51 protein-coding genes (1 of these 51 running past the window's edge) are annotated in these 57,671 nt (G+C 32.7%); 4 read left to right on the forward strand and 47 right to left on the reverse strand.

All coding sequences use genetic code 11. The annotated features are described in order from the left end of the window. The 7 genes from HMPREF0520_RS01560 to rbsK all read right to left on the reverse strand — a co-directional run. A partial coding sequence (locus tag HMPREF0520_RS01560) for a sialoglycan-binding domain-containing protein (protein ID WP_035514790.1) occupies window positions 1–8,458 on the reverse strand: 8,458 nt, incomplete at its 3' end. Between the two features lie 261 nt (window positions 8,459–8,719). Continuing rightward, the gene (gene nox, locus HMPREF0520_RS01565) at window positions 8,720–10,066 is read right to left on the reverse strand and encodes a H2O-forming NADH oxidase (RefSeq protein ID WP_006729147.1); all 1,347 of its coding nucleotides are present in this window, start codon (window positions 10,064–10,066) and stop codon (window positions 8,720–8,722) included. A 106-nt stretch (window positions 10,067–10,172) separates the two neighbouring features. Beyond that, entirely contained in the window at window positions 10,173–12,569 is a 2,397-nt protein-coding gene (locus HMPREF0520_RS01570) for a phosphoketolase family protein (protein ID WP_006729148.1), read from the reverse strand. A gap of 147 nt (window positions 12,570–12,716) precedes the next feature. Further along, a complete protein-coding gene (locus HMPREF0520_RS01575; RefSeq protein WP_006729149.1) occupies window positions 12,717–13,442 on the reverse strand; it encodes a GntR family transcriptional regulator in 726 nt (241 codons plus the stop codon). After that, window positions 13,442–14,374 (reverse strand): nucleoside hydrolase, encoded by a 933-nt coding sequence (locus HMPREF0520_RS01580; RefSeq protein WP_006729150.1) that lies wholly within the window; start codon window positions 14,372–14,374, stop codon window positions 13,442–13,444. The genes HMPREF0520_RS01575 and HMPREF0520_RS01580 overlap by 1 nt, the downstream gene beginning before the upstream one ends. A 103-nt stretch (window positions 14,375–14,477) precedes the next feature. Beyond that, window positions 14,478–15,173: a ribose-5-phosphate isomerase RpiA gene (gene rpiA, locus HMPREF0520_RS01585; RefSeq protein ID WP_006729151.1), complete on the reverse strand. Its 696-nt coding sequence runs from the start codon at window positions 15,171–15,173 to the stop codon at window positions 14,478–14,480. Beyond that, window positions 15,160–16,098 (reverse strand): ribokinase, encoded by a 939-nt coding sequence (gene rbsK, locus HMPREF0520_RS01590; protein ID WP_006729152.1) that lies wholly within the window; start codon window positions 16,096–16,098, stop codon window positions 15,160–15,162. Before rbsK ends, rpiA begins: the two co-directional genes overlap by 14 nt. A gap of 153 nt (window positions 16,099–16,251) precedes the next feature. Between rbsK and HMPREF0520_RS01595 the strand changes: the two genes are divergently transcribed. After that, window positions 16,252–16,518, forward strand: coding sequence for an ACT domain-containing protein (locus tag HMPREF0520_RS01595; protein ID WP_006729153.1), 267 nt, complete (start codon window positions 16,252–16,254; stop codon window positions 16,516–16,518). Window positions 16,519–16,535: 17 nt separating this feature from the next. Next, window positions 16,536–17,879, forward strand: coding sequence for a PFL family protein (locus HMPREF0520_RS01600; protein ID WP_006729154.1), 1,344 nt, complete (start codon window positions 16,536–16,538; stop codon window positions 17,877–17,879). 149 nt (window positions 17,880–18,028) lie between these two features. On the opposite strand, the gene HMPREF0520_RS01605 is transcribed toward HMPREF0520_RS01600, so the two are convergent. The 11 genes from HMPREF0520_RS01605 to HMPREF0520_RS01660 all read right to left on the reverse strand — a co-directional run bounded on the left by HMPREF0520_RS01605 (window position 18,029) and on the right by HMPREF0520_RS01660 (window position 29,459). Continuing rightward, the gene (locus tag HMPREF0520_RS01605) at window positions 18,029–19,117 is read right to left on the reverse strand and encodes a hypothetical protein (RefSeq protein WP_010222424.1); all 1,089 of its coding nucleotides are present in this window, start codon (window positions 19,115–19,117) and stop codon (window positions 18,029–18,031) included. A gap of 568 nt (window positions 19,118–19,685) precedes the next feature. After that, window positions 19,686–20,153, reverse strand: a complete 468-nt coding sequence (locus HMPREF0520_RS01615) for a Dps family protein (RefSeq protein ID WP_006729157.1) — start codon at window positions 20,151–20,153, stop codon at window positions 19,686–19,688. A gap of 77 nt (window positions 20,154–20,230) precedes the next feature. Then, on the reverse strand, window positions 20,231–21,634 hold the full coding sequence (gene sufB / locus HMPREF0520_RS01620) for a Fe-S cluster assembly protein SufB (protein ID WP_006729158.1): 1,404 nt from the start codon (window positions 21,632–21,634) through the stop codon (window positions 20,231–20,233). 1 nt (window position 21,635) lies between these two features. Then, entirely contained in the window at window positions 21,636–22,085 is a 450-nt protein-coding gene (sufU, locus tag HMPREF0520_RS01625) for a Fe-S cluster assembly sulfur transfer protein SufU (RefSeq protein ID WP_006729159.1), read from the reverse strand. Further along, window positions 22,075–23,313 carry a cysteine desulfurase gene (locus HMPREF0520_RS01630; RefSeq protein ID WP_006729160.1) on the reverse strand — a complete coding sequence of 413 codons (1,239 nt, stop codon included), beginning with the start codon at window positions 23,311–23,313 and terminating at the stop codon, window positions 22,075–22,077. Before HMPREF0520_RS01630 ends, sufU begins: the two co-directional genes overlap by 11 nt. Then, entirely contained in the window at window positions 23,279–24,577 is a 1,299-nt protein-coding gene (gene sufD / locus HMPREF0520_RS01635; protein ID WP_006729161.1) for a Fe-S cluster assembly protein SufD, read from the reverse strand. The genes HMPREF0520_RS01630 and sufD overlap by 35 nt, the downstream gene beginning before the upstream one ends. A 12-nt stretch (window positions 24,578–24,589) precedes the next feature. Continuing rightward, entirely contained in the window at window positions 24,590–25,381 is a 792-nt protein-coding gene (gene sufC, locus HMPREF0520_RS01640; protein ID WP_006729162.1) for a Fe-S cluster assembly ATPase SufC, read from the reverse strand. Between the two features lie 60 nt (window positions 25,382–25,441). Next, a complete protein-coding gene (locus HMPREF0520_RS01645) occupies window positions 25,442–26,065 on the reverse strand; it encodes a DUF47 domain-containing protein (protein ID WP_006729163.1) in 624 nt (207 codons plus the stop codon). 9 nt (window positions 26,066–26,074) lie between these two features. Further along, window positions 26,075–27,127: an inorganic phosphate transporter gene (locus tag HMPREF0520_RS01650; protein ID WP_006729164.1), complete on the reverse strand. Its 1,053-nt coding sequence runs from the start codon at window positions 27,125–27,127 to the stop codon at window positions 26,075–26,077. A gap of 120 nt (window positions 27,128–27,247) precedes the next feature. After that, window positions 27,248–27,988 (reverse strand): amino acid ABC transporter ATP-binding protein, encoded by a 741-nt coding sequence (locus HMPREF0520_RS01655; RefSeq protein ID WP_006729165.1) that lies wholly within the window; start codon window positions 27,986–27,988, stop codon window positions 27,248–27,250. Continuing rightward, entirely contained in the window at window positions 27,981–29,459 is a 1,479-nt protein-coding gene (locus HMPREF0520_RS01660) for an ABC transporter substrate-binding protein/permease (protein WP_006730143.1), read from the reverse strand. Before HMPREF0520_RS01660 ends, HMPREF0520_RS01655 begins: the two co-directional genes overlap by 8 nt. Window positions 29,460–29,621: 162 nt before the next feature. On the opposite strand from HMPREF0520_RS01660, the gene udk reads away from it, so the two are divergent. Continuing rightward, window positions 29,622–30,257, forward strand: a complete 636-nt coding sequence (udk, locus tag HMPREF0520_RS01665) for a uridine kinase (RefSeq protein WP_006729167.1) — start codon at window positions 29,622–29,624, stop codon at window positions 30,255–30,257. 19 nt (window positions 30,258–30,276) lie between these two features. Here udk and HMPREF0520_RS01670 read toward each other — a convergent pair whose 3' ends face one another. From HMPREF0520_RS01670 to HMPREF0520_RS01780, 23 genes are all read right to left on the reverse strand, one after another. Then, the gene (locus tag HMPREF0520_RS01670; RefSeq protein WP_006729168.1) at window positions 30,277–30,978 is read right to left on the reverse strand and encodes a thiamine diphosphokinase; all 702 of its coding nucleotides are present in this window, start codon (window positions 30,976–30,978) and stop codon (window positions 30,277–30,279) included. Continuing rightward, window positions 30,975–31,625, reverse strand: a complete 651-nt coding sequence (gene rpe, locus HMPREF0520_RS01675; protein ID WP_006732291.1) for a ribulose-phosphate 3-epimerase — start codon at window positions 31,623–31,625, stop codon at window positions 30,975–30,977. The genes HMPREF0520_RS01670 and rpe overlap by 4 nt, the downstream gene beginning before the upstream one ends. Before the next feature lie 7 nt (window positions 31,626–31,632). Continuing rightward, complete coding sequence (gene rsgA, locus HMPREF0520_RS01680) at window positions 31,633–32,526, reverse strand: ribosome small subunit-dependent GTPase A (protein WP_006729170.1); 894 nt, start codon at window positions 32,524–32,526, stop codon at window positions 31,633–31,635. After that, window positions 32,526–34,445: a Stk1 family PASTA domain-containing Ser/Thr kinase gene (gene pknB, locus HMPREF0520_RS01685; RefSeq protein ID WP_010222417.1), complete on the reverse strand. Its 1,920-nt coding sequence runs from the start codon at window positions 34,443–34,445 to the stop codon at window positions 32,526–32,528. The genes rsgA and pknB overlap by 1 nt, the downstream gene beginning before the upstream one ends. 2 nt (window positions 34,446–34,447) lie before the next feature. Beyond that, on the reverse strand, window positions 34,448–35,197 hold the full coding sequence (locus HMPREF0520_RS01690) for a Stp1/IreP family PP2C-type Ser/Thr phosphatase (RefSeq protein WP_006729172.1): 750 nt from the start codon (window positions 35,195–35,197) through the stop codon (window positions 34,448–34,450). A gap of 5 nt (window positions 35,198–35,202) precedes the next feature. After that, window positions 35,203–36,516, reverse strand: coding sequence for a 16S rRNA (cytosine(967)-C(5))-methyltransferase RsmB (gene rsmB, locus HMPREF0520_RS01695; protein WP_006729173.1), 1,314 nt, complete (start codon window positions 36,514–36,516; stop codon window positions 35,203–35,205). Continuing rightward, window positions 36,506–37,450, reverse strand: coding sequence for a methionyl-tRNA formyltransferase (gene fmt / locus HMPREF0520_RS01700; protein ID WP_006729174.1), 945 nt, complete (start codon window positions 37,448–37,450; stop codon window positions 36,506–36,508). The genes rsmB and fmt overlap by 11 nt, the downstream gene beginning before the upstream one ends. Before the next feature lie 22 nt (window positions 37,451–37,472). Beyond that, entirely contained in the window at window positions 37,473–39,863 is a 2,391-nt protein-coding gene (priA, locus tag HMPREF0520_RS01705) for a primosomal protein N' (protein ID WP_006729175.1), read from the reverse strand. Between the two features lie 57 nt (window positions 39,864–39,920). Then, window positions 39,921–40,139: a DNA-directed RNA polymerase subunit omega gene (gene rpoZ, locus HMPREF0520_RS01710; RefSeq protein WP_006729176.1), complete on the reverse strand. Its 219-nt coding sequence runs from the start codon at window positions 40,137–40,139 to the stop codon at window positions 39,921–39,923. A gap of 1 nt (window position 40,140) precedes the next feature. Next, window positions 40,141–40,755 carry a guanylate kinase gene (gene gmk, locus HMPREF0520_RS01715; protein WP_006730101.1) on the reverse strand — a complete coding sequence of 205 codons (615 nt, stop codon included), beginning with the start codon at window positions 40,753–40,755 and terminating at the stop codon, window positions 40,141–40,143. Between the two features lie 140 nt (window positions 40,756–40,895). Next, entirely contained in the window at window positions 40,896–41,186 is a 291-nt protein-coding gene (locus HMPREF0520_RS01720; protein WP_006729178.1) for a YggT family protein, read from the reverse strand. 2 nt (window positions 41,187–41,188) lie between these two features. Continuing rightward, the gene (locus HMPREF0520_RS01725) at window positions 41,189–41,611 is read right to left on the reverse strand and encodes a cell division protein SepF (protein WP_006729179.1); all 423 of its coding nucleotides are present in this window, start codon (window positions 41,609–41,611) and stop codon (window positions 41,189–41,191) included. A 22-nt stretch (window positions 41,612–41,633) separates the two neighbouring features. Next, entirely contained in the window at window positions 41,634–42,896 is a 1,263-nt protein-coding gene (ftsZ, locus tag HMPREF0520_RS01730) for a cell division protein FtsZ (RefSeq protein WP_006729180.1), read from the reverse strand. 18 nt (window positions 42,897–42,914) lie between these two features. Beyond that, window positions 42,915–44,282: a cell division protein FtsA gene (gene ftsA, locus HMPREF0520_RS01735; RefSeq protein ID WP_006729181.1), complete on the reverse strand. Its 1,368-nt coding sequence runs from the start codon at window positions 44,280–44,282 to the stop codon at window positions 42,915–42,917. A 64-nt stretch (window positions 44,283–44,346) separates the two neighbouring features. Beyond that, window positions 44,347–45,183 carry a cell division protein FtsQ/DivIB gene (locus HMPREF0520_RS01740; protein ID WP_006729182.1) on the reverse strand — a complete coding sequence of 279 codons (837 nt, stop codon included), beginning with the start codon at window positions 45,181–45,183 and terminating at the stop codon, window positions 44,347–44,349. A 28-nt stretch (window positions 45,184–45,211) separates the two neighbouring features. Beyond that, on the reverse strand, window positions 45,212–46,324 hold the full coding sequence (gene murG / locus HMPREF0520_RS01745; RefSeq protein WP_006729183.1) for an undecaprenyldiphospho-muramoylpentapeptide beta-N-acetylglucosaminyltransferase: 1,113 nt from the start codon (window positions 46,322–46,324) through the stop codon (window positions 45,212–45,214). A gap of 2 nt (window positions 46,325–46,326) precedes the next feature. Continuing rightward, window positions 46,327–47,709 (reverse strand): UDP-N-acetylmuramoyl-L-alanine--D-glutamate ligase, encoded by a 1,383-nt coding sequence (gene murD / locus HMPREF0520_RS01750; protein WP_006729184.1) that lies wholly within the window; start codon window positions 47,707–47,709, stop codon window positions 46,327–46,329. 13 nt (window positions 47,710–47,722) lie between these two features. After that, window positions 47,723–48,682 carry a phospho-N-acetylmuramoyl-pentapeptide-transferase gene (gene mraY / locus HMPREF0520_RS01755; RefSeq protein WP_006731316.1) on the reverse strand — a complete coding sequence of 320 codons (960 nt, stop codon included), beginning with the start codon at window positions 48,680–48,682 and terminating at the stop codon, window positions 47,723–47,725. Between the two features lie 8 nt (window positions 48,683–48,690). Then, complete coding sequence (locus HMPREF0520_RS01760) at window positions 48,691–50,844, reverse strand: penicillin-binding transpeptidase domain-containing protein (protein ID WP_006729186.1); 2,154 nt, start codon at window positions 50,842–50,844, stop codon at window positions 48,691–48,693. Beyond that, complete coding sequence (gene ftsL, locus HMPREF0520_RS01765; RefSeq protein WP_006729187.1) at window positions 50,841–51,206, reverse strand: cell division protein FtsL; 366 nt, start codon at window positions 51,204–51,206, stop codon at window positions 50,841–50,843. The genes HMPREF0520_RS01760 and ftsL overlap by 4 nt, the downstream gene beginning before the upstream one ends. A 27-nt stretch (window positions 51,207–51,233) precedes the next feature. Next, a complete protein-coding gene (gene rsmH, locus HMPREF0520_RS01770; RefSeq protein ID WP_006729188.1) occupies window positions 51,234–52,181 on the reverse strand; it encodes a 16S rRNA (cytosine(1402)-N(4))-methyltransferase RsmH in 948 nt (315 codons plus the stop codon). A gap of 2 nt (window positions 52,182–52,183) precedes the next feature. Further along, window positions 52,184–52,615 (reverse strand): division/cell wall cluster transcriptional repressor MraZ, encoded by a 432-nt coding sequence (mraZ, locus tag HMPREF0520_RS01775; RefSeq protein WP_006730074.1) that lies wholly within the window; start codon window positions 52,613–52,615, stop codon window positions 52,184–52,186. A gap of 163 nt (window positions 52,616–52,778) precedes the next feature. Continuing rightward, the gene (locus tag HMPREF0520_RS01780) at window positions 52,779–53,114 is read right to left on the reverse strand and encodes a DUF3397 family protein (protein WP_006729190.1); all 336 of its coding nucleotides are present in this window, start codon (window positions 53,112–53,114) and stop codon (window positions 52,779–52,781) included. Window positions 53,115–53,228: 114 nt separating this feature from the next. On the opposite strand from HMPREF0520_RS01780, the gene HMPREF0520_RS06195 reads away from it, so the two are divergent. Further along, window positions 53,229–53,345 (forward strand): DUF4044 domain-containing protein, encoded by a 117-nt coding sequence (locus HMPREF0520_RS06195; protein ID WP_006731319.1) that lies wholly within the window; start codon window positions 53,229–53,231, stop codon window positions 53,343–53,345. A gap of 60 nt (window positions 53,346–53,405) precedes the next feature. Here the strand turns inward: HMPREF0520_RS06195 and mreD are convergent, their stop codons facing one another. The 6 genes from mreD to HMPREF0520_RS01810 form a co-directional block, all read right to left on the reverse strand. Then, window positions 53,406–53,933 (reverse strand): rod shape-determining protein MreD, encoded by a 528-nt coding sequence (mreD, locus tag HMPREF0520_RS01785; RefSeq protein WP_006729191.1) that lies wholly within the window; start codon window positions 53,931–53,933, stop codon window positions 53,406–53,408. Continuing rightward, window positions 53,933–54,781, reverse strand: coding sequence for a rod shape-determining protein MreC (mreC, locus tag HMPREF0520_RS01790; RefSeq protein WP_006729192.1), 849 nt, complete (start codon window positions 54,779–54,781; stop codon window positions 53,933–53,935). Before mreC ends, mreD begins: the two co-directional genes overlap by 1 nt. A 49-nt stretch (window positions 54,782–54,830) precedes the next feature. Continuing rightward, window positions 54,831–55,829, reverse strand: a complete 999-nt coding sequence (locus HMPREF0520_RS01795) for a rod shape-determining protein (protein ID WP_006730206.1) — start codon at window positions 55,827–55,829, stop codon at window positions 54,831–54,833. Between the two features lie 95 nt (window positions 55,830–55,924). Beyond that, the gene (locus HMPREF0520_RS01800) at window positions 55,925–56,542 is read right to left on the reverse strand and encodes a JAB domain-containing protein (protein WP_006729194.1); all 618 of its coding nucleotides are present in this window, start codon (window positions 56,540–56,542) and stop codon (window positions 55,925–55,927) included. Between the two features lie 32 nt (window positions 56,543–56,574). Then, complete coding sequence (locus HMPREF0520_RS01805; RefSeq protein ID WP_006729195.1) at window positions 56,575–57,252, reverse strand: HAD family hydrolase; 678 nt, start codon at window positions 57,250–57,252, stop codon at window positions 56,575–56,577. After that, window positions 57,233–57,671, reverse strand: the 3' portion of a protein-coding gene (locus HMPREF0520_RS01810; protein WP_006729196.1) for a bifunctional folylpolyglutamate synthase/dihydrofolate synthase. 827 nt of this gene lie beyond the right edge of the window; only the last 439 of its 1,266 coding nucleotides appear in the window; its start codon lies beyond the right edge, outside the window — the gene reads right to left on this strand; its stop codon occupies window positions 57,233–57,235. The genes HMPREF0520_RS01805 and HMPREF0520_RS01810 overlap by 20 nt, the downstream gene beginning before the upstream one ends.

Raw genomic sequence — 57,671 nt, forward strand, 5'->3', positions numbered from 1 at the left:
CAGCTAACCGCTTATATTCAATAACTATATCTGATATCTTTTTAGCAGGTGAGAAATCATTTTCATCAGTCTTTTCAATTAGATACTTATTAATACTATCATTAGAATTTGGTTTAACTTCTAACGTATCATTGGCAGTTTCAACCTTTTGATAACCTACTATATTTTTAGCATCATATTTAGATAACTCAGCATTATCACTATATGTAACTACATTATCATTACTCTTAGACTTCGTTAACCATTGACCATACTCATCACTTATAGATGCAGAACGAAGATCTTTGTCTAATGCTATAGAAGATATCTTAGAAATACCTTCTGATTTTAAAATAATATATCTAATAAATTCAGCCTTTTGTACCGAAGTTGTTGATTGCCCGTCTTTTTTAATAATGATGTTACGTTGAATAGTTTCTGCAACTCTATTTTTATTTTGGGCATCAGCTGTGATTGTCTCCAATGATAACTTTAATGATGATTTATCTGCAAAATCTACATATATGCATGGATTTCCACTATCGTCGCATTCAAATCTATAAGATAAATTATCTGGTGCATCAGCAGGTATTGCAACAAAATCTTTAGGAGGTACTGGTTGATTTTCAGCCTTAAATATTTGTTGCCAATCCAATTGCTCTGGAACTAAAACTTTATATCCATGAAATTCATCTTTGAATCGTTCATTTTGTGATTTCAAAGTAATTTTCATAGTAATTGTAGTACTATGACCTGAAGAATCTTTGGCAGTAACTGTTCTTTCATATAATCCTGTAGAAAAATCGTTTGCAAAAGTTCCTGTCATTGTAAGAACATATGGATCCTTACTCGTTCCTTTAGGATTTTTAGCAAGATTCTTAATATATGTATCATGATCATTACTAAACCCTTTAATATCACCGCCAGCAATATTTACATCAGTAACAACATGCGAATTATCTGTTGCCTTAGCAAGTAATTTAAATTCTCTACCACAATATACTGTTATATTGTAACTATTATTAGATCCTTTAGTAACCACAACATCCTTACTCTTTGGATCACTTGACACAAGTTCTAGCGTTGGTGCCTTAGTATCTTGAACAATTAAATGACCTAAAATAGTTTTAGATGTTTTATCTGCAAACTCAGCCTTAATATGAACTTCTTTACCAGTATTTGCACTTGTTACCTTAGATTTATCTAATTCTTTATTATCAACAAATGTCCACTTAACACCTTTTGTAGCTTTACCTAATAAATTCTTAGTATCTTGGGATACAAAATCTTCAGGGTTTAATGATACACTATCATCATTTACTTCCACTGTTTTTGTGATACCTGTAAGAGTTTGATTATCAAATTGATCTGCTTGATCTTTAACAACAACAGTTAATTTCTTCGTACCTTTATTATTACTTGCATCGGTTGCATTTAATGTAATAGTGTGTTTACCTTTATCATTAAAAGTACCACTAATTACAGAAGTATAAGGTTTAGCTTTAGACCCTTCACCCTTATGATCAGATGTCAGCGATACTCCTTCATGTGTACCCTCAATAGTTATATTAGAAACATGATTGGAATTATCAACAGCACTTACATTTAAATTAAATGGTTCATTATTATAAACAGTTATCTGATCACCATTAACAACACACTTACCCTTTTCGGCTTTAGATACTGTAATCGCTGGTGCAGTAGTATCTTTAACTGTCAAGTGACCATATATTGTCTTAGTAGATTTATCACTAAAGGTGACAACAACACTTACTTTTTCATTTGTCTTAACTGTATCAATTTTTGGCTCTTTACCATCTGCAAATGTACAAGTTATACCATCTTTTGCAGAACTTAATTTTTTCAACGTTGCAGGATCAATGAAGTCTTGTGCTTGAGGTATGTTTGCAGAATTAATTTCAACAATTTTGGTTATTCCATTCAATTTATCATTATCAAATTGAGCAGACTGGTCCTTAACAATAAATTTGATCTTCAAATCATTGGTATTATCAACACCATCCCATGCACGAACATAAGATCCGTCTATTGTCTTGGTATGAGTATTTGGATCAAATTTTAAATCTTTTGAAAAACCACCTTCAATAGTAACCACATATGGATCATTGACTTTTCCTTTTTTGCCACGATACTGTGCTTGATATACATCATGATTATCAGTAATATCAGCAGCAGAACCGTGGAAACGTGCATCATTAATTATATTTGAATTATCAGTGGCTAAGGCTTGAATACTAAATTGTTCATTACGATATACAACAACAGTTGCAGTAGAGTTTTTATGTTTACTATCTGATGGAGTGCATGTTATTTCCCCTACTCTATTTTTCTTATTAGAATTAGTTTTTATTAATTTTAATGAAGGAACAGTAGTATCTTGAACTTTTAATGTACCGTTAATTACCTTGTGGGAACCATCACTAAATGTAACAGTAATTGGAACAGTTTCAGTCTTCACTTTATCAATAGTTGGCTGTTTTGCAAAAGCATAATTTTCAGTGCCATTAGCTGCATCTAACTTTTGTTTAGTTGCTTTATCAATAAAGTCTTCTGCCTTAGGCGTATAACCTGAGTTAACTTCAACTGTCTTAGTTGCTCCATTTAATTGATCACTATCAAATTGAGCAGACTGATTTTTAACTACAAATTTGAAATTAGTATCACCAGCATTATTGTTACCATCTACAGCATGGATTGTTCTTGAATAGCTACCCAATTTAGCTTGTGTACCAAAGCTACCACTAATATTTAAAACATACGGATCATGACCGTGATTATGATTACTATCATGATCAGTAGTAATTGTAAATTCGTTATGTGTAGCTGTATCTTTAGAAGTTAACTTAGCATCATTAACAACTTTAGAGTCATCTTTCACATTAGCATTAATATTGAAGTTTTCATTACGATATACTGTGATAGTTTTACTTTGATTATCAATTTGAACTGGTCCTGAATTAGTTCCTTTGACAAAGTTAACAGTTGGAGCATTCTTATCATTAACTATTAAAGTACCAATAATTTCCTTAGTAGATTTGTCACTGAAAGTAGCTATTACATGAACTTGTTTACCATCAGCAGACACTGCATCGGTACTTAATTCCTTCATATCTTTAAAACTATACGTTACGTTGCCATTTGCCTTTTTTAATAGAGACTTGGTAGCATCAGAAACATAACGCTCTACTTCATTTTGATTTATCTTGGTATGAAGAGTAACTGTCTGTGTCTGCCCTGTCAATGTTTGCCCATCAAATTGAGCTGCTTGTTCCTTAACATAGAATTTGAATGACGTATTACTACTATTGCCGGCTTTATCGGTAGCTTGAATTGTACGTGTATATTGGCCAGTTTTTGTAGTAGGAGTAAATGAGCCGAAAATAGTTAGTGTATATGGATCAGTGCCATGATCTTTTTTACTATCATGGTCGGTCGATGTTCCTTCCAAAGTTGTACCAGTCAATTTAACATCACTTACCAACTTAGAATTGTCATTGGCTTTAACATCAAAGCTAAATTTTTCATTACGATATGTTGTAATTGTCACTGACTTTTGATTGTTGCTAGTTTCAGTGCCAATTGTAATTTTATTGCCTGTAACATTTGGAGTCTCTTCAAATTTTACAGTAGGAGCTTTAGTATCCTGCACTATCAAGTGACCAGTAATTGTCTTAGTTGAACCATCACTGAACTTCGCAATGATCTTAACATCTGAAGGTTGATACTTGCCATTTGTTTTGGTTGATACGGTATTATTGGCTGGTTGCTTACCATCACTAGTAGTCCACGTATACTTTACGTCATTTGCAGCTTTTTTAAGTAAAGCTTGTGTTTTAGCATCCACAAAATCAGTCGGTGACAAAACTACATTATCATTAACTTCTACTGTTTTGGTAGCACCATTTAACTTATCGCCATCAAATTGAGCTGCTTGATCTAAAACATTAATAGTAAATTTAATATCACCTTCATGATTAGCACCATCCCATGTTTTGATCACCGCAGTACTTGTTCCTTTAGTAGTTGGCGTACCCGTTAATTGTATTTGATATGGATGACTCTCACTTACTGCTTTATTTCTATTGTGTTGTTGGTAATCACGGTCATTAGATGTCATCCAAGTTAAAGAACCATTATCCTTTGATAGTAGTACGTCCAAAATATGACCTGAATTATCATTAGCATTAACATTGACACCTAATTGTTCATTCACATAAGCAGTAATTGTTACTGAACTTTGTTTAGTATCACTTGGTTTTGTTGACTGGAGGTATTTATTATCTGATACTTTCACATGAGCGTCTGTTGATGCAAATTGCACCGTTGCTAAATGTGTATCTTGGACATTAAGTTTAGCGTTAACATCTATATAGGAGTTATCAGCAAAAGTCAACTTAATTACAGCATTCTGCTCTTTAATATTGGTATTATCGAAACCAGTTCCTTTATAAGTATACTTAACATTATTTGGTAATTTGACTCCCTTAGCTGTGACAAAGGTCTTAATATCTGGAATAGCTTCTTTTACTTCGATTGTTTGTGTATTACCTTGTAATAAATTCTTATATTTGTCACACTGTGGTAAAACATGGATTTCTAAATTGGCTGTTCCTGTATGATCAACATCATCCCATGCTGTAGCAGATACCTTATATGTTTGATTGACCATATTATTCGGCACCGTACCAGTAAGGTGAATAATATATGGATTATTACTTGTACCTTTACTATCACGCTTACCTTTTGTATCAGACTTATATTTAGTTTGGACTTGATCTTCATCTGAACTTATCCAATTTGGTAAAGTATTTCCATATTTTACACGCAAATCTTGCACAATATTACTATTATCATGAGCTTTAATTGCTACATCAAATTTTTCATTTGAATATACATTTAGTCGATAATTATTATTGCCTTCATTGACAATTTTATGATCTGTAGTATCAAACTCAACAATAGGGTTTTGCGTATCGTTAACAATTAACTTACCCTTAATCTCTAAAGTTGAATTATCCGTAAATTTAGCTACAACCGTAACATCTTTCGGAGTATTTCCTTTAGTTACATGATCATGGGCAGGAACACCATTTTTAAAGGTATAAGTAACTCCTGTTTTACCTGCTACACCTGATGGTGCCTTACCTAACATAGCTTTAGTACTATCGTCTACAAAATTATCAGGTTTTAAATGATCAGCAGTTTTATCATTAACTTCTACAGTCCAGGTTCTGCCTTTAACCTTATTCTGATAACGTCCTGCTTGATCTGCGACTACTACATTAACCTCTTGTGACACAGTCTTGGTATCATTACCATCCCAAGATTCAAATTTAATCTTGTAAGTTTTACCATCTTTAGATAATCCTTGACCATTCATCGTCAAAACATATGGTGTTTTATCGTCAACCTGCATCCCGCGATGATTTTTCTGATATTCATTATGATCTGTTGATAAACCTGTAACATTTGTACCACCATTCGTCAAGAAATCGTTCATCTTACTTGTCGTATCGGTTGCATTGACTTTAACTTGATATGGTTCATGATTATATACAGTCAACGTAGGATCAATTGCACCATTTTTACTATTCAAACTAAATGAAGCAGATCCATCTACTGGTTTAATATCAATAGTTGTATAACTCAAAGTATCTGCAGGTTTTAGAGTTAATTTGCGATACTGCATATTTGCTCGATCGCCTTTATGTTTAGCGGCATTAAATTGAATAGTAAAGCTTACATTTCCTGAATTATCAACTGTAATACCATTTTCACCATTTTTAATATCATAATGATCTTTATTAGCATCATAGATAGTCTTTTTGATATCTTGTTTTTCTTGCTCACTTAGAACAATCTGTTGTCCCTTAAATCTAATTGCAATTTTAGTTTTCTGAGCATAAGCTGCTGCAGGTATTACACGTACGTTAACAGATCTGATTTCACGGTTAGGTAAAAAGGCATTTAAGCCATCATCCATTTGGGTTTTATTACCATAAATATTAGTAATATCATCAGCTGTGAAATTAGGCATACCAGAACCAGCCCAAGCAATATTCATTTCAGAACCAGGTTTAGCAATAACTACACCAGATAATTCCATTCTTGCATTTTGGTGAACATATGGATTAGCAGCATTATTATCTGCGTCAACAGGTGTTTCTTTATAATCAGCGTTAAAAAGATTTTCATCAGCTTTTCCTAATTGCCAAGACAATGCAGACGTACTCTTATAGTCAGTAGACCACATGGCAAGACCCTGTTTATCATTTTTACTATTCAATGATATCTTAGTCTTTTCACCTTCATGAACTTCTACATAATCATTATGCGTTTGAGGATCAACTAAAATATTATTTTTCTTACCATTAATGGTAATACTTAGTTCTGGTTTAAAACGTAGTCCGCCCCACTGCATATAATTAACCGTAGTTTTATTTTCATAAGAGTGGTAACCAGCAGCATAATATGGATTATGAACATTAGTTGATTTAGGGTCATCAATTCTAGTATCAAAAGTGATTTTATATGTATTAGTATCGTCTTGTTTAGATTCAAACATATAAACACGGTCAGTGTTTTCTTGAATCAATTGTGCATAATCAATACGTTGGTAATCACTAGATTCACCTTTATTAAAGTCATACTTATATTTATATAAGTTATCAACAAATGGACCCATCTTAATGCCATCACGGCTGTTAGTAAATTGTGCTTCATCGCCCCATTCATCTTTATTAAGTTTGGTACAACCAGATTGTGGGTAATTAGATCCTTGCCAGTAATGCTTATAAATAATGTCTTTTAAAGTATGAGCTGATCCGATATAGTTCCATCTGCTAAAACTGCCACCGCCCCACCACAGATTGACACCGTTTCTAGTATATGTTTTCCAACTTTGCTTACCATAATATGTTTCTGGTCCTTGAGCAGTACCTGACACTCTATCTGCTGGCAAGAAATCATTTTGAGTTGCATTTTGCCAAATGTTATCAACAGTATATCCTCTACCAGTCAAAGTTTTACTATGACCTGATGCATCTGTAGAAACAATAGCTGCATCTGCAAATTTAACTCCATTTTTTGAATCGTTAGAGCTGACAATACTCTGACCTTTTGGCGTCGTGAAATAATAGTGACCACTTTTACGATCGGCATGCTGATGATTAAATTCAACTGTCCAATGATAACCTACTAACTTACCAGTTTGATCCTTAATTAGTGAATTCTTAACATAAACAGTATTATGAATCTCTTTAACAGTTGGTATTTCTTTAGCATTATTATGCGTACCATATAAAAAGGTACCAGGTTTATACAAGGCAAATACATCAGTACCAGTTGTATTTCCATCTGGACTTTGTGGCACGATGAACATGCCACGCTTATGCCAAAATACATAGTCCAACCATTTTCTGATTTGTTCTCTATTATTTGCAACATTAATACCTAATATGGCATTTTGATGAATTTCTTCATCTTTAACCATAACGTTGCCAGCTGTTTCATCTAAAATCTTGTTTCTATCATCATTATTCCAGCTCAAAGCATATTGTAAGAAAGCAATAGCTGAATTCTTTTCTTGTTGCAGTTTAAATTGGTCTGAATTAAATTCTTTAGCACTTAATGGCTTATGCAAGGATAAATTCTTAAGATCAAAATCACGATCTGCGTAACTGCGAGATTGTGGCATGGACTTGCCATGAGCATTAATTTGGATCTTAGGTAATTTATCTACTAATGCTAACATTCTCTTTGCATTAGTTTCATAATTATTGAGCTGTTCAGCCTTAAGATTTTTATTTTTCAAAAAGCTATCTAATTCAATTCCAAAATCAATAATTTTTTGTAACTCACCCTTATCAGCCTTAGTTTGATCAAGGTGCATTGTTTTATCAAACAGCTGATCCGATAAAGCTTTTAAATTATCAACAGAAACTGACTTGACAGATTCCTTTTTTGTCTTTTCTGCTGCTTCTTTTTTTGCCTGTAAAACAACAGTCTTTAGTCGATGAGCAGTATCTTTTTTTGCATCTTCAGAATAACTCTGAATAGCCGTTTTAGCTGTAGCTATCGCCAAATCAAGTTGTTGATTGGTTTTTGGGGTAATCTTATCAGAATTTAGATTCTCAGCAGTTGCTATGTGGGCTTTAAGTTCAGCATCTGTCTGATTTACCTTCTGATTAACCAATTTTTTATCTACCATTTTATTAGTGGTCTTCAAGCTTTCATTGGCTGCAGGCGGATTTTCCTGCTTTTTATTTACATCATATGTTCCATGCTTGGTGCTGCTATTTTCAGCAGCCAAAGCATTTAAATTATTCCAGTTTAAATACAGTGAAGTCGACAGTAAAACAGAAGCTGCTCCTATAGTAAGCTTTCGTATACTGAAGTGAGGTATTTGATGTGCCTCTTTCTGCAGTTTGCTTTGAATATTATTTTTTGATAGCTTCATTTTTAATACTTCTCCCATAATTAATTTTTGTTGCTACTCCTTAGTATACTCCAAATTCTATGTAAAGAAATAGCAAAAGAGCAAGTCTCATTGAAATCGTTGACAAATCAACCTTATGCATACCTTTTTTTGTTGCTATCATGCGTATTTTTAATGATTTTTTACTAATAAAAAAAAAAAAACATTAAAATCTACAGAGAGTAGCTAAACTACTACAGATCAGTAAATTATTAATGTAATTTCTCTATATATAAAATAATATTAATTCTTATCTGCTTTCAAGGCAGCCATTGTAACATAATTATATGGTTGATTATAATGAGGCAAGAAGAAGATATCTAGCAATTGTAACTTATCCATAGTCAATCCTTCCTGAATAGCTAGCGAGAACATATGAATAAGTTCATGCATATCATACAATGAAGCTAACTGTGCTCCTACGATACGATTAGTTTTCTTTTCATAAACGATTCTAATTTTAACTTTGGCATTTTCAGATGCTGGCATAAAATCTGGCAATTGCTTATCTTCATAATCAACATATTTAACTGACAAGCCAAATTTATCAGCTGCTTTGACGCTCAATCCAGTTGAAACCAACTTCAAATCATAAATTTCAATACCATTTGAGCCTTGAACTCCAGCACCTTCTATCACGGTACCTGCAGCATTATGTGCTCCTACAATTCCACTTCTAACAGCATTGGATGCTAAAGCAATATAAGTCGTGTCTTGCAGTGCATTAGAATAATTAGTTGCACAATCGCCTACCGCAAACACGTCAGGATCCGATGTTTGAAAATTGCGATTAACAAGATATGCCCCATTTGAAAACCGCTTTAAGTGGTCTCCGCCTAAAATGGCATTAGGTCTAAATCCAATGCAATTAATTACTATATCTGCTTGATACTTACCTTTATTTGTCTTTAAAGCACAAACATGTCCATCTTTACCAAGATATTCCTGTGCTAATTCTCCATAATGTGTTTCAATATCATGATCTCTTAAATTTTGATCCATTAAAGTAGAAAATTCAGGGTCATAATAACTAGACAAACACGTCTTCGCAGCATCAAATAATAATACTTGCTTTCCACGACGACGAGCAGCTTCGGCAATTTCAACACCTATATATCCTGCACCAACTACAGCAACAGTCTTCACATCACTTTTATCTAATTCCTGATCAACTGCCATCCCTTCTTGGAATAATTTCAAGAAATGAATACCTGCCAAATCTTTACCTGGCAAATCAGGTGCAATTGGAGCTGAACCCTCAGCTAAAATCAACTTGTCGTATGTTTCTGTGATTTCTGTATGATTTTTAATAGTTGCATAAACTATCTTATTTTCAAAATCAATTTTATTAACGGTAGTTTCCAAAGAAATACGTGCACCTTTGGCTTCAAAATCTGCTGGTTTAGTATAAAATAATTTTTTATAACTAGAAATTTGGCGTCCAACCCATAAAGCAGTACCACATCCTAAATAAGAAAGATTATTATTTCGGTCAATCATGATGACCTCATTATTTTTACCATAATTATCTAATAATGTATTTGCAGCAGCTATACCTGCATGATTAGTACCTACAATCACAAATTTCACTGTGATATCCTCCTTGTATTTACATAAATAAGAATACTTCTTATTAAGAATAAGTATAGCACTAGCAGGTATAAAAAGCTTGACAGGACTTTTACCTTAGTTAGATCTATTTTAAGCCTTGCCATTTCCATGAAACTACTTCAGGCATATCTTCACCATAATCTCTAATATATACATGGTGTTTATCTAAAAGTCTGTCTATTTGTTCTATGAATTCAGCATTAGTATCTGCTAAATTAGTCATCATCACTGCATCTTTAACTAAATGGAAACGATCAAGTTCATTTAAAACACGCATATCAAAAGGTGTCGTAATATCACCATTTTCTTCATAACAATGAATATGAATATCATCTTTACCACGACCACGTTCAAACCAAATCGATGACATCATTGGTTTAAATCCATGCCAAGCAAAAATAACAGGCACGCCTATCGGAAATAGTCGTTCAAATTCTTGATCGGAAATTGCCGCATTATTTTTAGATGTAGGCATTAATTTCATGACATCAATCACATTAATATAGCGAATCTTCAATTCAGGAAATTCTTTATGCAAAATATCAATTGCAGCCAACGTTTCAATGGTAGGCTCTGTTCCAGTAGAAGCAAACACAACATCAGGTTTTGCATTATGGTCTGTAGATGCCCAATCAATATATCCCAAGCCGTGATCAACTAAGCGTTTAGCTTCATCAATACTAAACCATTGCGGACGTGGTTGCTTGGATGTAACCAAAATATTAATACATTCACGATCTTTAAATGCCTTATCTGATACTGCTAAAAGCGAATTAGCATCTGCAGGTAAATATTCATGAACCAAATCTGCATGTCCCTTTTCAAATAAATGCGTCAATAAACCGGGATCTTGGTGGGTATATCCATTATGATCTTGCTGAAATACTGTTGAAGTATCAACAAAGTTCAAAGCTGGATAATATCTACGCCAAGCTTGTTCTTTAGCTTTACGTAACCATTTGAAATGTTGCGTTAACATCGAATCAACTACACGTCCAAATGCCTCATATGTTGCAAAAAAGCCATGACGACCTGTTAATACATATCCCTCAAGCCATCCTTCTGCTTGATGTTCTGATAATTGTGAATCAATAATTCTACCAGAATTGTTCAAATTTTCGTCATTAGGTTGATGGATTTTTTCCATCCATTGTCTTTTTTGATTATCTAGCAAATCGAATAAACGATTAGATTTGCACTCATCAGGGCCAAAACCTCTAAAATTATCGGGATTCAATTTAGCTATTGCATCCAAATATTTAGCCCACTCAACCATATCTTGTTTTTCAACAGAACCTGGTTGATCAAATTTCACAGCAAATTTTCTAAAATCAGGTAAATTTAAAGATTTTGGACTTAACCCGCCATTAGTAATGGGATTTTTAGCCATTCTATGTACACCTGTAAGCGTATTTTGCAATACTATCGGTTTTGGATAACCAGTATCTTCAAACAATTCTTCAGGATGATAACTCTTTAACCAATCGGTCAATAAATCTTTGTGTTCCATTTGCTTTTGACTAACTGGAATTGGTATTTGATGTGCTCTGAAACTATTTTCAATTGGATTGCCATCTAAATCAAACTTAGGACCTGTCCAACCTTTAGGTACTCTAAAGATAATCATCGGCCATGTTGGTAAGGAACTGTCGCCAGTTTCTCGTGCATGCGTTTGAATTGCTTTAATTTCTTCTATTACTTGGTCAAGTACATGAGCCATTTCATGATGAACTTGCATATGCGGTTTATAACCATTAAATTGTCCATCATTATATGCAGAAATAAAATATGGTTTCCAACCCATCCCTTCAAAATATTGTGTTAATTCCGCATCCGACATCCGCGACACAATCGTTGGATTTGATATCTTAAAACCATTAATTTGCAAAATAGGAATCACTGCCCCATCATGAATTGGATTAATGAATTTATCAGAAAACCAACTAGTAGCTAAAGGACCAGTTTCTGATTCACCATCACCTATTTCAACTGCCGCAATAACATCTGGATTATCTAAAATAGCACCTACACCATGTGATAAGCAATACCCTAATTCTCCACCTTCATGAATAGAACCTGGTGTTTCTGGTGCAGCATGTGATGCTATCCCACCTGGAAAACTGAATTGCTTAAATAACTTAGCCATTCCTTTTTCATCTTGCGTAATCTCAGGATATGTTTCAGTATATGAACCATCTAAATAAGAATTAGACACCATCACTTGACCACCATGACCAGATCCTTCAATATAGAACATATTCAAATTATATTTTTTGATAACTCGATTTAGATGTGCATAAATAAAATTTTGCGGAGCAATCGTTCCCCAATGACCTATCGGTTTAGGCTTAACATCGGTAGCAACTAAATCTTGCTTCAACAAAGGATTATTCATCAAAAAAAGTTGTCCAACGGACAAATAATTGGCTGCACGCCAATATGCATCAACAGATTTTAAATATTCTTCACTATCGTAATTCATCCTTACAACACCCCACTATACTCTATGTACATTTTCATGATAGTACATCATATATTTCAAATCAACCATTGTGTAAATTGATACCTACCAATTAAAGAATTGCATAATAAAAAAGCGATATTAATTCTATATCACTTTTCCTTCTCATTACTTATTTAAATTGACAAAACTATTGTACTTCATATATTTATAATGAACACGCATGTTAGATACTTCAAAAGGTGTACCATCATCTAAAAAGAAAATACCCTCAATAATACCTACCGGCTCATTAGGTTCTAACATTAATTTCACTTGATCTTCTAAAGTAGATGGTTCTACAGTAATAGTTAAAAACGACTTGGTTACTCGCTTATTTTTTTGATGCTCTAAATAATTAAATAAGGATTTTTTTAAAATATCAGGATTTAAATCTGGAGCAATTTTGATAGGTATAAAACCAGTTTCAATTAAAAATGGCTGATCGTCAAGCAAACGTAAACGTCTTATTTTATAAACAAAATCTGAACTAGTTAAGAACAAATCTTGTTTCAGATCATCATCCGTCTTAATTACTTGATAATCTAACAACTCAATATTTTGTGACTTACCTGGTACACTAAATGAATCTGTTATACCTAAATTAGAACCTTCATATTTAAATAATCCTCTATTTTTTAGATAAAGCGGATTAATAAATGTCCCACTACCTCTTTTTTTAAATACTATCCCCTCTTGAGCTAGCAATTCCAAAGCACGCTTCATTGAGGAGCGACTAACTTGATAGTGCTCACTTAAACTACGCTCGTCTGGCAGTCGCATTCCATCATACTCTTTATTAACAATTTTTTCCTTAATATCGTGCATAATTGTACGATAAACTAAATCAGCCATTATTTTTTCTCCATCTCAGCGGATTGTGTAACCTTTAAAAACCAATCGGTAAATATTTTGTGATCAACTGCTACAGCAATTTCTGCATTGTACTTAGTGCAAGCTTTATCACTAAAATCAATAACACTAGCACCATAAGTATATTTACCAGTTAATTCTATCTCAACATGTGCACGACTAAATGTATACATTTGAGGATCCAATAACATACCAATAGCAGTAGCATCATAAATTTCAGTACCACCACTCACGCTTTCTTCGTTGATACCTGTTAAAATACCATATAGCATCTCACCTACTCTACCATGTGCTTTAATGCTACTCATATCATCAGGCAATATAGCAGCTTGACGGCCTATTTCAAGCGGTGCCACTACAATCTTTAATCCACTATTGAAAACGATTGCAGCTGCTTCTGGATCACATGCAATATTATATTCTGCAAGCGGCGTATAATTTCCACGACCTATATTGCATCCCATAATAAATAATTTATCTATTTTACTAATATCTTCAGGATATTGCTTAAATAATAATGCAAAATCAGTCAGAGGACCCAATGCTACCAAAGTAACTTTTTCCTTCTGCTTATTAATTTCTTGATGCATTAACTCAATAGCATTGCCACTCTTGAGCAATGATAAATCAGCTTCAGGAAATTGATAACCTACCATCCCACTTACTCCATGAACATCTGCTGCTGAAATAGCATCACGAATAAGCGGAGCAGCTGAGCCTTTGACAACTGGAACTGTAGTTTTTAAAAATGTTTCTAATCTCAAGGCATTATCTAGCGTATGCTTTAAAGACACATTTCCCCATGTAGCTACAATCATACGCACATCAAGTTCCTGTGCAAATAAGCTTATAGTAAGAGCAGCCGCATCGTCAATACCAGGATCAGTACTGATAATTAAAGGTATTCTCTTCATGTATACATCCCTTCCCAAACTTTGTATAGATTAATTATGCACTAATAACATTAAAAAAAAAAGACTTGATAACAATCAGTCTTTATAATAATCATCTTTAATTCTAACGTTTTCTGATTTCTATTTTTCCATCACTATGAGCAATAATAACTTCATTGCATATATTTAAAAATAAGCCATGTTCAACAACACCAACTACGCTATCCAAATAATGTGCTAACACATTAGGAAATGGAATAGGATCAACATGTAGATCAATTATGAAATTTCCATAATGTGTAATATATCTTTTTCCATTGTCATCCAAACGATATTTTGGCAATAATCCTTCTTGACTAAAGGTTCTAAAATTCTGCTCACATGAAATAGGCAACACCTCAACAGGTAATGCAAAGCCTTTTAAGCGATCAACAAATTTAGTTTCATCAACAATCCATATATTTTTTTTAGAATTAACAGCTACATTCTTTTCTAAAGTTAAGGCACCTCCTCCACCTTTAATACCATTAAGGTTAAGATCAACCCGATCGGCACCATCAACAGTTAAATCAATTTGATCAACTTCAGATAACTCATTAACTTTAAAGCCTTGCTTTTCTAATTGAGCACGAGAGCGATTAGAAGTGGTAACAATAGCTTTTAAGTTTAAAGCTTTTTCCCTATTTATTTTAGCCAACTCATCAATAAAAAATGCTACCGTGGAACCTGTGCCAACACCTAACACAGAATTAGGCTCAACCATCAAGGCTGCTTTTTTAGCTGCTTCTTGCTTTAATTCATCTTGCTTAGTTTTTTGCATAATTAATCTCCTTTAAAGCTGCTTCAACAATATCTCGCTTAGGAATAGAAGGAAATGCTCCTAACTTTTGCACAGCAAAAGATGACGATAATGAAGCATAAATTGCACTAGCTTCAATATTTGCAAAATCCGCTTGCAATTCACTCGATAATGCTCCAATAAACGTATCACCCGCTGCAGTTGTATCGACAGCTTTAACTTTAAATGCTGGAATCAATTTGCTAACTTTACTGGTCGAAACAAAGCATCCCTTTTCACCTAAAGTTATAATAACGCCATCAATGCCCAACTGATGATAAAACTCAGCACTTCTTTTCATAGAATCTAAATCGGTAACTCTAATACCCGTAATAATTTCACTTTCGGTTTCATTTGGGGTAATCAAATCTGTTACCTTTAATAATTCTTCAGGTATATTAGCTTTAGCTGGTGCAGGGTTCAAAATAGTTTTTTTGCCTGCTTGATGTGCTAATTTGAAAGCTAATATTGTAGGAGCAAGCGGCGTTTCAAATTGGGCTATCACAAAATCACTTGTTTGGATTTCATCTTTGGCTTGCATAATATCCGCTTCAGTCAAATCATAATTTGCTCCATGTTGAATAATTATTGAATTTTGTCCAGTTTCTTGTAATAAAATATATGCCTGACCAGTTTGTTGCTTTTTAGTAACATTAATATATGCAGTATCAATCTCATTTTCAGAAAATTCTCGCAACATATATTCACCATTACTATCATCACCAACGCGACCGACAAACACAGTCTTATTTCCTGCTCTAGCAGAAGCGATGGCCTGATTGGCACCCTTACCTCCTGCAGCTTGAGAAAATGCACTCATTGCTACAGTTTCCCCAGGTTTAGGTAAAGCCTTTATATGCATAATATTATCGACATTAATTGATCCGATAATTGTTACTTTCTTCATTATATCTACTCCAATTTAAGACTAATTTCTTATAAAATATCAATATAGATTATTATAACATTAATATGTATAGTCGAAAATTATCACTAATTTTGATACCATAAGTTAAGTAATGATATCTAATATTTTTAAAAAAAAGAGGTAAAAATTAATATGAATGCAATTTTAACAGTTTATGGTCAAGATAAAGTAGGAATTATTGCCCAGACAAGTACTTATCTTGCTGAACAAAAAATCAATATATTAGATGTGTCACAAACAATTATGGGAAATAATTTTGTCATGATGATGAGTGTACAATTACCAAAGGGAGCTGATTTTATGGTTATTAACCAAGGATTAGCTCAAATAGCTAAAAATTTATCTGTCGAAATAAATCTAAGAAATAATGAATTGTACGATGCGATGCATCAAATTTAATTTAAGGAATAATCGAAATGGAAATAAATAAAATTTTTGAAACAAGTAATATGATTTCACAAGAAAATTTAGATATCAGAACAATTACAATGGGAATCTCACTTCTTGATTGTATTGATAGCGATAGTGATGTTGCTTGTCAAAAAATATACAATAAAATCATGAAGAATGCTCAAAATTTAGTGAAGGTAGGTAGAGAAATCGAAGCAGAATATGGTATACCTATCACTAATAAGCGTGTCTCTGTAACACCTATTTCACTAATCGCTGCTGCTTGCAAAGATCAAGATTATGTTAAATATGCCAAAACACTAGATAGAGCTGCTCAAGAATTAGGAATTGATTTTATCGGTGGCTTTAGTGCCCTTGTACAAAAAGGATACCAAAAAGGTGATCATATCCTAATTAAGTCATTACCTCAAGCATTAGCTGAAACTAAATATGTTTGTGCTTCTGTGAATGTTGGATCTACAAAAAGTGGCATCAACATGGATGCAGTTAAAGAAATGGGAGATATTATCGTAGCTGGCTCTAAACTCAATTTCATGACTAATGCAAAATTAGTTGTCTTTTGTAACGCAGTAGAAGATAATCCTTTCATGGCTGGAGGATTTCATGGTATCAGTGAACCAGATGTAGTAATTAACACAGGTGTCTCAGGTCCCGGTGTTGTAAAAGCAGCATTAGAACAAATTAAAGGTCAATCAATGGATATTGTAGCCGAAACCATCAAGAAAACTGCTTTTAAAATAACTCGTATGGGACAATTAGTAGGAACCATTGCTGCAGATAAATTAAATGTGCCATTTGGTATTGTCGATTTATCATTAGCACCTACTCCCGCTGTCGGTGACTCAGTTGCTGAAGTTTTAGAAGAAATAGGCTTAGAGCAAGTTGGCACACATGGGACCACTGCATGTTTAGCAATGCTCAATGATGCTGTTAAAAAAGGTGGTATTATGGCATGTAGTCATGTGGGGGGATTATCAGGTGCATTCATTCCTGTATCTGAAGATGCTGGGATGATTAGTGCTGTTAATAACCATTGTCTAAATATCGAAAAGCTTGAAGCAATGACTGCTGTCTGCTCCGTCGGACTAGATATGATAGCTATTCCTGGCAATACACCAGCAAGTACAATTAGTGCCATGATTGCTGATGAAGCAGCTATTGGAATGATCAATGCCAAAACAACAGCTGTGCGGGTAATCCCTGTACCAGGCAAAAAAGTGGGCGACTTTGTTGAATTTGGTGGGCTTTTAGGACACGCTCCGATTATGCAAGTAAATGAAGCCTCAAGCCAAGATATGATTGCTCGTGGTGGTACGATTCCAGCTCCTATCCATAGCTTTAAAAACTAAAATCATAAAAATATCTTTATCATATATCGACTTTCAAAGTTAAAATTAAAATCTAGCATTGAAAGTCGATATTTTTTAATTATAATTAACTAAACTACAGCAAAAAAGCGTAGTAGTCAGAACACTACCACGCTTTTAGACTTTTTTGATTACTTATAAAACTTATTTTCTAAATATACTGTACCTTTTTTAGAAACCCATTGATTACCACCAAGATTGTACCATACATCGGAATTATGGTAGTATATTTTCAAAACTTTCCACGATGAACCATTAGGCAAACACTTACCTGTCGGTTTAATACCTGGTGCTGCCCACACTCTAATACCAGCATTAGAATTACATCTTACTTTAATAATAGGGCAATCCTCATATTCTCTATAGTCACATAAATCATATATTCCCTCTTCCATACTTGTGATATTAGCTACCATATATGATCCATCAACCCATTGATTACCACCAAGATTATACCATCGCAACTGAACACCAGGCATACCTGAAGGGCATCGATAGATTTTAAAAATTTTCCAAGACCGTACATTAGGATCAATATCTTTAATAACTTTGCCAAATGGTTTATCTAATACAGAAGTTGGATTAGCTTTCGGTGAATAAACAGAACCTACACCTCTGATATTAGTCGTTATTCCAACATAATTTTCATTAACCCATTGATTACCACCAAGATTGTACCATTTAGGTGCATGTACATCACCATATTTTTTTACACTATCACAGCATTTAAACACCTTCCAATTAGTACCAGGTGCAAGATAGCGAATCACATTACCATTAGGCTTATCACATACAGCTACTTTAGTATCACCATTAATGACATTAGCAATACCTTTAATACCAAAAATAACATAAGAAGCTAACTTGATTGTAAGATCTTTTTCACTAACCCATTGATTACCACCAAGATTGTACCAATTATTGTCAACATCATAATATTTTTTGAAAATTTTCCAATTGGTGCCCGGTTCAAGATATCTTACTACATTACCATTTGGTTGATCATATACAGCTACTTGCTTATCACTATCAACTGTCCGACCTGTGCCATTAAGACTAATAACCATATTACTTTTTGTTGACTCAATATTTTTTGCATTAGCAATTTCTGTGGCAGCAGATACTTTACTAATATCCTTATTCCCAATAGCAGTATCTGCTAAAGAAAGTAATGCTCCAGCACATAACATCGAACATATTGATATTTTAGTATACTTCATAGCTAATCACCTCACTATAATAATCCATCTTTTGCCTAAAATTATAATTTCTTTTTTTAGAAGATACAATACTAATATTATATTTTTTTAAAAAAAGCAATATAATATAAACCTCAAAATTTAGACATAATAAAAACCCCGAAATTATTGTCCGAATTTCGGGGTTCCTATCACACATCAAAATATGATTTTAACAAAATTACTATTTTTTATTATTTCTTACGTCTCGTATAACATTATGCAATGATAGAACAAACGCTAAGAAAATCAATATAGCTTTTATATACGGGTATTGATCCAAAAATGTAAATCCACTATTAAAGGAGATAAAGTATACCACTAAAACTATAACTACTATTAGTGCACTTTTAACAATAACTTTAGACATATCAGTACACCTTCACTTCCATATCCCAACTAAAAAATATTTACACACACCCAGGCGACCATATTTTTACATATTTTTCTTTGTTGGTCAACAAAAAAATATAATACTATTAAATAAATTAGTAAATAAAATTAAAAAGCGTAGCAACTTTAAATAATTGCTACGCTAAAAATTTATTGATTAATCGTCATTCTTAGGTGCTTGATCCAATTCAGCAGACATCATCCAAATTCTCTTCTCAACTGAAGTATTGAACAAAATCAACATATCATTGGTAGAATCATCACCTTCTTCAGCACTGATTCTAATTCCTTTTTGATATAGATCACGAAGTTGTCTTAAATCATCAACAATAATACTGAATCTCTCATTAATTGTTAAATTATAATCACCTTCACTCTCTTTAATTTTGCTCTTTTCTAAGACTTCTTTTAAACTAGAACATGGATTTCCATCTAAGATAACAATTCTTTCTGCAGCTAAATCTAATTGTTCAGATAATTCATCCATTACCTCATCCAGATACGGATGCAATTTTAGAAAACGTTCACCTCTCATATACCAATGATGTTGATGTACAACTAAGTGCAATTTAATTAAATCGGCAACTGCTTCATTCAATATTTCTTTTGTCTTTGGATATTTCATTAATATTACCTCCGTATTTCATAATATATATTAATTATAACGTGAGGCGTAACAATCACATAATGATATGCACTTTTTTATCCAATAGCACCTTCCATTTGAAAACTAATTAAGCGATTGAGTTCAACAGCATATTCCATAGGCAATTGTTGCGTAAAAGGTTCAACAAATCCCATAATTATCATCTCGGTAGCCTTACGTTCAGAAATACCTCGACTCATCAAATAATACAATTGCTCTTCCGAAATTTTAGATACAGTTGCTTCATGTTCCATCGCTACATTAGAATTTTCAATAGCATTGGTTGGAATCGTATCAGAAGATGACATGTCGTCCATAATAATAGTGTCACATTCAACATGCGACTTTGAACCGCTTGAATTTTTACTAAAATCAACAGTTCCTCTATAATCAGTAGAACCGCCACCACGGGCAATTGATTTTGAAACAATGGAACTCGAAGTATTGGGAGCATTATGTAACATACGTGCACCAGAATCTTGATGCACACCATGATGAGCTACTGCAATAGATAACATCGTACCCTTGGCACCCTCACCATTTAAGTAAACACTTGGATATTTCATAGTAACTTTAGCACCCAAATTACCATCAACCCATTCCATAGTTGCATTCTTTTGAGCTTGTGCTTTTTTAGTTTCTAAACTATAAACATTATCAGACCAATTCTGAATAGTAGTATAGCGACAATATGCACCTTCTAAAACATTAACTTCCACGACTGCAGCATGCAAGCTATCAGAAGAATATTGCGGTGCTGTACATCCTTCAACATAATCAAGATGAGCATCTTGATCAACGATAATTAATGTTCGCTCAAATTGACCCGAGTTTTCAGCATTTAAACGAAAATATGCTTGAATAGGCGTATTAACTTTTACACCCTTAGGGACATAAATAAATGACCCTCCAGACCAAACGGCACAATTTAAAGCGGCAAATTTATTATCAGTTGGATGAGCAATTTTTCCAAAATATTTTTTAAAGATATCAGGATATTCTTTTAAAGCACTATCCGTATCCATAAAAATAATACCTAATTTATCAAATTGCTTTTTCATATTATGATAAACCATTTCTGACTCATATTGTGCAGCAGAACCAGCTAAATATTTACGCTCTGCTTGAGGTACACCCAATTTTTCGAAGGTTAACTTAATATCTTCTGGAACATCGTTCCAATCACGATACTTTTTATCTGTTACCTTTTGATAATAAAGCATATTTTCTAAATCTAACCCACTAAGATCGGGTCCAATACTTGGGAAAGGCATTTTTTGATAAATTTGATAAGCCTGCAATCGATAATCTAACATCCATTTAGGCTCATTTTTTTCAGCAGAAATTTTTCGTACAATTTCTTCTGTTAAACCACGACCAGTAGAAAATTTTGGCTTTATATTATCATGAAAGCCAAATTGATAAGCATCATCATTTACCAAATCCTCGGCTGTTGCCATTTTATGCTTCCTTTCTCAATCCTAATAATATTCTATCCAATCCCCACCAAGCAATAGTAACGCACTTAATTCTGGCTGGAAATTGCATAACTGACTCTAAAACTTTAGCATCCCCTAATGCTTCCATCTGTGATTCAGACTGTTTTTTGCCTAAAGCAATAGCAGATATTGTTTTAGATAAAGATATTGCCTGTTCAACTGATTTTCCTTTAATTACTTTAGTCATCATATCAGCTGATGCTTGACTTAAAGTGCATCCCTCTCCAGTAAATGATGCATCAATAATCTTATCATTTTCTAGACATACAAATAGTTTCAATTTATCACCACAGTTAGGATTATAAACATCAGTCGTCAACGTGGGAAGCTCTATTTCTCGCTTATTGCGTGGATGTTGCCCATAATCTAAAATAACTTCACGATATAATTGATTCAATCTTTCAATTCCCATGATTAAAAAAATCCTTTGCTTTTTCAATTGCTTCAACTAATATATCAATATCTTTTTCAGTATTATAAATATAAAAACTAGCTCTAACTGTAGCAATAACTCCCAAATCCGTCATTAATGGTTCTGCACAATGATGACCAGCTCTAACTTCAACACCTTCAGCATCTAAAATCGTAGCCAAATCATGAGCATGAATTTTATCCAGATTAAATGAAAAAATAGGCAATCGTTCTTTACTAGTTAATGGACCATAGATTGTCAAAGCAGTAATTTTTTTAAGAGCATTTAGTGCACAATCTGTCAATTCTTGCTCATATTCAGTAATCGTTTGAAAACTTATTTTATTTAAATAGTCAATAGCTGCACCTAACCCTCTCACACCTGCTATATTGGGAGTTCCAGCTTCAAATTTAAAAGGTATCTCTGCCCAACTACTAGTAAAACGACTAACATGTTCAATCATCTCACCACCATACATAACTGGTGTCATCTTTTCTAATAAATATTTGCGTCCATACAAAACACCTACACCAGTGGGGGCTAGCATTTTATGACCTGAAAAAGCATAAAAATCAGCCTCTAATTGTTGCACATCGATTGGAATATGCCCAACAGCTTGTGCACCATCAACCACCATAATGGCACCAACCTTGTGTGCTAAACTTGCTAATTTCTTAATTGGATTAATCACTCCAAGTACATTACTAACATGCACTGCAGCTACTAGCTTAGTTTTACTCGTTATTTTTTGAGCAGCATCATTCATATCTAATCTGCCATCAGGCGTTAATTCGATAAATTTAAGTTTGGCCTTTTTTCGTAGTGCTAATTGTTGCCACGGAATTAAATTACTATGATGTTCCATAGCTGTAATAACTATTTCATCACCAGCACTAATAAATGATTCACCCCAACTTAAAGCCACCAGATTTAAACTGGCAGTACAACCTGAAGTAAAAATAATCTCACTAGTGTCCGCAGCATTGATAAACTTTTGCACCTTTTTACGAACAGTTTCATATATTTGGGTAGCTTTTATGGCTAAAGTATGACTGCTTCGATGAACATTACTATATGCATCGTGATAAAAAGTGTCACAAGCTGTCAAAACTTCTTTTGGCATTTGTACAGTGGCTGCATTATCCAAATAAATTAACTTTTCATCGTTAATCTTCTTTTTTAAAATGGGAAAATCATTTCTGATCTTTTCGATATCTATTTTGTCCATTAATCAATTTTCTTTCCAAAATATTAATCATTTCATGTCTAACATCAACTGCTGGTATAGCATCTAAAACTGCACCCAAAAAGCCTCGAATTACTAACCGCTCTGCTTGATCAAATGGGATACCTCTACTCATTAAATAATTCATCTGAATAGGATCTACTGGTCCGACACTAGCTGCATGAGCTGCTATTACGTCATTTTCATCAATTAATAATAAAGGATTAGCATCACCATGGGCATTATCTGACATCATCAAAATACGATTTTGCTGATCAGCCTTTGAGCCATGAGCACCATGCTTTATTTGACCGATACCATTAAAAATTAACCTAGAATTATCCAATAAAACACCACGTTGATTAATCAGACCGGTAGAATGAGGTCCACGATTGATAACTCGATTATTAATCCCGACATGTTGTTTATCTGTGGTAACTGCTATCGCTTTTGAATAAGCATAACTACCATCACCGATTAGCTCAGAATCAATATTACCTACTGTATTACAATCATTCATCAACCCTACTGCCCATTCAACATAAGCATCACGCATTATATTAGCTCGCTTATTAAAATATAAGGTAGTATTTTTTCCTATTTCTTCTAAAGAAGAAAACTCCACATGGCTGCCATCTTCTGCCCAAATTTCTACTGCCATATTCATAGTATTATGACAGCTACCAATCGTTTTTAAATGTTGCACAAATTTAAGCTTACTATTTTGACCAACAACGATTAAAAGATGTGGATTAAAAGATGTTTCAGATCTACTATCTTGTACTAAATCAGCTTTAATCGGAATATTAATTTCAACATTTTTAGGTACATATAAAAATAATCCAGCATTAACAAAAGCTTGATGATAAGCAGTAATTCTATCCTCATCCACTTTAATTACTTCTGTCATAAAATATTTTTTAATCATTTCTGGATATTCTTTTAAAGCAGTAAAAATATCAGTAAATATAACACCTTGCTTTTGATATTTTTGGGGCAAATTTAAAGAACAGGTAGTCTGTCCAATCTGCAAAACATTAAACTCATTTGTAGTTACTGCATTTTTTTCTATGGATTCTGCTATTTGCAAATCTATGTCATGCTTACTAAAAAAAGGCCAATTATCAAATTTGAATCTTTGCATTTGAGGTAAATCTATATTATTAAGCAATAATTTTTGAGCCGCCAATCTTTTTTCAATAAACCAAGCTGGTTCTTGATGATTATATGCTACTTGTCTCAACCTAGAAGCTTGCTGATCATCCATGATTTACACCTCTTAATCTTCATCTACTAACTTGATATCCAAACCTAATTCATCACGCAACCCAGCATAACCTTCTTTTTCCAATTTTTTGGCCATTTCAGGGCCACCATCTTTGACAACGCGACCATCCATCATCACATGAATAATATCAGGGACAATATAATCCAGCAGTCTTTGATAATGGGTAATCATCAAAGCTCCAAATTGATTACCTCTCATAGCATTAACACCACGTGATACAACACGTAAAGCATCAATATCTAATCCAGAATCGATTTCATCTAAAATAGCAAAACTAGGCTTAATCATCAACAGTTGCAAAATTTCATTTCGCTTTTTTTCACCGCCAGAAAATCCTTCATTTAAATATCGATCAATCATATTTTCTTTCATATCTAGCAAAGCCAAATTTTTATCCAATTCACTTAAAAAATCACTAATGGGAATAGGATCATTTTCAGGACGTCTAGCATTAATAGCAGCACGCAAAAACTCAGAATTAGTTACACCAGGTACTTCAGCAGGGTATTGCATTGCTAAGAATAAACCTTTTCTAGCTCGCTCATCGACCGTCATATTCAAAATACTTTCGCCATTTAATAAAATATCACCCTGAGTTATATGATACTTAGGATTACCCATGATTGTTTCAGACAAAGTGGATTTACCAGTTCCATTCGGACCCATAATTGCATGGATTTCACCAGTATGCATGACCATATTGACGCCTTTTAGTATTTTCTTGAATTTTTTTTCTTTATCTTGTACTTCGACATGTAAATCTTTAATTTCTAATGTTGCCATTTTATTACTATTTCTCCATTACGATAAAAAATAGCCATCCGAAGATGACCATTAATACTATTATGAGTTTTTTAAAACTACCATTTCAACCGTATCAGCTACATATTCACAAGCATCAACTGAACGTTCCAAGGCATTGTAAATATCACGCCACATCAAAACGTTCATAGGATCGCTTTCTTCAACAGAAAGCCTATGCATATTTTCAATAAATAATTTATCTGCTTCTTCTTCTACAGAATTAACACGTATAATTAAATCTTTGAAAGCTGTATTACGTTTGAAATTTGGCATCTCCTTTAGTAATGTTTTAACATCTTCTACAGCATTAATCAACAAACTAATCACTGGCAATGCATCTGGTCTGATTTTTTTAATATTATTAGTATATAAGCGCATCCCTACACTTTCGATACTATCCGTCATTGTATCTATTTTTTGACTTAACTCTGCAATATCTTCCCTATCAAATGGAGTAATAAATGCACGTGCTAATACTTTAGTAAGATTATGTTTAACTTGATCACCTTGATGTTCAATAAAATGAATTTTTTTGGTATTTTCACCAATCATGGTACTATCATAATCTGTCATAATTTCTTTTAATAATTTAGCTGCCTGCAAACTATAATCTGCACATTCAACAAATGTTTCAAAATAATATGAATCTTTAACTCTTGCCATAATTTACTCCTAGAAAAATGCCATAAAAATTTTGGCCATAATATAACTGATAATTCCGCAACCTGGGAATGTAAATACCCAAGTAAGCATCATATCTTTAACTACACTTAAATTAATAGAAGATAATCTTCTAACTGCACCTACTCCCATAATTGCACTGGTCTTGGTATGTGTTGTAGAAATTGGAACACCTGTTAAAGTTGAAATTAAAATGCACAAAGCACCTGCTAAATCAGATGCAAAGCCTTGATATTTTTCTAGTTTAACCATGTCCATACCGACAGCTTTTATGATTTTTTCACCACCGACAGAAGTTCCCACTCCCATCACAGTTGAACATATCATCATTAACCAAATTGGAATAAAAGTATTTACCAAATCTGAATGACCATTAGCAAATGCTATACCAAGCAATAAAACACCTATAAATTTTTGACCATCCTGTGCACCATGCATAAAACTCATAGCTGCAGATCCTAAAATTTGAGCGTAACTAATATACTTATTGGTCCGTTTCCGTTCAAAATTACGACAAATTAAAATTACTAACTTACAAACTAGCCAACCTAAAACAAAACCAAGAAATAGACTCAGAAATAAACCATAGATAACTTTGATCCATTCTGTCCCATTTACACCCTTTAAGCCATTTTGCATAGCAATTGCTGCTCCTGTTAAACCAGCAATTAAAGAATGTGATTCTGACGTTGGAATACCAAAATAAGAAGCACCTACACTATAAACAACTATTGAAAATAATGCTGCAGATAGAGCTATCATGGCATGACGAGAATCGCTACCAAAATCAACCATATTGGAAATAGTTGAAGCTACCGAGCTATTTATTTGAGTCATAATTAAAACGCCAAAGAAATTAAATATAGCACTCATAACAATAGCAGTTTTGGGACGCATAGTCCTCGTTGTAACTGTAGTAGCAATCGCATTAGGTGCATCTGTCCAACCATTAACAAAAATAACACCTAATGTTAAAAATACGGTAATCGCCAATCCTGGATTAGTGATTACCTGTCCTAAAAAATTACTAAAAGATATTGTCATATTGTTTTCCTTTTAAAATAAAAATCACAATATTAATTATACATAATTGTATCTATCTTTTTTATATTTTTATTGATTTTATTAATATAACATTTTTTGTGCAAAAATGATGCTATATATCTAAACAGAAAGTACCTTTGATAAGAACTCTTGTGCCCTTTTCGTTTTAGGTTGTGCAAAAAATTCTTCTGGCGTAGCTTTTTCCTGCAAAAAGCCATCTGCCATAAACCAAATTTCATCAGACACATGCTGAGCAAAGCCCATTTCATGAGTAACAATTAACATAGTCATCCCTGAATCTGCTAATTCCTTCATAACATTTAAGACTTCGCCTACCATTTCAGGATCAAGTGCGGAAGTTGGTTCATCAAACAACATTACATCTGGATCCATAGCCAATGCTCGAGCAATTGCAACACGCTGTTTTTGACCACCAGATAAAGCTGATGGCATTTTATTAGCACAATCTTCTAATCCTACTCGCTCAAGTAATGATAAGGCCTTCTGATTTGCAGCTTCGTTTGATATTTTGTTGACTTTCATCGGTGCCAATTTAATATTCTCTAAAACGTTCATATTAGAAAATAGATTAAAATTTTGAAATACCATTCCCATTTTCTGACGCAATTTATCTAGCTTGCGTTCATTAATTGAAGTGATATTCTTTTCTTCAAAGCAAATGCTACCATCATCAGGTTTTTCTAAGCCATTTAAGCAACGTAAGAATGTACTTTTACCTGCACCAGATGGTCCTATAATTGATATAACTTTCCCTTGCTCGACTGTTGCTGAAATGCCTTTTAAAATGCTTTGCTTACCATAATGTTTCTTTAGATCATTTATTTTTATTAAATCAGTCATGATAATTCATCCGCCTTTCCATATACGATAGGATTCTTGTCAAGGTAAATGTCATTATAAAGTAAATAGCCATTGCAACGACAAGCGGAAATACTCCTTGATATGTAGAAGTTTGCACCAATTGTGTTTGATACATAGTTTCAGCTACACCAATTATAGAAACTAGAGAGCTATCTTTCAGCAAAGTTATAAATTCATTACCTAATGCAGGCCATATATTTTTGATTGCTTGCGGAATAACTACATATCGATATGTTGCTGCTTTACTTAATCCTAAACTACGAGCAGCTTCAGCTTGTCCTACGGGAAGTGAATTGATTCCTGAACGAATATCTTCTGCCACATATGCTCCAGAATTAAGACCAATTGCTATAATACCAGCTAACAATGCTGACATATTTTGAATAATTGCACCTATTCCAAAATAAACAAATAAAATTTGAACCATCTGCGGTGTACCACGAATTAATTCAATATAGCAAATTGCAGGAATCTTAAGTGCCAAATGACTACTTAATCTCATTAAAGCCAAAATTGTACCTAAAATTACACCTATCAAGACAGAAAATATAGTAATAACTAAAGTAAGCTCTATTCCCTTAATGAAATATGGTGCATATTTAAATGGATCTTTTTGGGCAGTTGATTTTTTCATTGACTTAGCAGCTTGTGGTAAGAATTTTGTTAAAACTAATTTTTTAGCAATAACTTTATCGACTGTTTTATTAACTTCCTTCAATAAATCTGGTTGATTTTTTGCTACCGCTATTGCATTACCTGCTTGTGGTTCCTTTAAATCGGATTTAAAGCAATATAGACTAGGATTATTGTGAGCATATGCTTTAGCAATTAATTCTTCCATAACCACTGCGGATACTTTGCCAGATTGTAATGCTAAAACCAATGTGTTAATTTTACCTAATCCTTTAACATGTGATTTTGGCATTTGTTTTTTAACTAATTGATATTGCAAGCTACCATTTTGTGCTCCAATTTTTTGTCCCTTAAAACTAATTAAGCTATGATATTTTGCCCGATCATTTTTATTAATTAAAAAATATTCCCCACTAGGTCGATAATATATTTTAGAAAAATCGACACTCTTTTTTCTTTCAGGAGTAGGAGTTAATCCTGAAATAACCATGTCAACTTTTCTCGTCTCTAAAGCTACCAATAAAGAATCAAAACTCATATTTTTAACTACAAGTTTGACGCCTAAATCTTTAGCTATTTCTTTAGCTAACTCAATATCTACACCCACATATTTATTGGTACCATTTTGATTATCAATAAATTCTAATGGTGGATAATCTGCTGATGTACCTACAACTAACTCTTTTTTATTTTTTATACACGTTAAAATCGACTTGGATGAATGATCAGCTGCTACAGCATTTGCTGAAAACAAACATAAAAAAGTCATTAAACAAGCGAGATTAGCAATAATTTTAAACAAGTTACACTTTTTCATATAAACTACTTTCTCCATGATATAATCAAAATAACTATATGTTGTTCATTTTAACAAAATTATAATTTCAATAACAGTTTTTTAGAGGATATTTTAAAAAAGATTATTACTATTTTTTTCACTTTAATGTATCATGTAATTAACTGAATAAGGAGATATAAAATGGAAACACAAAAAAAGCCAATTATAATCGGTATTGCCGGAGGATCAGGTAGTGGCAAAACTACCATTGCAATGGAAATATATAATCGATTCAAAAGAAAACATAATGATCGCATTTTAAAAATAACTCAAGATTCTTATTATAAATGCAATGATAACTTATCAATGACTGAAAGAAGCAAGATTAATTATGATCATCCTGATGCTTTTGATATGAAACTTTTAGCACATCAACTTAATTCATTAATTAATCATCATGCTATAGAGATGCCGATATATGACTTTACGCAACATACAAGAAGCAAAGAAACTACTCACGTAGAACCTGCTGATATTATCCTGCTAGAAGGAATTTTAACTCTATTTGATAAACAGCTTCGCAATTTAATGGACATTAAAATATATGTTGACACGGATGATGATATTCGCTTTATCCGGCGATTAAAAAGGGATACACAAGAGCGTGGTCGTTCTGTCGACTCAGTCATCAGTCAATATTTAGCTACCGTTAAGCCAATGTACCACCAATTTATTGAGCCAACCAAGCGTTATGCTGATATTATCATACCTGAAGGTGGGGAAAACAACGTTGCCATTGATATGTTAACAACAAAAATCAATGCAGTGTTATCATAATAAAAAAGCCAAGAATGTTTTAAATTCTTGGCTTTTTTGCTGTATAAAATCTATTAATATCTTTGCTATATATAATTATGCCTTCGCCTGATTGTAAACTTACTACAATAGGTTGCAAGCCTACAAACTCATTGGAAGAAAAGACGAATGGATTTGCTGAAGAATAATTTTTCAACTCATATTTAGCACCACTAATATTCAAATCATCAACAGCTGTCAAATTACCAACTGCAAAATAATTATAGCCCGCGACTGCTTGAAATTTTTTGACACCTGGCAAAATATACATAATAATATTTTGACAATCAATGTAACGGATTTTTTCACAATACTTTTTTAATTCAGATTTGCTAAAAGTAAAAATATTCAATAAAAAGTGATCTAATCTTCCACCAGTAGCTCCATAAATATCAAGTTGATCCACATTATATTCTTCAAAAGCAACTTTGAATAATTGTTCTGAATCCGTATAATCTTTTTCTGGATGTGAATATCTAAAATCGATCTCATATTCTTCTAGCTGTGCTAATTCACCCTTTTTTAAGGAATCAAAATCACCTATAGCAACTTCAGGAACAATTCCCATATCTAATAAAAATTGACTACCACGATCGCTGGCAAAAATTAAGTCATTATTTTTTTTAGCTACTAATATGCGATCTTTTAAATCCTTGGGCCACAGCTGAACTGGACCTCCCAAAAGTGCCACAGCTTTTTTCATTTCATCACACACTTTAATTTATCTATCTGATCTTTAATCATGCCATGCTTAAAGATATATGAGCCAGCTACTACAATATCCGCTCCAGCTACCTTAACTTTGTTAGCAGTCACATCATTAATACCACCATCAATTTCTAGCGGTATCACATACCCGTGATTTGCCATCATCTTTTTAAGAAACACTATCTTATCTATAACTTCATTACGAAATTTTTGTCCTCCAAAACCAGGTTGGACAGACATTAACAAGACTTGATCAATTTTATCTAAAAAAGGAACTATTTTTTCAACAGGCGTATCTGGATTAATAGCCAATGCTACTTTTATACCTTTATTTCGAACATATTCTATCCATTTGTCAATTTGATCTGTAGCTTCTAGATGAAATTCTAAGACTGCACATGATAAATTGGCAAACAAGGGTAACATCACTGGCAAGTTATTACTCATTAGATGAATCTCAATTTCCATATCAGGAAAATCTCGAGTAATACATTTAATCAGTTCTGGGCCATATGAAAGATTCGGAACAAAATGTCCATCCATAATATCAATATGTAGTCTTTTTATTCCCGCTAATTTAACTTCCAAAATCTGTTCTTTTAAACTTAAATTATCTGCATTTAAAATTGATGGTGCTATCATTTTTTGACTACTTTCTATATTCAGGAATTCTTCCCAAAGCAATTTCTTCCCTAATTTTTATATATGAATTATATCTACTATCTAAAATATCATGATTATTCAATGCTACTTTAACAGCACATTTAGGTTCATTGATATGTTGACATTGCCTAAATTTACATTCTTTGCTAAAATGTTTAATTTCATAAAAGAGATCTTTTAATTCATCTAGCTTTATATTGGACAAGTCAATTGAGGAAAAACCTGGCGTATCAGCAATATAACCTTTACCATATTCAAATAATGATATCTGTCTAGTCGTATGTTTTCCTCTATTGAGAGCAAAAGATATCTCGGCAGTTTTCTGACTGATATCTTTTTTTAATCTATTTAATAAAGTAGATTTTCCTACACCAGACTGACCTGCTAAAACCCATATCTCATCGGAATCTATATTATTTTGTAAATACTGCTCTAGATCTTGATAATCGACAAAATATTGATACCCTATTTTTTGATACTCATTCAATTTACTTTTTATCTTCAACAACTCATCAGATGATATCAAATCTGTTTTTGATAAGAAAATTACTACTTTAACTTTCTTCCATGCAAAAAAAACTAAATATCTATCCAACAAATCAACTGAAAAGTCTGGTTGTGTAGCAGACATTACCAACAAAACATACTCAGCATTTGCCAAAGCAGGACGTTGCAATTCACAAGTGCGATCAGCTACAGCAACTAAATAATTTATCCCTTTATCATCTGGTTGCACGACCACTCTATCACCAACTAATGGCTTTTGCTTTAAATTACGAAATATGCCACGAGCTCTTGATCTAATAATCCCTTTATCAGTTTTAATATCATAATAACCAGAAATAACACTTACAACAATGCCTGCAATTTTTTCTAGCATTATTTTCTTATATCCTCATCTACTATTATTTTACCGTCTTGAACAATTCTAACTCTAGCTTCATCAGATGAACTAAAATCTAAAGGCACTGATATAGTTTTATCTGTAGTAATATACGTATCTACATAAGTATTACTGAATTTATGACTATCATCTGAAATAAATACTTGAATATGATTACCATTTCCGCGATCACTACTGCTATCATATCTGATATCGTACTTCTTAATAAGAATATTACCATTGTCTCTAGAAACAACCACCGTTACGCAATCTCCTCGACTAAGTTTAGTACCAGCTTCAGGATCTTGTCTGATTACAGTACCTTGCGGAGCACTAGAATCTTCTTCAATGACTTTTAATATCAACCCTTTATCTTTGATATAATCCTTCAAGCTCTTTAATGAATAACCTTTCAAATCACGTAATTTTATCTTTTTATGTGTCTTGCCACCTTTGGAAACAGTTAATACAATTTTAGTCTTATCTGCTACCACTTTTTTACCTGGGAAAAGGTTCTGCTCTACCACAACACCTTTTTCAACCGTCGAAGAATGAATCTCCTTTTTTATTACCTTAAAGCCTAAATCTTGAAGCTCTTCCTGTGCGTCTTCAAAATACTCATAAATAACATTTGGAACTGCAGTTAATCCATCACCTTTAGAAATTATCAAATTAACTTTTTGATATTTTTTGATTGAGGTTCCACTCTTAGGTGTTACATTAATCACATGATTATTTTTTATTTTGCTAGAAAATTTATGATAAATTTTACCTACACGCAAACCACGACTAATCAAAACTCTCTTGGCTTGCATTTCATCCAAATTATTTAATTCTGGTACTTTAACATAATCTTTTCTACCTAATGCAAAAATGAAAATTAAAATTATCATCATAAATGCAAAAGCAGTAGTGATCCACCACCACTTATGCTTTTTAAAATTAGATAACCATGCAGAACTTTTATTACTATCTTTTAAATTTTGCTTGATCTCGGCTGTGTTTTTAACCGATCCATCAACTACAGGTAAAACGATAGTTGCATCTTTATTAGGATTATGCTCAGCTACAAATGGTGGTTCAAAACGCCTAGAAGGTTCCAAACTAGTATCTAAATCTTTTTTCATTTCAACGACAGATCTGTATCGGTCACGTGCATCTTTGGCAGTAGCTCGCATCACTACATTCTCTAATGGTTGCGGTATTTCAATATTTTGCTGACGCATCGACGGGGTCGGTTCTTGAAAGTGTTTTAAAGCAACTGCAACCGCATTTTCACCACCAAATGGTACCTGTCCCATAATTAACTCATACAAAATAATACCTAATGAGTAAATATCTGATTGCTTGGTAGTAATGCTACCTCTTGCTTGCTCAGGCGACATATAATGTACAGATCCTATAGCAGTGTTGGTTTGCGTCATAGTACTTTTATTTAAAGCAACAGCAATACCAAAATCTACAATCTTTATGTTACCCATTTTATCCATCAAGATATTTTGTGGTTTCAAATCTCTATGAATAACACCATGTTGGTGTGCACATATTATAGCAGATAAAACTTGATCCATAATACGAATAGCTTCATTCAAAGATAGTGGCTTATTTCGTTGAATATATTCTTCTAAATCGATTCCTTCGACATATTCCATAACCAAATAATGACGTTGATCATCACTACCTACATCTAAAATAGAAACAATATTTGGATGACTTAACTCGCTAGTAGATTGTGCCTCTAGCTTAAATCTATGGATAGTTTGTGGATCTTTTTGTAAATCTAATCTTAATAATTTTACTGCAACTTTTTTACATAAAATTATATCTTCAGCAAGATAAACATTGGCCATTCCTCCTTCTCCTAAAAGACGGAGAATTTTATAACGACCACCTAATAAGTAGCCCTTCTCAACCAATTTTATTGACCCTCCTTTTCTGAACAATCCAACAAACAGACTGTTATATTATCTCCACCACCCAATCTATTTGCCTCATCAATTAATTTTTTGCATTTTTCTTTTAAACTATGACCATCAGGAACTAAAATTGTTTGAATTTGCTCATCTGTCAATGAATTAGTTAATCCGTCAGTACATAGTAAAAAAATATCCGATGTATGTACTTCTAAAATAGAAAATTCTGGATCTACTGTACTAGAGACACCTAATGTTTGAGTAATTATATTTTTTTGAGGGTGATTTTTAGCTTCTTGTTCTGTAATTTGACCCATTTTTAATAATTCATTAACCAAAGAATGATCCTCAGTTAATTGCGTAAGTTGCCTATCTCGATATAAATAGGCTCTAGAATCACCTAAATGTGCAATTAAAGCTTGATCAGCAAAAATAATGGCTAAAACTATTGTCGTACCCATCCCATTTAGATCTGCAAATTTTGTGGCTGTACGCAAAATATTGTCATTCTCTGCTTTTAATTGCACAGATAACCAACTTTGTGCAACTTGTGCCTCACAAAAATCTGTCATCATAAAATTGTGGCCTAAATGGTTAACAGCCATATTGGAAGCAACATCTCCACCTTGATGTCCACCAATGCCATCACACACAACTCCCATAATAATTCCATTGCGATTTTTAAATGTTTTTACAAAATCTTGATTTGTCTTGCGAACTTTACCAACACTTGTAAAATAAGTTGCTTCTACCAAAATAATTAACCTCTTTTAACGAATTTGGCAATAAAAAAGCCATCACTATTATAATCATCCGGAAAAATTTTGATCATTTTACACTTAGATAAATTACCAACTTCAAATGGAGCCAAGGAAAAATCAGGATGATTAGTCAAAAAACGCTTCACTACATCTTCATTTTCTTCTATTGAAATCGTACAAGTTGAATATACGAGCTCACCATTTTCAGCTAATAACCCAGCTACATGATCTAAAATATTATACTGGATTTCGCTTAGATGCTTTAAATCTTCCATCTGTTTTTCATATCTTACTTCAGGTTTTCTTCTTATTAGTCCTAATCCTGAACAAGGTGCATCTACAAGTATTTTATCAAATTGTTGGCCGAAAAAATACTCATTAACTTTTCTAGCATCAAGTGCTTTCATGATCAATTTTTGATCTTGGTGTAATCTAGTCAATGTTTGTTTAACTAAATTTAATTTTTTTTGATGAATATCTAGTGCAAAAACTTTACCTGTTGTTAAATACTCAGCTATCTGTGCAGTTTTACCACCTGGAGCACTACAAGCATCTAGCACCTTTTCATCACCTTTAAAATTAAAAGCATCGACTACTAATGAAGCTGCACTATCTTGAATCGTAATCAATCCATCCTTAAATAATTGACTATTTGTAATAGATCCATGGTCCAAATTAACATTATGATTAGTTAAATTAGATATACTTATTTTATATTCTGTAGCTAATTTGTGCAAAATTTCATCTTTTTTACTCATATCAGCAATTCTAATGCTATTAACGCTTGGCATATTACCTGCTTGTAAAATGCTTATAGTCTTAGTTTTTCCAAAATGATCCAGGCAATATTTAACCAACCATTGAGGATATGAATATTTAATACTCATATATTTAACTGCATCTTTTTCTTCTGGTAAAATTTCACCTCTTCTAACTAATGAACGCAAAATACCATTAACTAATCGATAAGATTGCGAACCCTTAGGGCTATATGACTTAGCTAATTTATTTGCTTCATCAACAATTGATGCAGTAGGTATTTTATCTAGAAAAAAATATTGGTATGCAGACATCAATAGCAAAGGCCACAAATAATCTTCTTTTAATTTAGTCTGCACTAGTGACTTTAATTGATATTCTAAATAAAGTTTATATTGAACAGTTCCATAAACAATTTGTGTAGTTAAGGCTTTATCGATAGGACTTAATTGGCTTTTTTCCAAAGCATTATTTAATGCAATATTGGAATATGATTTTTGTTTAAAAATTTTCAATAACGTATCTAAAGCGACACTACGTGCATTAATCTTCAACTATTTTTTCTCCAACTTTAAATTGATTACCTTGTCCATTGATAAAATCTTTAATTGCAATAGGCTTTTTGCCCGTTGGTTGAATATTTAATATCTTCAAAATAGTACCATTACTAAAACTAATTGCGAATTCTTTATTTTTAGAAACTAAATAACCACTTTCTAAACTACACTTTTCAGCACTAACTTCACTTTGCCAGATTTTATAGCGTTTATTATGCATCAAAATATATGCACCAGGTTGTGGATTCAATGCACGCACTAAATTATGAGCTTGGGTAGCAGTCATACTAGTCTTTATTTGTTCTTGGTCTTTTGAAATATTAGGCGAGAAAACGACTTTATCCTCATCTTGACAAGTAGGTACTATTTGATTAGCTATAATCTTTGGAATTACTTCAAGTAACAAATCCCGTCCAATGATACTTAATTTTTCAAATAAACTGCCAGAAGTATCGTCATCAGAAATATCAATTGCCCTACTACCATACATCTCACCTGCGTCCATTTTTTTAACCATTTCAATAATAGTTACACCAGTTTGTTTATCACCATTAATTAATGAATATTGAATAGGTGCACCACCACGATATTTAGGCAGCAATGAGCCATGAACATTGATAGCCTTAATTTTAGCAGTTTGCAAAAATTTAGTTGGTAAGAACTGTCCATATGCCGCAGTAACAATAAAATCAGGTCTAATACTTAATAATTCATTCATTTCTTCTGATTTTGATAAATGTAGCGGTTGATATATTTTCAAATTATTAGCTAAGGCAACTTTTTTAACTTCCGATTGATGTAATTCTTGCTTTCTTCCAAACTTTTTATCGGGTTGCGTAACTACTGCCTCGATTTTATATCCCTGATCAATTAATCCTTGAAGTACAACTGCACCAAATTTTGGAGTTCCTAAAAAAATAACTGATGTCATTAAAACACTTCTTTCTATAAATCTACATAATATTTTCTGGTTCTTGATCTATATAAACATTAATATCATTTTTGGCAATATCTTGAGCATAGTTTTGAATATAACTCAAAGTTTCAGCCAAATAAGGTTCTTTTTTATATTTTACCAGTATTTGATAAAAATATTGATTATTTATTTTACCAATTGCACTAGGAGTTGGCCCCAAAACGATCGTTGCTTGACTTAATTTTTTAGTCAATAGTCTTTTGACAAGAAAAGCCTGCTTAGCAGCCAGAGGTTCATTATGCGAGACAATCGAAACCAAAGTTGTAAAATAAAATGGTGGATAATTACCAATATATCGGTATCGCATTTCACTTTGATAAAATTGCTCATAATCTTGTACACTAGCTAATTTAATCGCATAATGGTCTGGATTATAAGTTTGTATCAAAACCAATCCTTCTTTATCTGCCCTACCAGCTCTACCAGCTACTTGCGTTAATAAATCAAATGTTTTTTCACTAGCATTATAATTAGAAACAGCCAAGCCAATATCAGCATTAACAACACAAACCAGTGTAACATTAGGAAAATCAAGCCCCTTAGCAATCATCTGTGTACCTAACAATATATCTGCTTGACCTTGTCCAAAGGCAGATAATATTTTTTGATAGCTACCTTTTTTTCGTGTCGTATCTATATCCATACGTAAAATACGAACGTTAGGAATCATATTAATAAGTTCTTCTTGAATCTTTTGAGTACCACTACCCAAAAAAATAATATGCTTGCTATGACACTTAGGACACACATATGGTTTATTAATTTCATAGCCACAATAATGACATTTCATTTGATTAATGTCTTTATGATAATTCAGCGAAATATCACAATTAGGACATTGTAAAACATAACCACACTCACGACATAACATAAAATTGGAAAATCCCCGTCGATTTAACAATAAGATAACTTGTTCTTTCTTGGCTATGGTCTTTTTTATTACGTTCAACATATCAACAGAAATATCAAATTGCGTCCCTGCAAACATCGCTTTTTTTAAGTCGATAATTTGCACTTTGGGTAGTTCCTTATTATTAGCTCGATTATTAAGTCGCAGTAATTGATAAACACCTTTTTGAGCACGAGCTCTACTATACAATGATGGAGTTGCACTCCCTAATACTAACGGACAATGATTGTATTCACTTCTTAAAATAGCTACATCACGTGCATGATACCTAGGAGTATTATCTTGTTTATAACTTGCTTCATGCTCTTCATCAATAATAATTAAACCAATGTTAGTTAACGGTGCAAAAATAGCACTTCTCGCTCCCACGACTACATGTGTTTCTTGGTTGCGAATTCGACACCACTCATCATATTTTTCACCCTCAGATAGTGCACTATGTAATACAGCTACATCTTTTCCAAATCTGCTTTTAACTTGATTGACCATTTGCGGCGTTAGTGCTATTTCGGGAACTAGCATTAATGCACTCTTGTTATTTTTTAAACATTCAGCAATGGCGTGTAAATATACCTCCGTTTTTCCACTTCCAGTTATACCCTCTAATAAAAAAGTTTTAGCATTTTTTCGAACAATTTGTTGATTAATTTGATCTAGAGCAGCTTGTTGCTCAGCATTTAATTGCACAACTTTTGATGCATGAATCATATCAGCTGCAGTTGGATCACGATATACATCAACTTCTTGCTTTTGCAACCAATTATTATTAACTGCATTTCTTAAAACATCTGATTTAATACCCAAATTAGCCAACTCTTGTTGTCTCTTAGGATATGATTCATAATTTTCTATAATGTCATTCAATAATATTTTTTGCTTAAAAGCATTAGTTCTTAAATTAGCCAAAATTTCCAAATAGTCTTTTTTGGAATTACTGATTGAATATATTACATCCTTTTTATGACTAGCTTTGTTTTTGACAACATAATCTATTTTGGCAGCCTTAGTTGCTAATAATTTATTGATTAATAATATATCCGCATTAGATCTTACAGTGGCAGCATCGATCACTTTACCATTAAAAATTGGTAATGCTCTAGCTGAATCAGTCAAAGGCACAATATTTTTTTTATATCCTGCTTTTAACATGCTCGGTAACATAGCCTGCAAAATAGAAATTCTATACGTAAATAATTTACGTGCTAAAACTTCAGAAAGTTTAACTAACTCTGGTATTAAAGGAATTTGATCATCTAAGACTAACGATAATTCTTTTAATTCACCTTGATAATTAGCTTCTGCATGAATATCAACAACAAATCCTTGCACTTTTCGCCTACCAAATGGTACGACAACGCGTGATCCTACTGCAACATTTTTTAATTCAGATGGAATCTTATACTCAAACGTTTTATCAGTTTGTTTAGCTGCTACATCTACAATTACTTCTGCAAACATTATTTCACCTACAAAAAAGCCTTCATCGCTAGAAACAATGAAGGCACTTCTTTACCATTAATCAATCTTAGTTTGGTGTTCAGGATCAATAGTAACTTTACCAGCAGCTATTTCTTCTAATGCTTGTCCTAAGGCTTTAGAAGATTTATATGACAAAAGAGCTCCTGGCTCTCCAGATTGTAACTCATGAGAGCGTTTAGCTGCCAATACTGACAACGAGTAACGCGAATTAACTTTATCTAATAACTTATCAATCGATGGATATGTAATTTTCATCTTAATCCTCCTTAACCATATTTCGATAATCGTCAATGACACGAGCAATGCGAACATGTTCTGATTCAACAATTGCCTTGATATGATCAACTGCATTAGCAACAGTATCATTGACTACTGCATAATCATAATCTTGCATCATTAATATCTCTTGGCGAGCTTGTTGCATTCGCAAATCAATAGCTTTATCAGAGTCTGTACCCCTATTTACTATTCTATGTTTTAATTCATGCAAATCAGGTGGTGTTAAGAAAATAAATACACCATCAGGCATCAAGCTTCGCACTTGCTTTGCACCATTAACATCAATTTCCAGCAAAACATCTTTTCCCATGTTAAGCATTTCTTTTACTGGTGCTAAGGGCGTACCATAATAATTACCGACATATTGGTTATATTCCAATAATTCTTTATTTGCGACAGCATTCTTAAATCTTTCTTCATCGACAAAGAAATAGTCTTTACCATCAACTTCACCCTGACGTGGCTTCCTAGTAGTCATGGAAACCGAATATTCAAAAGGAAAGGCCTGTTGCCTCACCATTTCAGTTTTTACTGTACCTTTGCCAACTCCTGAAGGACCAGATAAAACAATTAATAAACCTTTATTAGACATATTCACACCCATTCAATAATAACGTAACACTTTTATTGTGCATTAAAATTGAACTTTTTTCAAGCTTATATTTTATGTAAATAAAAAAACAAGCACTAAAAAGAGCTTGCAATTTTATATATTGAACTGATATCTAATCATTATAAAATCTGAACCATTAATCTAAATGTTATGTTCTGAATAATCCATAACAATAATATTCCAATAAGTGGCGATAAATCTATACCAAAGCTATAACTTATCTTCATAATGGGTTTAATTCTAAATAGTGCTATATATGGATTAACAATTCTATTTATCAATTTACCAACTACAGATCTATATAGAAAATCAACCCAACTAAATAACGCATCAACAACAATTAACAATCCATAAATATATGCGATATAATGAACAATCAGTAAAAAATAAAAAAATAAATATCTCAACATAATTATAAATTATCTTTTTCGCTTGTAGCATCAGCTATTTTTCCATCAGTAACAAACTTAGGTGGTGTAGCTAAGAATATTTTTTCACCAACACGCTGAATATCTCCATTCAGTGCATAAACTGTACCCATAACAAAATCAACTATACGTTTTGATTGACCTTCGTCCATACGCGAGAAATTAATAATAACTGCACGGTTATTAAGCAAATTTTGAGAAACTTCTTTAGCGTCAGAATAAACACGAGGCTCAAATAAAACTATTCTACTCTTACCTGCATTCACAGAATTAATAGAAACTATATTTGATTTCTTGTCGTTACGTTTATCTTCCTGGTAGCTAACTTCAGATTCTTCAAATGAATCATCCTCATACTCATCTTCATCTGAAATACCTAACATCTTTGTCAATTTTTCAAAAGCCATAAATAGTCTCCCCTCTTAGAAATTAATTATTCTGGCGATGTTTAAAAAATGGAATGTCATTTTCATCATCAAGATTAGTCTCAACATCCAAAACATCTTGTTGCTCCGATTTACTAAATGGAGTCCAAGAATCTCCTTTAACTTTTTCTTGTACTCGATTACTACTTGTTTTATCTTGTTTCCAAATACTTGTTGGATCAAATAGCATATCTGGTTTAGCAACATTACCATCTTTTTGTGTATCAGCTGGTGTAACCGCCTTATTAGCTGTAGATGATTCTACACTTTCTTTGTTTAATTTTGCTTTAGTAACATTTTGATGATTATCTTGTTTATTATCAATACCAGTTGCAATAACTGTAACAACAACTTCGTCACCCATGTTAGCATTAATCGATGTACCAAAGATGATATTAACATCATCACCAGCTGTCTTAGAAACAATATCTGAAGCATCTTGTGCTTCAAATAATGTTAAATCAGGCCCACCAGTGATATTTAACAATACTTGTTTAGCACCATCAATTGAAACTTCCAATAATGGCGAAGAAATGGCCATTTTAGTTGCTTCTACAGTTCTATTCTCACCACTAGCACGACCTATTCCCATCAAAGCAGAACCTTGGTTTTCCATAACTGTTTTAACATCAGCAAAGTCTAAGTTAACATAATCAGTTGAAGTAATCAAATCTGATATTCCTTGCACACCTTGACGAAGAACATTATCAGCCTCTTTAAATGCATCCATCATAGGTGTCTTTTTATCAACCATCTCGAGTAAGCGATTATTGGCAATAATTACCAAAGTATCGACATATTGCTTCAATTGACTAATACCTTCCGCAGCATCCTTTGAACGCTTAGGACCTTCAAAAGTAAATGGTCTTGTAACAACACCTACCGTCAATGCACCTGTTTCACGGGCAATTTTGGCTATGACTGGTGCGGCACCTGTACCAGTACCTCCACCCATACCAGCAGTAATGAAAATCATATCTGCTCCCTTAAGAGCTTCTTCTATAGTCTGTTGACTTTCTTCAGCAGCTTTTTGCCCTACTTCAGGATGTGATCCTGCACCTAAACCTCTGGTTAACTTCGGCCCTAACTGTATCTTATTCTCAGCCTTATTACTATTTAAAGCTTGAACATCAGTATTAGCAGCAATAAATGATACTCCTTGTACTCCTTCATCAATCATACGATTAACTGCATTACCACCTGCTCCACCAACACCGATAACCTTTATAACTGCACTTTTATTATCAGAATCAAAATTAAAATCCATTAGCCTAACCCATCCTCATCAGTCAAAAAATTTTTTTATAAAATCAATGAATGACTTTCTTTCTTTTTTAACTTTACCATTATTAGCATCATCTTCATGACTACCCTGCTGTATGTTATCATTATATTCTAATTCTCTATTATTTTCATCCTCAGAACGTTGCTTTTTGAAAAATACTGACTTACTTTTGCTAATAATGTCTTTTACATCATCAGTATGTTGAGAACCATATATAACACTATTTGCTAAATAATTAATATCACTTAAATTATACGCATAAGTTATAACACCCAATGCTACAGCGTAAATAGCATTTTTTAATCCAGGTTGTCCTGACTGATACATCTTAACTTTTATATTATAACTATTCTTAACAAGATCATCAGTACCTTGAATCTCACTATTTCCACCAGTTATAACAATACCACCTGGTAAATTAAAAGCTGCATGTTCCTTTAACCCTTTACCTACTCGATCTAATATCTGATGTAACCTGGCACTGATTATTTCACTCAAATATTCTTCATCAATCATTTTAGGGGCATTAGCTCCAACAACATTAACAGGAAACTTGTCTTCTTTAGAAGTTAGTTCAGGGTCTGCATAACCGAAGTCACGTTTTATTTTTTCTGCTTCATCTAAAGACGTATTCAATACAACTGATATATCTTTAGTAACATCACTACCACCTTCAAGGTCAATAGTTGCATATTTTATTTTATTTTCATGAATCACAGTAGCAGTAGTAATACCACCACCCATATCCAAGATAATGGATCCAAATGTTCGCTCACCTTCATCTAGTGCAACATTGGCAATTCCTAATGGCGTAGGTACAAAAAATTTATTATTATATCCAGCTCTTTCAATAGCTCTACTTATATTGTGTAGATCTGAAATAGGAGCTGTTACTAAAACACCATGAACTTCTAATGAGTGTGCAATCATCTTTCTAGGATCATCAACATCTGTACGTCCATCAATCAAAAATTTGCTAGGCAAAAAAGTTATCGCTTGTCTAGTATCTTTAATGGAAGACTTAATTGCGACAGAAACAACCCTTCTCACATCATTTTCGTCTACTTCCTTGCCTTGTTCACCAACATTAATCAATCCGTGTGCAGACTCTAGTTGCAACATATTCGCAGGAACTGCTGTAATTAGGTAATCACATGTTGTATTTGTTTTCTGAGAAAGCCCATTTAATACTTTTTTAATACTGTTAGCAGTTTGTTCAATATCAACTATTTTACCATGTCGCATACCTTTAGTTGCTTCGCAGCAAGTACCAATAACACGTAATTTTCCTGTTTCTGAGGATGCTAAAACAGCTTTTACGCTAGTTGTACCGATATCTAAACCTACCAATAAATCTTTCGTTTCCAAGATGTTGCCCCCAAATATATTAATTACATAAATTTTACCATATTAAATAATACCAAGTATAGTTTTAAAAATTAATTTCATATTGTTCTTTATCTTTAACTGTTAAGGGTCTAGAGAATACCCCTACCTCCATATCTATAATGGAAGGTTGCGTAAGCTGTTTTTTTATGCTATTGTAGTATTTTATTTTTTCAGCAAAAGTATTTACATCTCCAATAATAATATTGTGATCATTAAGCAACAAAATAATCTGATTTGGTCGCCTAATTTTTCCACTGATCATTTTAATTTTATCCCTAAAGTAAGGAGGTAAAGCTTTATAAACTTTTAAATCATTAATAATAGACTTTTGTCTGCTATAACCCAAAAACAAAGGTTTGCTAATATCAACTAACTTTTCCGATATATCTTGCCTAGATACCTTGCCATTAAACAATATCTTTCGATAATGATTATTTTCCTTAACGTAGCCTATAACACGTTTTTCTTTGATATGTAATATAAGATTATTCCAATTTGTAACTGTAATCTTAACTGTATCAACTTCAGGAAAAACACGAGATATCTTTTTGCTATATTCTTTGCCTTTAAATAATGAAAAAACCACCTTGGTCTTGGGACTAACATCAATAATTTTAGCAACTTTAGCACCATCTATCTCGTCTGCACCTACTAATTTAACGCTTCTCACACTAGACTTAAAAGAAATAAAGTACAAACATATAATTATTCCAACTACAGACAAAATAATAATACTGCCTAATTTAGTCCATAAAGCATGCCTTCTAAGTGCACCTAGTCTCGGTAAATCAATATTTTCTTTTATTTTTGTTTTCTTATATTCAGTCCATTTAGCTATTTGCTCTTTAGGATCTTTTTTAGTTAATTTACTATTTGACATCTAGTAACACCTACTTTATGCTCAAAAATTATTTTTTATTAATGAGATTTTGCATTTCGTAAATCAATTTATCTGATGCATCACAGCAACATAATTTTTTAGACTCTGCTGACATTTTTTGTGCACAATTAGGATCAAGTAAAATATGATCAATTGAGGAAACAAAATTGTTAGGATTTAAATCATTTTCATTAATTACTAATGCAGCACCTGCTTTTTCTAAATCCATTGCATTTTTTTCTTGATGATTATGTGTAACATTTGGACTAGGTATTAAAACAGCGGGAACACCTAACGCTGTAAATTCCGCCAAACTTGTAGCACCTGAGCGTGAAACTACACATGTCATCTGTGGCAACAATCCTGGCATATTATCAATATAAGGTACAATAACAATATTCTTAGCTATCTTGTGCTTAGCTAACCGCTCTTTAATCTGGCCATAATAAACTTGTCCGGTAGCCCAAATAATTTGATATGGCTTATCCCCCAATTCATCAATTGACCGTTCCATGATATTATTAATCGCAAGTGCACCACGTGAGCCACCAAAAATTAGAACAGTGAAAACATCAGGATTAAGATTCCACTTCTTCTTCAAATCTATCTTTGTTTCATTTAAGCTTAATACTTGCTGCGACCTCGGATTACCTGTTTTAACTAGCTTTTTCTTCTCTGGAAATTGACGAACAACATCATCAAAGGTATAACACACTTTATCAACATAATGTGCTAAAAATTTATTAGCTAAGCCAACAACAGAATTTGACTCATGAATCAAAGTTGGTATTTTCATCTTAGCAGCTGCATAAACTATAGCTCCACAAACGTAACCACCTGTACCAACAACTACATCGGGCTTAAATTCCTCTAAAATTTTACGTGCATCTTTAGTAGCATTTAAAAATAGCTTGATTGTTTTAAAGTTACGCAATAAATGTTTTCTATTAAAGCCTTGCACAACTAAAGTCTTAAATGGAATTTTAGCAGCTGGTACAATTTTAGATTCTAATCCCTTATTAGTACCAATAAACAAAATATCATCATCTGTTGTTAACTTTCTTTCTTTTAGCCTTTCTATCAATGCTAAAATTGGATAAATATGACCGCCAGTGCCACCACCGGAAAAAATAATTCTCATAATTACTTAGTTTTTAACTCCTTAACAAATTTCACGAAAAAGTCTCCACGATCTTCAAATGTATTAAACTGATCCCACGATGCACATGCAGGTGAAAACAACAATACATCACCATCATTTGTTAAATCATACGCCCTAGGCACAGCTTCTTGCAAGGTATTAACAATAACAATATCTCGGATACCAGCTTTTCTAGCAGCATCGGCTAATAAATATTTTGTCTCACCATACAATACGATTGCCTTAACATGTTTTTTCAATAATGGTACTAATTCATCAAATGTAAATCCACGATCTAATCCGCCAGCAATTAAAACTTCAGGTTGACTAAAAGATGGAATAGCTACACTAGCAGCTTCGATATTAGTTGATTTTGAATCATTATATATACGCCGATTGTTATAAGTCATCACATATTGTAAACGATGTTTTGCACCCGTAAATGTTGACAGCACACTTCTAATATCCTCATCAGACGCACCCATAATCTTAGAAATAGCAATAGCCACCAAACTATTTTGCTGATTATGACGACCAGGTATCTTAATATCTGATATTTTCATAATTTCATGGTCAGCTTGGCTTTCTAAATATTGTTCACCAATATAATAATCTGCTTGAGTAGATTCTTCGGAAAAAGTGACCACGTGAGCTTTGGTTAGGGAAAGTTCTTGTTCTAAGATATTTTTTTGATCAAAATTAGCTATAAAATAATCAGACTTATCTTGATTTTGTGTAATGCGTAACTTAGCAGCTACATAATTTTCAAATGTCTTGTGATAATCAATATGTACATTATTGTAAATATCAACAATCGCAGCAACCTTAGGCTTCATAGTATTTACACCCATAAGTTGAAAACTTGAAATTTCAACCACTAACAAATCATTAGCATTAGCCTTAAGTACTACTTCAGAAATTGGAACACCAATATTACCCACTGCATAAGCATGTCCACCAAATTTATGTAAATGATTTTCCATAATTCGTTGTGTCAACATTACTGTTGTAGTTTTTCCATTAGAGCCAGTAACACACACATATGGTGCAGAACTTACTGCTAAAGCTACTTCAGGCTCGGTTATAATTGATACATTAGCAGCTTTAGCTGCTTGGACTAAAGGATTTTCATAAGGTATACCAGGATTTTTAACTAAATAATCAAAATGCTCTTTTGCAAAAATATCAGTTGGATGATACCCAGATATAATTTTGACACCTAATGACGCTAATTCTATAGCTTGAGCATTATCATCTAATTTTTTCTTATCATTTAAAGTTAATTTTGCACCTAATTTTAATAATAACTTAGCTACTGAATAACCACTCTTGCCCAGTCCTAATATTAAAATGTTTTTATCTTGATATTTATCTATTATCTTCATCAAAGTAACTACCTCACAATGCAAGTAATAAATATATAATACTACCTAAAAGTCCCACAAGCCAAAAGACTATATCAACTTTCCATTCACTCCAGCCTAACATTTCAAAATGATGATGTATTGGAGTCATCTTGAAAATTCTCTTACCAGTAGTTTGAAATGAAATAACTTGTAATATGACACTCAATGTTTCCAAAACATAAACTATACCAATGATTAATAAAGACCATGGTCTATTTAAGAAAATCGAAACTGCAGCAAGCCCACCACCTAATGCTAGTGAACCTACATCACCCATAAAAATTTTAGCTGGTTTATGATTAAAAATAAGAAATGCTACCAATCCACCAATAACACTACAACAAAAAGCAAGCACAGTTGCATTATGTGCTAAATATGCTAAATAAGCATACGTACCATAGGATATAATAGATAAACCCGTTGCTAAACCATCTAATCCATCTGATAAATTAACAGCATTTGAATAACCTACCAGCCAAATTATAATGAAAAATACAAATAGTAAATAGCTATTAACAGTCCCAAATAATGGGATATATATCTTAAAAGTAAAATTATCACTATAAGCGATTAACAAAATTACTAACGCAATTATAATTTGCCCTAATAATTTTTGCCATGCTCTAAGTCCTAAATTTCTATGAAATAATAATTTCAAACCATCGTCTAAAAAGCCTATTACTCCATAACCTAAATAAGCAATAATCAAAATTATAGCTATTTTATTTAACTTACCATTAGATAATAAAATTGCGACAGTTGCAATTATACTTGATAACAAAAAAACAATTCCACCCATAGTAGGTGTACCTGCTTTTTTTGCATGCCATTTAGGACCTTCTTCTCGAATTTGTTGCCCTTCTTTTTTCATTTTCATAAAACAAATAAAGAATGGCAAAACCAGTGCTGTAATAACTAAACTAATCACACCGGGATATAAACCATATTGCATATCTAACCTCATCTTAATTCAACTTTTACTTTACTATTTCGATTTAAAATAGATCTTGGGATTCTACTCTGCTTATAAACTTTTCCTTTACCTAGCACTTCCACTTTAACTTTACTGATATTTGCAAATTGAGTAACTTGCTTTATCGTCCAGCCCTTCATATTTGGACATCGAATAATACCACCAGTAAATATAATTATTTTACTATTCGGATTTACTTTGGTATTTGCTAAGATGCTTTGTGCTTCAACCTTATGACCTGAACCGATTGTTTCAACATAAAGTCCCATTTTTTCTAATAATCTAACCGCTTGTTCACGAGACTGTCCCTTAACACTAGGAATAGTAATCTGTTCATCCATCATATCTACTTTTGATGATACGCTAACACGGTTAATTAGGGGTTTAAAAATTAAAGACATTATTGTTTCGGGAGGATCACTCATAATTTGAGGTTGCTTCATAGTGATATATATACAATATCTAGGGTTATCAGCTGGTGTAAGGCCAACAACGGAAAATAGGTAGTTTCTATCGCCTTTAAGGTATCCTCCATGTATACCCGCTATCTGAGCAGTACCTGTTTTTACTGCTATACTTTTTCCTGGAATCTTATAAGTCATACCTGTACCATATTCTTTTTCAACAACATCTCGCATCAATTTTAATGTAGTTTGTGCAGTTTCTTGAGAATATACAGGTTTACCAACTTTTATCTTTTTATACCTTTTAATGACCTTACCAGAAGAAGACACAATTTTTTCAACCAATTGTGGTTTTAACATTTGCCCTGAATTTGCCAATGCACTATATACTTGCATCATCTGCATTGCATTAACATTAATACCTTGACCAAATGAAGTAACTGCTTGATCAATTTGACTATGAATATTAATTAACCCTGAATTTTCATCGGGTAATGTTATATTAGTTTTCTTACCAATATGATAATTATCTAGATACCTTCTCCAAGTGTGCCTACCTAGTCTGTTAACCAAAATAGACATACCTACATTACTGGAACGAGGAAATGCCTGCTCAAATGGAATAGCACCCCATCCTGTATAATTCCAATCATGAATTGTAGAGCCATTAAATGTAATAGACCCCGAACGATAATATTCCTTAGGATTATATTTTCCTTCTTGAATAGCTGCAGTAATTGAAAGTATCTTAAATACAGATCCAGGTTCATATGAATCTTGAACTAAAATATTACGCCAATTATCATTAAGTCCCTTCCTAGTTGCTGGATCAAATGTAGGTCTTTGTGATGCAGCCATGATCTTTCCTGTTTTGACATCTTCTACAATTGCCGTTAATGCTTTAGGTTTGTATTTATTTTGAACAGCATCCAATAAATTTTCTAAGTAAATCTGTAATTGCGAATCAATTGTTAAATAAATATTATTGCCATTAATTGGTGCTTTATATGAATGCTGACCTCCAGGAAGCTGATATTCACCAGCATCAACCAAAGCTATTCTACGACCATCTTTACCAGATAATACTTTATTAAAATACTTTTCAATCCCCATCGTTCCGATTAAATTGATTGAATGATTTTTTTTATCATTAAATGGTTGTGCTATACCTATGATATGAGAAGCAAATCTACCATTTGGATATAATCTTGAAGGAGTTTCATCAAAATGAATACCAGGTAAATGCATTGCCATAATCTTTTTTTTCGTTGCTAAACTAATACCAGAACCTGCAGTACCAAACTCTACTTGATATGCTTTGTGTTTTGGATGCAGATATTTCAAAATTTTTTTTTCGCTTAAGGGAATAACGGTCGATAATTTTTCAGCAGTTTTTTTCTTATCGACTACATACATTGGTTTGCCTTTATAATCTAGCGAAGACTTATCCAAAATGGCATATAAAGTAAAACTATGCGAATCTTCTGCAATTACATTACCACTATTATCATAAATAGCTCCTCTTACAGATTTTAAAATTTCATCCCGTTTATATAAATTGCTAACCCTTTCAGAGATGTTTTCACCCGCTATGGTTTTAGATATACTTAAATACAAAAATCTTCCTACAAAGAGCAAAAAAACAAATGCCATTGATATTTGCAACAATCTACCAACTACATTTCGATTAACATGAGATTTTGACACTTTTCGGACAATCTTTTTATTATTCATCATCGAATATTCCTGATATTACTCTCAATTAATTGTAATCCATACTGTTTTGCTAATTTATTCATTCTATTAGCTGAAGTTAATTCGCCAATTTCCTGTCTTAAATTAGTATTTTTATTTTGTACAGTAGCAATATCTTTCTGTATTTCAGATAAATTACGCTGTGCATTAGTAGCAGAAATATTAGAAGAAATCATAAAACACATCATAATTAAAGTCATAACCACACCAAAAGCAATAAAAAGCACTTCTGTTAGACTTAGAGGTTCATTTTGAGAAGTCAATCTAACTATCACTTGTTTATTACGTTGGTTGTCAGCATCTAACTCTGAATATCTAAAATTTCTTGCTGAACTATCTACCATACCAATTCTCCTCTTAAAAATTAATAATTATAACTTTTCTGCCACTCTTAGTTTTGCACTATGTGAACGATTATTTTCTTCTAATTCCTTATCTGTTGCAACAATAGGTTTTCTACTAATTATTTTTAATGTTGGCTTTAATGAATCTGGTATTTGCGGCATCCCTCTTGGAATATCGACATCTGAATATTTTTTGAATATTTTTTTTACTATCTTATCTTCCAACGATTGAAAAGTAATCACACAAATCCTACCGCCAGGCTTTAAAATTTCAATTGCATCTAACAATGATTTTTCCAGTACTTCTAACTCATCATTAACAGCAATTCTGATAGCTTGAAATGACTTTTTAGCAGGATGACCACCTGTTCGTCTTGCAAAAGCCGGTATCGCTTCTTTGATAATATCTACTAATTCAAATGTTGTAGTAATGGGTTTTATCGCTCTTTTCGCTACAATATTCTTAGCAATTTGCCTAGCATATTTTTCATCACCATATTTAAATAAAATATTACTTAATTCCTTTTGCGACCAAGTATTGACAATTTTATATGCATCCAAATCCTTAGTTTGGTCCATTCTCATATCAAGTCTTGCATTAAATCGATACGAAAATCCACGTTCAGGCTGATCAAACTGCGGTGAAGATACACCTAAATCGTAATATATACCATCTATGCCATCTATAAAACCCAATTTTGCTAAATTTTGCTGTAAATTACCAAAATTATCATGTACTAAGCTCAATTTTGGCTTGCTATTGGCTTTTAATACTTCCGAAAAGCTTTTCTTAGCAAGTTCAATAGCATATTCATCTTGATCAAAACCAATCAAATGCCCATTAGACAATTGCTTTAGTAAATATGATGCATGTCCACCACCACCAAAGGTAGCATCAACATAGACACCATCATTTTTCAAATTTAAATTATCAATTGTTTCGTGTAAAAGCACACTATAATGTTTAAATTCCATAATCACAATTCTATATCATCCAAGTCTTCTGCGATGTCATCATAGTTATCATCAGCTTCGTCAGCAAATTTTTGCCAACGATCCTCAGACCAAATTTCAATTCTATTTGAAACACCAACTATGACACATTCTTTAATAAGATCTGCATGTTCCTTCAACGTAGCAGTTAAATTAACACGTCCTTGCTTATCAAATTCTGTCTCCATCGCCCCTGAATAGAAAAGTCTCGTAAACTTACGTGCACTTCGCTGTGTCAGGGGAAGTTTGGCTAATTTAGCTTCTATTTTTTGCCATTCCGCCTGCGGATAGCCAAAAATACAGCCTTCCATACCACGAGTGAAAATAATCTCATCACCAATTTGATCACGAAACTTCGCCGGTATAATCAATCTACCTTTACTATCCAAATTGTGATGATATTCACCCATGAACATGGCCATTCCCCCCTTTCAACTTATAATTTACCACAATTCACCACTAGTAACCACAATTTACCACAAAAAGGCAAAAAATATTTAAAAAGCTATATAACCACACCAAAAAAAGATCCTAAAATTAGGATCTTTTATCATAGATATTTATCAAGTAAGTAATAATTTATAAAAAAATAGTGATTAATAATAAACAGATATACCAAATAAAACTACACAATATAAGATATCGCCATAAGGAAAATAAAATTCTACCTAATGCTATATTTTTATTTTTTTTAACAAAATTAATGGCAACCGTAATCACCAGAATAAGATAAAATAAAAAAGCATATGGTAAAAAAGATGGCAGCTTGTGGAAAGATGTAATCAATTGGCACGCAGCTATTAAAAAAGGTGGCATCAATTCCACATAACTAATTTTTTTATGCGGTAACATATTCTTAACTAAGATGCCACACAATAATCCGATAAATGGTAATAAAAAAATCAATACAAACATTATTAAGCTCCTTATTAAGGATAAATATACACCGTTTACTATATTACATAGTTAGTTAAAATTGCAATAATAATCTTTTTAAGATAAAATATTCCTAATATAGGAGGTCGTAACATGCGTAAAAAGAAAAAAACAAAATTTCAATTGCTAACTATTTTTATGGCATTACTAATGGCAATAATCACTTTAGCAAGTATTGTAGTAGGTGTCTTACCACTACTATCCAAATAAAAGATAATATCAACATAACAAAAGACTCGTTACAAATAAACTTAGTAACGAGTCTTTTATTTAATAAAATATTTGCTTATTTAAAAATGGGTACTTAACAATTAATTTTAACAAAAGATTGTAGCTTAAAATATATAAAATGATGCACATAACCAATGATTCAACCAATTGTCTCATTATTGCAAATAGTGATATATCAATGATACCAATAATATTTAAGACTAATAGCAAATACAAATAAACTCCAATATATCCTAATAAACAGACTAATAGTCTTGTAATAAATAACTCAGGAATATATTTTGCTATTTTCTGAACACAATAACACAACAATGGAAAGGCAACAATATATATGCCGATAACGCCTACATAATAGATATCATACACAAGCCCGACTACTAAACATAGCCAAACATTAGCTATATTATGTGCATCACTTAGTGCTATTAATGTTATCAATATAATGGATAACCAACATGCCACATTCATATTGCCCAAAAAGCGAGTAAAAGTTTGAGACAGCACACCATCTAACACCATAGTAAAGAATAAAGCAATTGCAATATACCACCGCTTTAATTGAACCATTAATCTGCTACCTTTCTCTTAACCACTGTAACAATAGATGGATTATTCAAATTACCTGCTGGTTTGATTTCTAATATATTAGAAAGACCATATGAATCACGTGATATTTTATAAATAGTTCCAACTAATAGTCCTTTAGGAGATTTTCCTCCCATACCACTAGTATAAACTTGTGTACCCTGTTTCACTTTTACTTTACTTTCTATTGGAGTAAAAGCTAATTTATCATTTATTAAAGTAATAATACCATGAATTTCTTTATGTTTCTTGCTTTTAGCAGCTACTGCAAATCGGTTAGCTGCCTTATCTGTAGATGTAATTAATTCAACTTTGGAGCTAGTAGAATTTACTTCTACTACCCGACCTATTAATCCTGAATCTGACATAACTGCCATATTTTTCTTAATGCCCGATCTGGCTCCATGGTCTATAATTAACAAATTGGTCCATGAATCAGGTGAACGAGAAATAACATTACAAATTACCAAATCATAATCCGACAATGTGTCCTTAAGCTTTAATGTTCTTTTTAAAGCCAGATTTTCATTCTCGAGCGAAGTATTACGAGCTTTAACTTGACCTAATTCGTCAATTTTACGTTTTAAATGATCATTTTCTTGTTGAGTATTAAAAAGATCAACGACCGAATTTGAGCAATCACATATTACATTAAATGGATATGTTACTACTTTAGTAACAATTGACATCGCATCATTGCTAATACGCTGTAGAAAAGGAGGCTGTTCACGTGAATTTCTCATTTTAGTTGAAAAAGTTAAGACAGATAAGATTAGTACCACAATCAGAAAAATAAAGACATTCTTTTTATTTTTGAAAAATTTTTTCATCTAATTATTCACCTAAAAAACAGAACAAGCCGGAACTACCGGCTTATCTCTAGTGTCTACGCATAACTTCAATATTTTTCAGTGATTCACCTGTACCTATTGCAACACAATCTAATGGATCTTGTGCAATGAATACGGGAACTTTGGTTGCTTCTGAAATAACCTCTTGAAGGTTCTTCAGCAACGCACCACCACCTGTTAAAACAATTCCATGATCAATTACATCTGCTGCAATCTCTGGTGATGTTTCTTCCAATGTCTCTTTAATAGCTGCGATAATACTTTGCACAACCTCTTGGATAGCTTTAGCTACATCTACTGCATCAATATCCATAGATTTAGGTAACCCAGTTATCAAATCACGTCCACGAATACTCATAGATTCTATATCTTTAGCTTTTTCAACGGAAGCTGAGCCGATTTGAATTTTAATTGCTTCAGCCGTTCTCTCACCAATCAATAAATTAAAGTTCTGATGGATATATGCTGCAATAGCTGCATTAAACTTATCTCCAGCCATTCTTGTAGAACGTGATGAAACAATACCACCTAAAGAAATAGTTGCAACATCAGTAGTACCACCACCAATATCAACTACCATTGAACCCGTAGGATCCATCACTGGAAGACCTGCACCAATAGCTGCTGCAAAAGGCTCCTCGATTACATAAGCTTCTCTTGCACCTGCAACACGAGCAGCATCAATAACCGCACGTTTTTCAACTTCTGTAACACCTGAAGGTACACAAATCATTGCAGAAGGTTTTGAATTACCTACAGTCTTTTCAATAAAATACTTAAGCATTGCTGCAGTTGTATCATAATCAGCAATTACACCATCTTTCATAGGTCTAATTGCCTTAATGCTACCAGGTGTTCTACCAATCATTTCTTTAGCGTCTGAACCAACAGAAATAATCTCACCTGTCTGCGTGTTCTTAGCTACTACAGACGGTTCTCTTAAGACAATACCCTTGCCTTCAATATATACTAAAGTATTGGCAGTTCCTAAATCAATGCCAATATTTTTAGATCCTAATCCAAACACGTTGAATCTCTCCTTAATACGTCTTATATTTAAACTATTCAACATTAGTCTATGCTATTATAGCATAAGAAAATGAAACACGCTAAGATTTCAAGTTATAATAATTCCATTTCTTTAAAACTTAAATAATTGCCTGTATTTACAATAAAATGATCTAAAAATCGTATTCCCATACATTCACTAACACTAGATATTTTTTTAGTAACTTGGATATCTTGTTCTGACGGTGTTAAATCTTCACTAGGATGATTATGTGCTAAAAAAAATCCAGCTGCATTATAAATGATTGCCCATCTAAAAATATCTCTCGGATGAATAATCGCTTGATTCAATGTACCTTTAAAAATTACTTTTTCTGCAATTATTTTATTTTTAACATCAACATAGACTGCCATTAAATGTTCTTGATAACATCCCGATAATACATTACTCAAATAATATCCAATTTGTGAACTAGAGCAAAATGACTCCATTTTTTCTCTTTTAATAGCTTTAACCCGATTGAGCAATAATTCAGCACCTAAAGACAACGTTTCTGGAGCTTCATGACTTCTGGTATACTCAAAAAAATCAGTGAATGTTGTTATATTTCGTGCCTTACATTCTAAACGTAACTGCTCAAATGTTGTAATATTTATTTCTTGTAATCCTTTAATAAATGTATTGATAATTTCTTCATCGTTAGATAATAAGTATTGATTAGTATTTTCCATAAAAACCCCTCTCAATACTTATTACGAAAAAATCAATAATTATTTTTTGAAAATTCCAAAAAATTATTACATATTAAGTATGCTAGTTTTTTATCTTGAATTGTAGCTGGCTTTAAATCAGGTATCATCACACACCTCAGTCCAGCTTTTTGAGCAGCTTCAACACCGATCCCAGTATCTTCAAAGACAATTAATTCATCGCATTGCATGTCTAATCGTTTAACTGCATCTAAATAAATATCGGGAGCTGGCTTAGCTTGTAACCTAGCTTGTTTAACATCATCATAGCAAATAAAAAAGTCAAAATAATTCTCAATATGAAATTTTTGTAAAATTTGCTCAATCACTTCTTTAGTATTACTTGAAGCAATAATACATTTTTTCTGATCTTTTTTCAGTTTTTGTAAAAATTGAAGAACACCCTTTTTTAAATGCAATTGACCTTCTGCTAACCATAAACTAAACAATTCATTAGTTCGAGAGATAAATTTATCTTTTAATGATGCATCTGCAAAAAAATCATGATAAAATTCTGCTACTTTTTCAGGTGACGCACCAACGATTTCTAAATATGCATCCCTAGGAATAGGAGTTTTTAATTCTTGAGCTGCTTGGATATTTGCTCTCCAATATAGTCGCTCAGAATCAACTAGTAACCCGTCAAGATCAAAAATAACTGCCTTAAATGTTTTATTTAAATTCGTCTTCATGGCGATCTCCGTGTATATAATTCAAAATAGCTCCAGCCAGATAAAAAGAACCGGTAACAACTAAAATGTCATCTTGAGTCAATTTATTTTTTAAAATATCATAAGCTAAACGATAATCATCAATAAAATTAATATGACAATTTAAATCATCTTCAATATCACTCTTGGTTGCAGCACGAGGATATGAAATTCTAGTAAATGTTATTTTTTCTTTAGGATCAAATAATTTAACCACTTTAGCAATATCCTTATCTTTCATCATGCCTAATAAAATATAAATTCTACCCTGAGCAATTTTTCGCACATAGGATATCAATTCATGAACGGCTTGGATATTATGTGCCCCATCTATCATAATCAAGGGCTTTTTTTGAACAATTTGGTACCTTGCCGGAATAATAGTGTTGTTAATTGTATCC

The organism is Lactobacillus iners DSM 13335 (assembly GCF_000160875.1).
Lineage (GTDB): Bacteria > Bacillota > Bacilli > Lactobacillales > Lactobacillaceae > Lactobacillus > Lactobacillus iners.

Coding starts and splice junctions, on each gene's coding strand:
- HMPREF0520_RS01780 (WP_006729190.1), bottom strand. CDS start 53,114: ATGTTTGTATTGATTTTTTTATTACCATTTATCGGATTATTGTGTGGC.
- mreD (WP_006729191.1), bottom strand. CDS start 53,933: ATGGTTCAATTAAAGCGGTGGTATATTGCAATTGCTTTATTCTTTACT.
- HMPREF0520_RS01615 (WP_006729157.1), bottom strand. CDS start 20,153: ATGAAATATCCAAAGACAAAAGAAATATTGAATGAAGCAGTTGCCGAT.
- rsmH (WP_006729188.1), bottom strand. CDS start 52,181: ATGGAATTTAAACATTATAGTGTGCTTTTACACGAAACAATTGATAAT.
- HMPREF0520_RS01725 (WP_006729179.1), bottom strand. CDS start 41,611: ATGGCTTTTGAAAAATTGACAAAGATGTTAGGTATTTCAGATGAAGAT.
- HMPREF0520_RS01720 (WP_006729178.1), bottom strand. CDS start 41,186: ATGTTGAGATATTTATTTTTTTATTTTTTACTGATTGTTCATTATATC.
- udk (WP_006729167.1), top strand. CDS start 29,622: ATGGAAACACAAAAAAAGCCAATTATAATCGGTATTGCCGGAGGATCA.
- HMPREF0520_RS01660 (WP_006730143.1), bottom strand. CDS start 29,459: ATGAAAAAGTGTAACTTGTTTAAAATTATTGCTAATCTCGCTTGTTTA.
- mreC (WP_006729192.1), bottom strand. CDS start 54,781: ATGAAAAAATTTTTCAAAAATAAAAAGAATGTCTTTATTTTTCTGATT.
- HMPREF0520_RS01580 (WP_006729150.1), bottom strand. CDS start 14,374: ATGAAGAGAATACCTTTAATTATCAGTACTGATCCTGGTATTGACGAT.
- sufU (WP_006729159.1), bottom strand. CDS start 22,085: ATGGGAATTGAAAGATTGAATCAATTATATCGTGAAGTTATTTTAGAT.
- HMPREF0520_RS01650 (WP_006729164.1), bottom strand. CDS start 27,127: ATGACAATATCTTTTAGTAATTTTTTAGGACAGGTAATCACTAATCCA.
- murG (WP_006729183.1), bottom strand. CDS start 46,324: ATGAGAATTATTTTTTCCGGTGGTGGCACTGGCGGTCATATTTATCCA.
- rsgA (WP_006729170.1), bottom strand. CDS start 32,526: ATGCTAGAAAAAATTGCAGGCATTGTTGTAAGTGTTATTTCTGGTTAT.
- rbsK (WP_006729152.1), bottom strand. CDS start 16,098: ATGAAGAAAGTAACAATTATCGGATCAATTAATGTCGATAATATTATG.
- gmk (WP_006730101.1), bottom strand. CDS start 40,755: ATGTCTAATAAAGGTTTATTAATTGTTTTATCTGGTCCTTCAGGAGTT.
- murD (WP_006729184.1), bottom strand. CDS start 47,709: ATGAAGATAATAGATAAATATCAAGATAAAAACATTTTAATATTAGGA.
- rpoZ (WP_006729176.1), bottom strand. CDS start 40,139: ATGAAAATTACATATCCATCGATTGATAAGTTATTAGATAAAGTTAAT.
- rpe (WP_006732291.1), bottom strand. CDS start 31,625: ATGATAGCACCATCAATTTTAAATGCAGATAATTTAAGTTTAAAAGAA.
- priA (WP_006729175.1), bottom strand. CDS start 39,863: ATGTTTGCAGAAGTAATTGTAGATGTAGCAGCTAAACAAACTGATAAA.
- HMPREF0520_RS01740 (WP_006729182.1), bottom strand. CDS start 45,183: ATGTCAAATAGTAAATTAACTAAAAAAGATCCTAAAGAGCAAATAGCT.
- HMPREF0520_RS01600 (WP_006729154.1), top strand. CDS start 16,536: ATGGAAATAAATAAAATTTTTGAAACAAGTAATATGATTTCACAAGAA.
- sufC (WP_006729162.1), bottom strand. CDS start 25,381: ATGGCAACATTAGAAATTAAAGATTTACATGTCGAAGTACAAGATAAA.
- HMPREF0520_RS01670 (WP_006729168.1), bottom strand. CDS start 30,978: ATGAAAAAAGCTGTGGCACTTTTGGGAGGTCCAGTTCAGCTGTGGCCC.
- HMPREF0520_RS01805 (WP_006729195.1), bottom strand. CDS start 57,252: ATGAAGACGAATTTAAATAAAACATTTAAGGCAGTTATTTTTGATCTT.
- HMPREF0520_RS01645 (WP_006729163.1), bottom strand. CDS start 26,065: ATGGCAAGAGTTAAAGATTCATATTATTTTGAAACATTTGTTGAATGT.
- rpiA (WP_006729151.1), bottom strand. CDS start 15,173: ATGCAAAAAACTAAGCAAGATGAATTAAAGCAAGAAGCAGCTAAAAAA.
- HMPREF0520_RS01575 (WP_006729149.1), bottom strand. CDS start 13,442: ATGGCTGATTTAGTTTATCGTACAATTATGCACGATATTAAGGAAAAA.
- ftsL (WP_006729187.1), bottom strand. CDS start 51,206: ATGGTAGATAGTTCAGCAAGAAATTTTAGATATTCAGAGTTAGATGCT.
- mraY (WP_006731316.1), bottom strand. CDS start 48,682: ATGCAATATGGTTTATATCCCGGTGTGATTAGTTTAGTTATTACAGCA.
- ftsZ (WP_006729180.1), bottom strand. CDS start 42,896: ATGGATTTTAATTTTGATTCTGATAATAAAAGTGCAGTTATAAAGGTT.
- HMPREF0520_RS01760 (WP_006729186.1), bottom strand. CDS start 50,844: ATGATGAATAATAAAAAGATTGTCCGAAAAGTGTCAAAATCTCATGTT.
- sufB (WP_006729158.1), bottom strand. CDS start 21,634: ATGGCAACAGCCGAGGATTTGGTAAATGATGATGCTTATCAATTTGGC.
- HMPREF0520_RS01605 (WP_010222424.1), bottom strand. CDS start 19,117: ATGAAGTATACTAAAATATCAATATGTTCGATGTTATGTGCTGGAGCA.
- sufD (WP_006729161.1), bottom strand. CDS start 24,577: ATGGATGATCAGCAAGCTTCTAGGTTGAGACAAGTAGCATATAATCAT.
- HMPREF0520_RS01800 (WP_006729194.1), bottom strand. CDS start 56,542: ATGGAAAATACTAATCAATACTTATTATCTAACGATGAAGAAATTATC.
- mraZ (WP_006730074.1), bottom strand. CDS start 52,615: ATGTTCATGGGTGAATATCATCACAATTTGGATAGTAAAGGTAGATTG.
- HMPREF0520_RS06195 (WP_006731319.1), top strand. CDS start 53,229: ATGCGTAAAAAGAAAAAAACAAAATTTCAATTGCTAACTATTTTTATG.
- HMPREF0520_RS01655 (WP_006729165.1), bottom strand. CDS start 27,988: ATGACTGATTTAATAAAAATAAATGATCTAAAGAAACATTATGGTAAG.
- fmt (WP_006729174.1), bottom strand. CDS start 37,450: ATGACATCAGTTATTTTTTTAGGAACTCCAAAATTTGGTGCAGTTGTA.
- HMPREF0520_RS01570 (WP_006729148.1), bottom strand. CDS start 12,569: ATGAATTACGATAGTGAAGAATATTTAAAATCTGTTGATGCATATTGG.
- HMPREF0520_RS01630 (WP_006729160.1), bottom strand. CDS start 23,313: ATGGACAAAATAGATATCGAAAAGATCAGAAATGATTTTCCCATTTTA.
- HMPREF0520_RS01595 (WP_006729153.1), top strand. CDS start 16,252: ATGAATGCAATTTTAACAGTTTATGGTCAAGATAAAGTAGGAATTATT.